Annotated in this window: 50 protein-coding genes and 2 pseudogenes (2 of these 52 running past the window's edge); 31 read left to right on the top strand and 21 right to left on the bottom strand. The window is 64.5% G+C overall.

All coding sequences use genetic code 11. The features are described from left to right. Together FPZ08_RS02285 and dusA are read left to right on the top strand one after the other, a co-directional pair. Positions 1-20, top strand: partial view of an RNA polymerase sigma factor gene (locus FPZ08_RS02285; RefSeq protein ID WP_246132781.1) — the final stretch only. The gene continues 697 nt to the left of window position 1, outside the view; the window shows 20 of its 717 coding nt (coding positions 698-717); its start codon lies off the left edge, out of view; it ends in the stop codon at positions 18-20. Between the two features lie 101 nt (positions 21-121). Next, on the top strand, positions 122-1,078 hold the full coding sequence (gene dusA / locus FPZ08_RS02290) for a tRNA dihydrouridine(20/20a) synthase DusA (RefSeq protein ID WP_246132858.1): 957 nt from the start codon (positions 122-124) through the stop codon (positions 1,076-1,078). Positions 1,079-1,242: 164 nt separating this feature from the next. Here dusA and FPZ08_RS02295 read toward each other — a convergent pair whose 3' ends face one another. Both FPZ08_RS02295 and FPZ08_RS02300 read right to left on the bottom strand, forming a co-directional pair. Further along, complete coding sequence (locus FPZ08_RS02295) at positions 1,243-1,929, bottom strand: retropepsin-like aspartic protease family protein (RefSeq protein ID WP_146288489.1); 687 nt, start codon at positions 1,927-1,929, stop codon at positions 1,243-1,245. 223 nt (positions 1,930-2,152) lie between these two features. Beyond that, a complete protein-coding gene (locus FPZ08_RS02300; protein WP_146288490.1) occupies positions 2,153-2,983 on the bottom strand; it encodes an adenosylcobinamide-GDP ribazoletransferase in 831 nt (276 codons plus the stop codon). Positions 2,984-3,049: 66 nt separating this feature from the next. Here FPZ08_RS02300 and cobT point away from each other — a divergent pair, with 66 nt between their 5' ends. Beyond that, positions 3,050-4,072, top strand: a complete 1,023-nt coding sequence (gene cobT, locus FPZ08_RS02305; protein ID WP_146288491.1) for a nicotinate-nucleotide--dimethylbenzimidazole phosphoribosyltransferase — start codon at positions 3,050-3,052, stop codon at positions 4,070-4,072. Positions 4,073-4,076: 4 nt separating this feature from the next. Here the strand turns inward: cobT and FPZ08_RS02310 are convergent, their stop codons facing one another. Next, on the bottom strand, positions 4,077-4,505 hold the full coding sequence (locus FPZ08_RS02310; RefSeq protein WP_146288492.1) for a MarR family winged helix-turn-helix transcriptional regulator: 429 nt from the start codon (positions 4,503-4,505) through the stop codon (positions 4,077-4,079). 96 nt (positions 4,506-4,601) lie between these two features. On the opposite strand from FPZ08_RS02310, the gene FPZ08_RS02315 reads away from it, so the two are divergent. Next, positions 4,602-6,413, top strand: coding sequence for a chloride channel protein (locus tag FPZ08_RS02315; protein ID WP_146288493.1), 1,812 nt, complete (start codon positions 4,602-4,604; stop codon positions 6,411-6,413). 5 nt (positions 6,414-6,418) lie between these two features. On the opposite strand, the gene FPZ08_RS02320 is transcribed toward FPZ08_RS02315, so the two are convergent. Beyond that, positions 6,419-7,945, bottom strand: a complete 1,527-nt coding sequence (locus FPZ08_RS02320; RefSeq protein ID WP_146288494.1) for a sensor histidine kinase — start codon at positions 7,943-7,945, stop codon at positions 6,419-6,421. Between the two features lie 159 nt (positions 7,946-8,104). On the opposite strand from FPZ08_RS02320, the gene FPZ08_RS02325 reads away from it, so the two are divergent. The 3 genes from FPZ08_RS02325 to FPZ08_RS02335 all read left to right on the top strand — a co-directional run bounded on the left by FPZ08_RS02325 (position 8,105) and on the right by FPZ08_RS02335 (position 9,675). After that, positions 8,105-8,599 carry a thermonuclease family protein gene (locus tag FPZ08_RS02325; protein ID WP_186767179.1) on the top strand — a complete coding sequence of 165 codons (495 nt, stop codon included), beginning with the start codon at positions 8,105-8,107 and terminating at the stop codon, positions 8,597-8,599. A gap of 189 nt (positions 8,600-8,788) precedes the next feature. Continuing rightward, a complete protein-coding gene (locus FPZ08_RS02330; RefSeq protein WP_146292874.1) occupies positions 8,789-9,268 on the top strand; it encodes an Lrp/AsnC family transcriptional regulator in 480 nt (159 codons plus the stop codon). Further along, on the top strand, positions 9,265-9,675 hold the full coding sequence (locus tag FPZ08_RS02335; protein ID WP_146288496.1) for a VOC family protein: 411 nt from the start codon (positions 9,265-9,267) through the stop codon (positions 9,673-9,675). The genes FPZ08_RS02330 and FPZ08_RS02335 overlap by 4 nt, the downstream gene beginning before the upstream one ends. On the opposite strand, the gene FPZ08_RS21820 is transcribed toward FPZ08_RS02335, so the two are convergent. The 4 genes from FPZ08_RS21820 to FPZ08_RS02355 all read right to left on the bottom strand — a co-directional run bounded on the left by FPZ08_RS21820 (position 9,672) and on the right by FPZ08_RS02355 (position 12,468). Next, entirely contained in the window at positions 9,672-10,091 is a 420-nt protein-coding gene (locus FPZ08_RS21820; protein ID WP_186767180.1) for a hypothetical protein, read from the bottom strand. The two genes, FPZ08_RS02335 and FPZ08_RS21820, sit on opposite strands and share 4 nt — an antisense overlap. Then, on the bottom strand, positions 10,084-10,635 hold the full coding sequence (locus tag FPZ08_RS02345; protein ID WP_246132782.1) for a dienelactone hydrolase family protein: 552 nt from the start codon (positions 10,633-10,635) through the stop codon (positions 10,084-10,086). The genes FPZ08_RS21820 and FPZ08_RS02345 overlap by 8 nt, the downstream gene beginning before the upstream one ends. A gap of 126 nt (positions 10,636-10,761) precedes the next feature. Beyond that, positions 10,762-11,775 carry a GTP 3',8-cyclase MoaA gene (moaA, locus tag FPZ08_RS02350; RefSeq protein WP_146288497.1) on the bottom strand — a complete coding sequence of 338 codons (1,014 nt, stop codon included), beginning with the start codon at positions 11,773-11,775 and terminating at the stop codon, positions 10,762-10,764. A 99-nt stretch (positions 11,776-11,874) separates the two neighbouring features. After that, positions 11,875-12,468: a L,D-transpeptidase gene (locus tag FPZ08_RS02355; protein WP_146288498.1), complete on the bottom strand. Its 594-nt coding sequence runs from the start codon at positions 12,466-12,468 to the stop codon at positions 11,875-11,877. A gap of 250 nt (positions 12,469-12,718) precedes the next feature. Between FPZ08_RS02355 and rpiA the strand changes: the two genes are divergently transcribed. From rpiA to FPZ08_RS02380, 5 genes are all read left to right on the top strand, one after another. Further along, entirely contained in the window at positions 12,719-13,423 is a 705-nt protein-coding gene (rpiA, locus tag FPZ08_RS02360; protein ID WP_146288499.1) for a ribose-5-phosphate isomerase RpiA, read from the top strand. Positions 13,424-13,437: 14 nt separating this feature from the next. Next, positions 13,438-13,965 carry a DUF2059 domain-containing protein gene (locus FPZ08_RS02365; RefSeq protein ID WP_186767181.1) on the top strand — a complete coding sequence of 176 codons (528 nt, stop codon included), beginning with the start codon at positions 13,438-13,440 and terminating at the stop codon, positions 13,963-13,965. 108 nt (positions 13,966-14,073) lie between these two features. Continuing rightward, positions 14,074-15,453, top strand: a complete 1,380-nt coding sequence (gene gorA / locus FPZ08_RS02370; protein WP_146288501.1) for a glutathione-disulfide reductase — start codon at positions 14,074-14,076, stop codon at positions 15,451-15,453. A 301-nt stretch (positions 15,454-15,754) separates the two neighbouring features. Beyond that, on the top strand, positions 15,755-17,131 hold the full coding sequence (locus tag FPZ08_RS02375; protein WP_146288502.1) for a class II 3-deoxy-7-phosphoheptulonate synthase: 1,377 nt from the start codon (positions 15,755-15,757) through the stop codon (positions 17,129-17,131). A 108-nt stretch (positions 17,132-17,239) separates the two neighbouring features. Next, complete coding sequence (locus FPZ08_RS02380) at positions 17,240-18,370, top strand: HWE histidine kinase domain-containing protein (protein ID WP_146288503.1); 1,131 nt, start codon at positions 17,240-17,242, stop codon at positions 18,368-18,370. Between the two features lie 6 nt (positions 18,371-18,376). Here FPZ08_RS02380 and FPZ08_RS02385 read toward each other — a convergent pair whose 3' ends face one another. Beyond that, positions 18,377-18,802: a response regulator gene (locus tag FPZ08_RS02385; RefSeq protein WP_146288504.1), complete on the bottom strand. Its 426-nt coding sequence runs from the start codon at positions 18,800-18,802 to the stop codon at positions 18,377-18,379. Between the two features lie 652 nt (positions 18,803-19,454). Between FPZ08_RS02385 and FPZ08_RS02390 the strand changes: the two genes are divergently transcribed. The 3 genes from FPZ08_RS02390 to gltX all read left to right on the top strand — a co-directional run bounded on the left by FPZ08_RS02390 (position 19,455) and on the right by gltX (position 23,236). Further along, entirely contained in the window at positions 19,455-20,006 is a 552-nt protein-coding gene (locus FPZ08_RS02390; protein WP_146288505.1) for a hypothetical protein, read from the top strand. Between the two features lie 240 nt (positions 20,007-20,246). Then, on the top strand, positions 20,247-21,914 hold the full coding sequence (locus FPZ08_RS02395) for an NAD+ synthase (protein ID WP_246132783.1): 1,668 nt from the start codon (positions 20,247-20,249) through the stop codon (positions 21,912-21,914). Further along, positions 21,911-23,236, top strand: a complete 1,326-nt coding sequence (gene gltX, locus FPZ08_RS02400; protein WP_146288507.1) for a glutamate--tRNA ligase — start codon at positions 21,911-21,913, stop codon at positions 23,234-23,236. The genes FPZ08_RS02395 and gltX overlap by 4 nt, the downstream gene beginning before the upstream one ends. Here the strand turns inward: gltX and FPZ08_RS02405 are convergent. After that, complete coding sequence (locus FPZ08_RS02405) at positions 23,181-24,335, bottom strand: DUF2865 domain-containing protein (RefSeq protein WP_146288508.1); 1,155 nt, start codon at positions 24,333-24,335, stop codon at positions 23,181-23,183. The genes gltX and FPZ08_RS02405 overlap by 56 nt on opposite strands. Positions 24,336-24,480: 145 nt before the next feature. On the opposite strand from FPZ08_RS02405, the gene FPZ08_RS02410 reads away from it, so the two are divergent. From FPZ08_RS02410 to FPZ08_RS02450, 9 genes and pseudogenes are all read left to right on the top strand, one after another. Then, positions 24,481-25,482, top strand: a complete 1,002-nt coding sequence (locus FPZ08_RS02410) for a fumarylacetoacetate hydrolase family protein (protein WP_146288509.1) — start codon at positions 24,481-24,483, stop codon at positions 25,480-25,482. Between the two features lie 454 nt (positions 25,483-25,936). Continuing rightward, positions 25,937-27,085, top strand: a pseudogene (cysS, locus tag FPZ08_RS02415) (cysteine--tRNA ligase); the annotation flags it as partial. A 147-nt stretch (positions 27,086-27,232) separates the two neighbouring features. Further along, positions 27,233-27,574, top strand: a complete 342-nt coding sequence (locus FPZ08_RS22960) for a CysS/YqeB C-terminal domain-containing protein (protein ID WP_425457589.1) — start codon at positions 27,233-27,235, stop codon at positions 27,572-27,574. Positions 27,575-27,733: 159 nt separating this feature from the next. Beyond that, the gene (locus tag FPZ08_RS02420; protein WP_146288511.1) at positions 27,734-28,120 is read left to right on the top strand and encodes an endonuclease domain-containing protein; all 387 of its coding nucleotides are present in this window, start codon (positions 27,734-27,736) and stop codon (positions 28,118-28,120) included. After that, positions 28,120-28,614, top strand: a complete 495-nt coding sequence (locus FPZ08_RS02425; RefSeq protein ID WP_146288512.1) for a GFA family protein — start codon at positions 28,120-28,122, stop codon at positions 28,612-28,614. The genes FPZ08_RS02420 and FPZ08_RS02425 overlap by 1 nt, the downstream gene beginning before the upstream one ends. 4 nt (positions 28,615-28,618) lie before the next feature. Further along, positions 28,619-30,234, top strand: a pseudogene (gene cimA / locus FPZ08_RS02430) (citramalate synthase). 129 nt (positions 30,235-30,363) lie between these two features. Next, positions 30,364-32,187: a LysM peptidoglycan-binding domain-containing protein gene (locus FPZ08_RS22565; protein ID WP_281285660.1), complete on the top strand. Its 1,824-nt coding sequence runs from the start codon at positions 30,364-30,366 to the stop codon at positions 32,185-32,187. A 72-nt stretch (positions 32,188-32,259) separates the two neighbouring features. Next, positions 32,260-32,604 (top strand): ArsR/SmtB family transcription factor, encoded by a 345-nt coding sequence (locus tag FPZ08_RS02445; protein ID WP_146288513.1) that lies wholly within the window; start codon positions 32,260-32,262, stop codon positions 32,602-32,604. Beyond that, positions 32,604-34,499: an ABCB family ABC transporter ATP-binding protein/permease gene (locus FPZ08_RS02450; RefSeq protein WP_146288514.1), complete on the top strand. Its 1,896-nt coding sequence runs from the start codon at positions 32,604-32,606 to the stop codon at positions 34,497-34,499. The genes FPZ08_RS02445 and FPZ08_RS02450 overlap by 1 nt, the downstream gene beginning before the upstream one ends. 504 nt (positions 34,500-35,003) lie before the next feature. Here the strand turns inward: FPZ08_RS02450 and FPZ08_RS02455 are convergent. The 8 genes from FPZ08_RS02455 to FPZ08_RS02490 form a co-directional block, all read right to left on the bottom strand. Continuing rightward, positions 35,004-38,339: an efflux RND transporter permease subunit gene (locus FPZ08_RS02455; RefSeq protein ID WP_146288515.1), complete on the bottom strand. Its 3,336-nt coding sequence runs from the start codon at positions 38,337-38,339 to the stop codon at positions 35,004-35,006. 2 nt (positions 38,340-38,341) lie between these two features. Further along, a complete protein-coding gene (locus FPZ08_RS02460) occupies positions 38,342-39,610 on the bottom strand; it encodes an efflux RND transporter periplasmic adaptor subunit (protein WP_146288516.1) in 1,269 nt (422 codons plus the stop codon). A gap of 14 nt (positions 39,611-39,624) precedes the next feature. After that, on the bottom strand, positions 39,625-40,173 hold the full coding sequence (locus FPZ08_RS02465; protein WP_146288517.1) for a PadR family transcriptional regulator: 549 nt from the start codon (positions 40,171-40,173) through the stop codon (positions 39,625-39,627). Between the two features lie 131 nt (positions 40,174-40,304). Beyond that, positions 40,305-41,135, bottom strand: coding sequence for a 3'(2'),5'-bisphosphate nucleotidase CysQ (gene cysQ / locus FPZ08_RS02470; protein WP_146288518.1), 831 nt, complete (start codon positions 41,133-41,135; stop codon positions 40,305-40,307). Position 41,136: 1 nt separating this feature from the next. Further along, on the bottom strand, positions 41,137-42,009 hold the full coding sequence (gene nadC / locus FPZ08_RS02475; protein WP_146288519.1) for a carboxylating nicotinate-nucleotide diphosphorylase: 873 nt from the start codon (positions 42,007-42,009) through the stop codon (positions 41,137-41,139). 290 nt (positions 42,010-42,299) lie between these two features. Next, positions 42,300-43,571, bottom strand: a complete 1,272-nt coding sequence (locus FPZ08_RS02480) for an AGE family epimerase/isomerase (protein WP_146288520.1) — start codon at positions 43,569-43,571, stop codon at positions 42,300-42,302. A 134-nt stretch (positions 43,572-43,705) separates the two neighbouring features. After that, complete coding sequence (locus FPZ08_RS02485) at positions 43,706-44,656, bottom strand: class 1 fructose-bisphosphatase (RefSeq protein ID WP_146288521.1); 951 nt, start codon at positions 44,654-44,656, stop codon at positions 43,706-43,708. Positions 44,657-44,873: 217 nt separating this feature from the next. Continuing rightward, entirely contained in the window at positions 44,874-49,556 is a 4,683-nt protein-coding gene (locus FPZ08_RS02490) for an NAD-glutamate dehydrogenase (RefSeq protein WP_146288522.1), read from the bottom strand. A 305-nt stretch (positions 49,557-49,861) separates the two neighbouring features. Here FPZ08_RS02490 and FPZ08_RS02495 point away from each other — a divergent pair, with 305 nt between their 5' ends. Next, entirely contained in the window at positions 49,862-50,890 is a 1,029-nt protein-coding gene (locus FPZ08_RS02495; protein WP_146288523.1) for a sulfate ABC transporter substrate-binding protein, read from the top strand. Between the two features lie 167 nt (positions 50,891-51,057). On the opposite strand, the gene FPZ08_RS02500 is transcribed toward FPZ08_RS02495, so the two are convergent. The 3 genes from FPZ08_RS02500 to FPZ08_RS02510 form a co-directional block, all read right to left on the bottom strand. Next, complete coding sequence (locus tag FPZ08_RS02500; protein ID WP_146288524.1) at positions 51,058-51,342, bottom strand: DUF6894 family protein; 285 nt, start codon at positions 51,340-51,342, stop codon at positions 51,058-51,060. Positions 51,343-51,434: 92 nt separating this feature from the next. Then, on the bottom strand, positions 51,435-51,986 hold the full coding sequence (locus tag FPZ08_RS02505) for a flavin reductase family protein (protein WP_246132784.1): 552 nt from the start codon (positions 51,984-51,986) through the stop codon (positions 51,435-51,437). Between the two features lie 148 nt (positions 51,987-52,134). Beyond that, the gene (locus FPZ08_RS02510) at positions 52,135-52,737 is read right to left on the bottom strand and encodes a superoxide dismutase (protein ID WP_146288525.1); all 603 of its coding nucleotides are present in this window, start codon (positions 52,735-52,737) and stop codon (positions 52,135-52,137) included. 198 nt (positions 52,738-52,935) lie between these two features. Here FPZ08_RS02510 and FPZ08_RS02515 point away from each other — a divergent pair, with 198 nt between their 5' ends. From FPZ08_RS02515 to FPZ08_RS02540, 6 genes are all read left to right on the top strand, one after another. Further along, complete coding sequence (locus FPZ08_RS02515) at positions 52,936-53,538, top strand: helix-turn-helix transcriptional regulator (RefSeq protein ID WP_210246876.1); 603 nt, start codon at positions 52,936-52,938, stop codon at positions 53,536-53,538. Next, a complete protein-coding gene (locus tag FPZ08_RS02520; protein WP_146288526.1) occupies positions 53,535-54,026 on the top strand; it encodes a group III truncated hemoglobin in 492 nt (163 codons plus the stop codon). Before FPZ08_RS02515 ends, FPZ08_RS02520 begins: the two co-directional genes overlap by 4 nt. Positions 54,027-54,393: 367 nt before the next feature. Beyond that, the gene (cysT, locus tag FPZ08_RS02525; RefSeq protein WP_146288527.1) at positions 54,394-55,263 is read left to right on the top strand and encodes a sulfate ABC transporter permease subunit CysT; all 870 of its coding nucleotides are present in this window, start codon (positions 54,394-54,396) and stop codon (positions 55,261-55,263) included. Next, on the top strand, positions 55,253-56,122 hold the full coding sequence (gene cysW, locus FPZ08_RS02530) for a sulfate ABC transporter permease subunit CysW (RefSeq protein ID WP_146288528.1): 870 nt from the start codon (positions 55,253-55,255) through the stop codon (positions 56,120-56,122). The genes cysT and cysW overlap by 11 nt, the downstream gene beginning before the upstream one ends. Positions 56,123-56,140: 18 nt before the next feature. After that, positions 56,141-57,178, top strand: coding sequence for a sulfate/molybdate ABC transporter ATP-binding protein (locus FPZ08_RS02535; protein WP_146288529.1), 1,038 nt, complete (start codon positions 56,141-56,143; stop codon positions 57,176-57,178). Positions 57,179-57,322: 144 nt separating this feature from the next. Beyond that, positions 57,323-57,671, top strand: partial view of a GGDEF domain-containing protein gene (locus tag FPZ08_RS02540; protein ID WP_146288530.1) — the start only. Its footprint extends 1,274 nt past the window's final position; only the first 349 of its 1,623 coding nucleotides appear in the window; its start codon is at positions 57,323-57,325; the stop codon falls past the right edge of the window.

A 57,671-nucleotide genomic window follows, 5' to 3' on the forward strand; every position in this document is an offset into this window, starting at 1 on the left:
GTCGCGCGCCGGTCGTATAGTATAGGTGCGCGCCAATCTGGAGCGCATCCCCGACGTGCAAAGCCTCGACGCCGCAAACAAGCCCGACCTGACCCGCGCCCGCCGCTTCAGCGTGGCGCCGATGATCGACCTAACGGATCGGCATTGCCGCTATCTGCATCGCCTCCTCACGCGCGAAGCCCTGTTGTTCACCGAGATGATCACCGCCGCCGCCATCGTGCATGGCGATGCGCATCGCCATCTGCGCCTCAATGACGAGGAGGCGCCCGTCGCCCTGCAATTGGGCGGCTCCGATCCGGCTGAACTGGCCCAGGCTATCAGTCTTGCCGAAGACTACGCCTATGCCGAAATCAACCTCAATGTCGGCTGCCCCTCCGACCGGGTCCAGTCCGGCCGCTTCGGCGCCTGCCTGATGGCCGAGCCCGACCTGGTGGCCGATTGCGTCCGCGCCATGCGCGACACCACCGACCGGCCCGTCACCGTCAAATGCCGCATCGGCATCGATGATCAGGATACCGAGCAGAGCCTCGACCGCTTCGCCGATGCCATGGTCGCCGCAGGTGTCGATGCCCTCTATGTCCACGCCCGCAAGGCCTGGCTCAAGGGCCTTTCCCCCAAGGAAAACCGCACCATTCCGCCGCTGGACTACGATCGCGTCCATCGCCTCCGCGCGCGCCTCGCGCCCTTGCCCGTCATGATCAATGGTGGCCTCGAAACACTCGACGCCGCCGAAGCCGAAATGGCCCATATGGACGGCGTCATGCTCGGCCGCGCCGCCTATCACACCCCCATGCTGCTGGCCGAAGTCGACCGCCGCTTCTTCGGCATCGCCACCGAGCCGGCGACAATCGAAGCCGTCATGCAGGCCATGGCCGCCTATGCCGACCGCGAGGCCGAAGAGGGCACGCGCATCAACGCCATCACCCGCCACATGCTCGGCCTCGCCAACGGCCTGCCCGGCGCCCGCCAGTTCCGCCAGATCCTCAGCGTCGACGCCTGCAAGCCCGGTGCGGATTCCACGGTCATGTCACGCGCCCTCGAAGCCGTCACCCGCCCGCGTTTGGCGGAGGCCAGCTAAACCGGTGCGCTACGGGGAAGCGCTAAACTCTCCCACCCACAATCGCCTCCCGCGGACTTGATCCGCGGGTCACTCTCAGTACGGCACAAGCGGCAAGAGACCCCCGGATCAAGTCCGGGGGAGGCGCTGGTGGGTGGGAAAGAACGTGCCTACCTGAGGCCCCCTCAATCCTGCAGCTCCAGCGAGTTCTGCGTCACGCTGTACCGGCTCAGCGTTTCCAGGAATGTCATGCCCAACAGGCTCGTTTCCAGCGCCCCGCCTTCGGTGACAAACGCCACCACCCGCTCCCGCACAATGCCGCCCACCTCGATCCGGTCCAGCCGTACCCGCGCCGCCCGCCCGGTGCCATTGGCGGTGGAAACCGGAATGGTGAAGGCCAGCCCGTCGGTATCGATCCCCGCCGCCTCGGCATCGGCAATGGTCAGCACCACCGCGCTCGCGCCGGTATCGAAAATCATCGGCGTCGTATGGCCATTGACCGTGGCATTGATCTCGAAATGCCCGCCCATGCCGCGCCGGAACGTCGCCAGCCCCTGTTCGGCATCGACCACGGCAACCTCCGGCCGGAACTCCCCGGCCACCCGCGCCGCCACATTGGTCAATTCGTCCCGATAGGCATAAGTCAGTGCCGCGACACCAAAAATGCCGACCCAGAGCAACACGCTGCCCATCAGCTCCGACGCCTTGCGCCGCCGCGTGAACACCCCGCCCGCAATGACGATGAGGATCACCAGCAGGGGCACCAGTTGCGCCGTCTGCGCCTGCGTCAGCCCCACCATGCTTCCCGCATCGGCGCTGATCAGCAGCGCCAGCCCCACCGCGACAACCAGCGCAATGCCGATAAAGATCATGCCTGCGCCTCCGGCCGGTTCGTGTTTTCCATCAATACGATAAAGGCAGCGCTTACGCCAATTTCAAGGCCCGTCCCTTATATGGTCCCCCCACCGACCGTCACCCACTGACCGTCACCCTCGGGCTTGACCCGAGGGCTCTACACTTGCGGAGCGCCCGGTTAGTACAGAGCCCTCGGGTCAAGCCCGAGGGTGACATGTGGTGGCTGGGCGAAATCGGGTTTCAGACAAACCCCACCAACCCAGCCAGCACCGCAATTTCCACCAGCGCCCCCAGCGCCCCGATCAGGTCCCCGGTCTGCCCGCCCACCAGCCGCCGGCACAACGCCGTCCATCCGGCAATCACACCCACCGCCAGCAACAGCGCCGCCCCCAGCCCCACCAAACTCGTCGCCGGGCCGCCCAGCAGAAACAGCAGCACCACGGCAAACACCGCGCCCACCGCAAAGCCCTGCACCGGCAACCGCCCCGCCGTAGCCGAAGCCCCATCCGCCCGCGCCGGCGGCAAGGCCACCGCCACCCACAACGCGCCCGACCGCCCGACAATGCTCGCCGCCAGCCAGATCGCCCCCGCCGTCAGCGGATTGATATCAGCAACCGCCCCCAGCGCCGTCACCCGCAACAGCAGGAACAGGCAGAGCGCAGCCACGCCATACGTGCCATGCCGGCTGTCCTTCATGATCTCCAGCCGCCGCTCGACCGTGTGCCCGCCAAACAGTCCGTCCGCCGCATCGGCCAGAGCATCCTCGGCCATCGCCCCGCTGGCCAGCACCATGGCGCCCACCGCCAGAGCCGCGGCAAAATAGCTCGGCAGCCCGAGCAGCACCGCCCCGATCAGCAGCAAAGCCGGCACGATGCCGATGGCCGTGCTGGCCAGCGGCAGCGCCATGGCGATCCGCCCGAGATCCGGTGTCTGGTGCGGCGAATCCCCCGTCGGCAGCCGCGAAAAGAACCGCATTGCCATGATGAAATCGGCCCGCAGGCCAAGGCCGCCGACCGGCGCACGCGGGCTGCTGGGTTCGTCCGGCTCGATGGAAGGCTCGTTGGCGTTCAATTGCTTTTCGTCCCGCGATCGGCAACAAGGTCGCGTCCTTCCTAGCCAAAATCAGGCCGACTCGCCATGCCCCCGCTCAGCCCCGCCTATGCCGATGTCATTGAGCTCCTGACCCTGCCGCCCGATGGCGACGAAGCGGCCGTTGCCGCCGTTCGCGCCCGCGATGCGCAGCTCACCAAGCCATCAGGCTCGCTCGGGGCGCTGGAAGGCCTGGTCGAATTCCTCGCGCGCTGGCAGGGCAGGGCGCAGCCCCGGCTCGACAATCCCATGGTCACCATTTTCGCCGCCAATCACGGCGTGACCGACCAGGGCGTCTCCGCCTTCCCGCGTGAGGTGACGGCACAGATGGTCGCCAATTTCACCAATGGCGGCGCCGCCATTTCCCAGATTTGCGCTCTGCACGAAATCAACCTGCGTGTGTTCGAACTGGCGCTGGAAATGCCCACCGGCGACATCACACTGGAACCCGCGCTCGACGATAAGATGTGCGCCGCCACCATCGCCTATGGCATGGAAGCCATTGCCGGTAAGCCCGACCTGATCTGCCTGGGCGAAATGGGCATCGGCAACACCACCGTCGCCGCGGCCATCTACGCTGCCCTCTATGGCGGCAGCGGCGCCGACTGGGTCGGCCGCGGCACCGGCGTCGATGACGCCGGCTTGACCCGCAAGGCCGACGCTGTCGATCGCGCGCTGGCCCACCACGCCGGAACCCTCGATCATCCGCTCGCCATCCTCGCCCGTCTCGGCGGCCGCGAAATCGCGGCCATGCTCGGCGCCCTCATCGCCGCCCGCCACCAGAAAGTCCCCGTCATCGTCGATGGCTTCGTCGCCACCGCGGCTGCCGCCATCGCCCACGCGGTCAATCCGGCTGCCATCGATCACTGCCTCTTCGCCCACACCTCGGCCGAGAGTGGTCATGCCCGCGCCCTCGAAGCCATGGGCCAGAAAGGCCTGCTCGATCTCGGCATGCGCCTGGGCGAAGGTAGCGGCGCAGCCCTTGCGGCCGTCCTCGCCAAGACGGCGCTCCACCTCCACAACAACATGGCCACTTTCGAAAGTGCTGCCGTCAGCGGCAAGGACGCCTGAGCGTTTAGCCTCGTCGTTCCAGCGCCTGCAGCAGCGTGATCAGCTCCGGCGCAAGCTGCCGCATTTCGCGCAGATGCGCCACGGTCAGTGACCCGAGCAGCGCCTCTGCCTTGCCGGTCAGCGCCAGCGTCTGGCGCCGCCGATCGTGCTTATCGACTACCCGCGCCACCAGCCCACCATCGGCCAGCCGATTGACCAGCTCGGTGGCCGTTTGCGGCGCGATCAGCAATTGCTCGGCCAGCACGCCCACGCTCATCGGTGCCGGGCCGGCATGGCCCTTGATCGTCAGTAGCGCCTGATGTTGCTGCGGCGGCAGGCCGGCGGCCTGCGCCGCACGCGAACTGAAAGCCGTGAACTGGCGTAGCGCGAAGCGGAACCGCGACAGCACCTCATAGTCCGACTGGCTCAGTCGCTCCGGCTCGGCGCTCTGCATGGCTGCTACCCTCCTGGTCAGGATTGAAATATATCGTGATACGATATAACCGGCGCGTCATCTCATCCCAATAGCATGCCCCAGCGAGGACGACATATGCAGGACCGCGCCACCACCGCCCCGTCAGGTGCGCAAACCAGTGGGTCAGCCGCCTCGCGCCGTCTCGCTGATTTCACCACCGATCGGCGTGTTCTCCTGCTGATTGCCATGGCTGTGGTGATCGGCACGGCAGCCTCGGTGGCGGCCTTTCTGCTGGTCGAGCTGATTTCGCTGGTGTCCAACCTGATCTGGCTCGGCCAGTTCAGCACCGCCCCCTTGCACATGGATGCCGTGGCGCGCTCCCCCTGGATGGTGCTGGCGCCCGTTGTCGGCGGGCTGGTGATCGGCCTCATGGCGCGCTTCGGCTCGGACAAGATTCGCGGCCACGGCATTCCCGAAGCCATCGAGGCCATCCTGATCGGCGGCAGCTTGATGTCGCCCAAGGTCGCCGTGCTCAAGCCCCTGTCCTCGGCCATTTCCATCGGCAGCGGCGGCCCCTTCGGCGCCGAAGGCCCGATCATCATGACCGGCGGCGCCATCGGCTCGCTCTTCGCCCAGCTGTTCCATCTCAGCGCCGCCGAGCGCAAGACGCTGCTCGTGGCCGGCGCCTCCGCCGGCATGGCGGCAATCTTCGGCACGCCCATGGCCGCCGTGCTGCTGGCCGTCGAACTGCTGCTGTTCGAATGGAAGCCGCGCAGCTTCATTCCGGTGGCCGTCGCCTGCATGGTCTCCATGGCCTGGCGTCCGCTGATGTTCGGCACCGGCCCGCTGTTTCCGGCCGATGTCACCTTCGACCTGCCCTGGTGGGGCCTGCTGCTCTGCGCTGGCCTGGGCATTCTCTCCGGCCTGCAATCGGGCCTGCTGACCAATCTGCTCTACAAGGCCGAAGATCTGTTCGAGCGCCTGCCCATCCACTGGATGTGGTGGCCCGCCATCGGCGGTGTCGTCGTCGGCCTCGGCGGGCTGATCGAACCGCGCGCTTTGGGTGTCGGCTATGACGTGATCGCCGATCTCGCCGCAGGCGACGCTGTGGTCCAGGCGGTCATCGCCGTACTGCTGGTCAAGGCGGTCATCTGGCTCGTGGCCCTGTCCTCGGGCACATCAGGCGGCGTCTTGGCACCATTGCTGATCCTGGGCGGCGCTTTGGGCTATCTCGTCGGCCAGTTCCTGCCCGGCGATCCGGCGCTCTGGGCCCTGCTCGGCATGGGCGGCATGATGGGCGGCACCATGCGCGCCCCGCTGACCAGCACGCTGTTCATCCTCGAACTGACCGGCGATATCGGCCTGCTGATCCCGGTCTTCACCGCCGCCGTCGCCGCCTATGGTTTCACCGTGCTGGCCCTGCGCCGCTCCATCCTCACCGAAAAGATCGCCCGCCGTGGCCGCCACCTCACCCGCGAATACGGCACCGATCCCTTCGAAATGACCCGCGCCTTCGAGATCATGGTCAAATCCGTCGATACTTTGCCATCGGCCATGCCCGTCGAAGACGCCGCGGTCTTTTTCGGCCAGCCCGAACATGCCCACCGCTCCTATCCTGTCGTGCTGGACAATGGCGTGCCGGTCGGCATGGTGTCCCGCGCCGATGCCCTGCGCTGGCAGGCTGGCGACGATCACGCCGGCCAGACGCTTTACGATGTGGTGTCCGACGTCTCGCTCACCGTGGCCCACCCCGATGATCTGGTGGGTCGCGTGACCGACCTGATGGTCGCCGCCGATATGGGCCGCATTCCCGTCGTCGATCCCGCCACCCATGCCCTGGTCGGCCTCATCGCGCGCAAGGATATCCTCCGCCTGCGCAGCGCCAGCCTGACCGAGGAAAGCGAGCGCCGCGCCTTTCTGGGCCGTTCGGCGCAAGCGAGGAAATAGGGGGATCAGCCGGCTTCCGAGAAGATTTCTAGCCGGTTGCGCTTCTCCACCACCGGCGCCAGCGCGTCCATCACGCGGGCGCGGGGGAAGGTGGCGATCACTTCGGTGCCGAAGCGCAGCTTGCTGAACAGGTCGAACCGGCCCTGATGCAGTTCCATGATCTTCTGCACGATGGGCAGGCCCAGGCCCGCGCCCTGTTCGGCAGTCTTCTGCGCCAGAGAACCCTGGCCGAAGGATGAGAGCACGGTCTCGATCTCGTCCTCGGGAATGCCCGGTCCATTATCCTTGACCGAAATGAACTGTCCGCCATCGCCGCTCCGCGTCACCACCAGCACCACCTTGCCATGCTGCGGCGTGAACTTGATGGCATTGCTGAGAAGGTTCAGCACCACCTGGCGGATGGCGCGCTCGTCGCCCCAAAGTTTGGGCAGGTTGTTGCCGATATTATAGACCAGCTCGATGCCCTTGGATTTGGCGCGCAGCTCCATCATGCGGCGGCAATCCTCGGCGATATCGACCAGCGACACCACTTCCTCGTTCAACTCGTACTTGCCCGCCTCGATGCGGCTGAGATCCAGCAGCTCGTTGATCAGGTTGAGCAAATGCTGCCCGCTGCCATGGATGTCCCCCGCATATTCCTTGTATTGCGGCACCTGGTGCGGCCCCAGCAATTCCGATTTCAGCACTTCGGAAAAGCCGATAATGGCGTTGAGCGGCGTGCGCAGCTCATGGCTCATCGTGGCGAGGAATTGCGACTTGGCGATATTGGCCTGTTCGGCATGGCGCCGCGCCTCGTCCGACATGTGCCGGGCTTCTTCCAGCTCGCCGATCAGCGCATCTTTTTCCGCCTGGTGCGAAATGGTTTCGAGCTCGGTGCCGTGCAGCTGGCGGGCCAGGTAGACGAAGAAGATTTCGCCGCAAATGGCCACTGCGGCCAGCGTATAGTTGAGCGTGCCGCCCAGCGCGATGAGATTGGCCGAAACCGTCAGCGTCACCGGCAGCGTGCTCATCAGCGTGGCCGGGGGCAGGGTATGGGTCGCCACCGCATTGGCCGCCACGCTCACCAGCACCATGGCAAACATCACAGGCGTCAGCGTCGCCGGCTCCGCCACCAGCGTGAACAGCGCCAGCAATGACCAGGCTAGGCCATAAACCGTTTCCCCTGCCACGAATGTCGTGGTCCAACGGCTCGCATTGAACTTGGATGGATCGCTGGTCTTGAAGCGCCGCGCCATCAGCACGACGATCAGCAGGCTCAGGATCACCAGCCCCGCCCAGAGCGAGGTGAAGACGACGGGCACCCACAGGCTCGCCACGACGGAAAGAATGACCACGATAGCCGCCATGGGCAGTGCCGCATTGAGGCGGGACTGCGCATAGTCATGCATCAGTTCGAAATCGAAATCGGCGCGCGTACCCGAGCTCGAGGTCAGGCGCTGGCGCGCATCCAGCACGGTCTTCTGCGCCGTGCGCTTGCTGTCCCGTCCCATCTGGGAACGGACGTCATCGATGACAGCCGGCTGCGACGCCATGGAACTCGTACTCGTTACTAAATGATGCGAACAGAACACACATTCGCTACGCTCGGGACGACACTAGCGAGCGCGTAGTTAACAGGTGGTGAAATCCTGCAGCGACGAAGCCGGCGCAATGCCATCTTTCGCGGCCCGGGCGGGGCAGTCCTCGCCGTAGTGGTCCTGGCCGTTATCGCCGTCGTCGCGGCGGCGCTCGATTCCCCACCGCCACCGGTCGCCGGCCAGGCCCGCGTCAGCGACGGCGACAGCTTCCGCCTGGGCGAGAAGCGCATTCGCCTGCTTGGCCTCGACGCCCCCGAACTGGCGCAGAGCTGCACCGCCGCCGATGGCCGGACCTGGCCCTGTGGCCGCGCCGCGCGCGACCGCATGGCGCAATTTCTGGCCGCCGGCCCCGCCGATTGCCGCCCCGAAGACACCGACCAATATGAACGCCTTCTCGCCACCTGCAGCGTCGGCGGCCACGACCTCGGCGCCACTATGGTTGCCGAGGGCCTCGCCATCTCCGCCGGCCGCTACTGGACCGAAGAAGCCGCCGCCCGCAACCACCGCCTCGGCATCTGGGCCGGCGATTTCGACGCTCCCCGCACCTGGCGCGACGACCACCCCCGCCCACAGGGCATCAGCGGCTGGCTCTCCGCCCTGGGCCTTTGATGCAGAGACCTCATGGTGAGCCCGTCGAACCACGAGGTCGGGCGAGTGGAGGCTGCACCCCTGCGCCACCACATCACTTGATCTGCGCAAGTTTATTGCTAAACTTGCCCGGACGTGGCACGCATTGCGCCAATTTCGGATTAAATTGCGCCGGAATTGGAAATCAGATTTCGTGGGGGCATTATGGCACTGGACAAGATCGACCGAAAAATTCTCACGCTCCTGCAAAAGGATGCCACCATGCCGGTGGCCGAAATCGGCCGCAAGGTGGGGCTCTCCACCACGCCGTGCTGGCGCCGTATCCAGAAGATGGAAGAGGATGGCGTCATCCAGCGCCGCGTCGCCGTGCTCGACCCCGCCAAGGTCAATGTCGGCGTCACCGTCTTCGTCTCGGTCAAGACCAACGAGCACAACGACACCTGGATGCGCAAATTCTCCGGCGTCATCGACGAATTCCCCGAAGTGGTCGAATTCTACCGCATGAGCGGCGAAGTCGATTACCTGATGCGCGTCGTCGTGCCCGATATCGGCGCCTATGATGCCTTCTACAAAAGGCTCATCAGCAAGATCAACCTGACCGATGTCAGTTCCGCCTTCGCCATGGGCCAGATCAAATACACCACGGCCCTCCCGCTCGATTTCGCCATCGTGGTCGACGACGACAAATGACGGGCCTGGTCGGTTTCGAGCATGTCGGCATGACGTCCGGCAACCTGGACCGGACCATCGCCTTTTATTGCGACCTGCTGGGCCTCACTTTGGCCCAGCGCAAGCAGAACGACCGCGGCGAGATGGCCTTCCTCGATACCGGCAGCGGCATGCTCGAAATCGCCTGTCCAGCCGCCCAGATTGCCCGCTCCCGCGACGTGCCGCCCCATGAAGCCGGCCTGCGCCACCTGACCTTCGCCTTCGAAAGTGTCGACGCGATTTTCGCCAAGCTCGAAGCCGCCGGCGTCGAAATCCTCGAACGCCCCCGCGCCGCCGTCAACACCGCCCTGATCAAACGCGTCGCCTTCGTCCGCGACCCCGATGGCATCATCATCGAACTGATCGAACGCGCCGAGGGCAGGGGCTAGGCAAGATCCAACCCCGCAATCGCCTCCCCCAGCACCACCAGCATGTCCCGCCGCTCCCCATCCGGCAGCGCCAGTCGCAGCCGCTGTACGCTGTGGTCATTGTAGAGGCTCACCATGAAATCCTCGACACCAAGGGCGCCATAGTCGGCGATCGGTACCGCAACCGCCTCGGTCACCACAGCCATCCCGTCACGCCCCGCGCAAAGCGCCATCACCAGCCCCAGCGCCGGGTGCGCCGCCGCCAGTTCCGCCCGATAGGCAAGGATATCCTCCGCCCCTTCCACGGCAAACATCCGGTCCGCGAAGGCATCGATCAGCGCGGCCACCAGCATCGCCTTGCGCCGCGACAAGGGGGCTGCCTGCAGGCTGCGCCATTCCGCCTCGATATAGGCCCGATGCTGGCTCAGCCTATCCAAGATGCTTGCGGAAGAAGTCGAGCGTGCGCGCCGAGGCCTTGGTGCAGGCCGCCTCGTTAAAATTGCCCGGCCGGTCGCTGTTGCAGAAGCCGTGGCCGGCCGGATAGGTATAGATATCCGCCTCGGCATGCCGCGCCTTCAGCGCCTCGATCTGCTCCAGCGGAATGCCCGTATCCCGGTCGCCGAAATGCATCTCGATGGGAATGCGGGGCGCCAGCTCGATATAGTTCGGCACGCCGCCGCCATAATAGCCCGAGGCCGCGCTGAGCCCGATCCCCTCATGCGCCGCCGCCCGCCAGCTCACGGCACCGCCGAAGCAATAGCCGGTAATGCCCACCTTGCCGCCGGCCTTGGCCGCGCCGATGGCCGCTGTCACGTCCAGCATGGCCGTCTTGTGGTCGAATTTCTTCATCAGCTCGCCGATAATGGCAAACTGCTCCGGCGTGTAATTGTCGCTTTCGTAGCCGAACTCGACCCGATCGAACATGGCCGGCGCCACTGCCAGAAAGCCATGCCGGGCAAAACGGTCCACCACGCCGCGCACGAAATTGTTGAGCCCCCAGACCTCCTGGATGACAACAACCCCGCCGCGCGGCGCCCCTCCGGTTCGGCGCGATACGCGTTGAGGGTAAAGCCGTCACTGGCCGTCAATGTAATCCGCTCGCCCATTCTAGCCTCCCGTAACACTCATATGCCGCCCCAGCGCCGGTTCCGGCCGGCTGCGGTCGATGACGAAATCATGCCCCTTGGGCTTGATCAGCATGGCATGGTCCAGCGCCGCATCCAGCGCCGCCGGCCCGCCGTCGCGCAGCGCATCGCGCAAATTCACCTGGTCGTCCTGCCCCAGGCACAGATAGAGCTGCCCGGCCGCCGTCAGCCGCACCCGGTTGCAGCTCTCGCAGAAATTGTGGCTCATCGGCGTGATGAAGCCCAACACGCCATTGGTCTCGGCCACATGCACATAGCGCGCCGGCCCGCCGGTGCGCTTGTCGAGCTTGCTCAGCGTATAGCGTCGCGCCAGAAGGTCATGCAGTTCGCGCAGCGGCAGGTAGCTGTCGACCCGGTCGATGCCCACTTCGCCCAGCGGCATGCCCTCGATCAGCGTCAGTCCCATCCCGCGCCCATGCGCCCATGCCATCATGGGCTCGATTTCGTCGTCATTGACGCCGCGCATCGCCACCATGTTGATCTTGATGGCCAGTCCCGCCGCCTGCGCGGCATCAATTCCATCAAGCACGTCCGCGATCCGCCCGCGCCGCGTGATGGCGCGGAACCGTTCCGCGTCCAGCGTATCGAGCGAAACATTGAGCCGCCGCACGCCCGCATCGGCCAGCCCTTGGGCATGCCTGCGCAACTGGCTGCCATTGGTGGTCAGCGTCAGCTCATCGAGCCCATGTCCGATCCGCCCGCCCAACGTCGTCACCAGTTCCATGATATCGCGCCGCACCAGCGGCTCGCCCCCGGTCAGCCGGATTTTGGTCACCCCTCGCGCGATGAAGGCTCCGGCTATGGCCTCGATTTCCTCGAAGCTCAGCACGTCCTTCTTGGGCAGGAAGGTCATGTCTTCGGCCATGCAATAGACGCAGCGGAAATCGCAGCGATCCGTCACCGAAATGCGCAGATAGGAAATATGCCGTCCAAAGGTATCGACAAGCGGCCGGGCAGGGGAGGTCACAGCATTCATGGCGCCAACCTACATCCTGTCCGGCGGCTTTCAAAGCCGGCTCAAAACAAAAGGGCCGCCGAAACGGCAGCCCTCGAATTTGCGCGGGAGGCGCTTGTACTAGTGGTTGACGACAATCAACGCGCCAACCTTCACGCGTTCATAAAGATCGGTGACGTCGTCATTGGTCAGCCGGATGCAGCCCGACGACACGGCCTGGCCGATGGACCAGGGTTCGGACGTGCCATGCACGCGATAGAGGGTCGAGCCGATATAGAGCGCGCGGGCGCCCAGCGGATTGTTCGGGCCGCCTTCCATATAGGCCGGCAGGTCCGGCACGCGCTTGCGCATCTGCGGCGGCGGGGTCCAGCCGGGCCATTCCGCCTTGCGGGTAATGCGGTGGGTGCCCGACCAGGTAAACCCGTCCCGGCCCACGCCGATGCCGTATTTCATCGCCTTGCCGTCTTCGAGCACGAGATAGAGCCGCCGCTCGTCGGTCTCGATGACAATGGTGCCGGGCTTGTGGTTGGTTTCGTAGTTGACGATTTCCTTGCGGACCGGGCTGCCGCCGCGCGAACTCTGCACGATCGTCGACTCGTCTACCCATTCTGCGCTGTTGCGGTCGTAGACGAGCGCCGCCGTTGCGGGCAGGACGCTGCTAGCCGACAAGATAATCGACAGCCCGATCGCTATCGTTGACTTGAAATTGAACATCTGACGACTTGGCCTCTGGAATAGAGCGGGATTCGCCCGCTGCAATAATTGCGGGTGCTTACGCCCTTTGGGAAATAGCGAAAAGAGGCAACCGCCCCGGAATCGCCACACTCGCGCCACGTTCGCAAAATTGTGTTGCCAGCAGGTTACAGTTATCATTCACCAATCCGTGATCCACGCCCAAAGGCGGCATTGACAGGCAGGCCATCCCTTGCGATGGCCCTGCTAAATTTACCGCGCGAGGGCGACTATGAGTGAAGATCTGAAGCGGCAGGCGGCTGCCATGGCGCTGGCCGAAATACGGTCCGGCATGCGGCTCGGCCTCGGCACCGGTTCCACCGCCTGGCACTTTGTCGATCTGCTGGGCGAAAAGGTCGCCGCCGGCTTCGAATGCATCTGCGTGCCCACGTCCGAGGCCACCGCCCGCCAGGCCGAGGCGCTCAACATTCCCCTCTCCGATCTCGAAACCCTCGACCGGCTCGACCTCACCGTTGATGGCGCCGACGAGATCGATCCCCAGCTCAACCTCATCAAGGGCGCCGGCGGGGCCCTGCTGCGCGAAAAGATCGTTGCCGACGCCTCCGATGCCATGGTGGTCATCGCCGATGCGTCCAAGCTGGTGCAGACACTGGGCGGTCGCTTTCCGCTGCCGGTGGAGGTTAACCGCTTCGGCCTGGGCGCCACGCGCCGCGCCGTGGCCGAGCTCATCGAGCATCACGGCACCGGGGGCAACCTGCGCCTGCGCGAGACGTCGCCTGGCACGCCCTTCGTCACCGATGGCGGACACCTCATTCTCGATGCTTTTTTTGGCCGCATTTCGCAGCCAGAAGCGCTGTCGCGCGACTTGCTCGACATCGCCGGGGTGGTCCAGCACGGGCTTTTCCTTAAAATGTGCAAGACGGCTTATGTGGCGACGCCGGATGGCGTAAAAGCGCTGACGAGCGGCACGAACTGATGGACCGAGACAAGATGGCTATTTCGATGATGACCGGTGTTATGACGCGCGCACGGGCGCTGTTGGCTGTGGCGCTGAGCGCCGCCATGCTCGTGGTTGCGGTTCCCGCAATGGCGCAGGAAGTGCCGCCCGAGCAACTGGCGCTTGCGCGCAAATATATCGACCTGACCGACCGCGCCGCCGTCTACGAGATCACCCTCGTCGAGATCGGCATCGGCACCATGCGCCAGATCGTGCAGCAGAATCCCGAAATCATGGACGAAACTGACGCCGCCGTCGGCAAGGTTCTGGAAGAGTACAAGGAACGCAAGGGTGAACTGCTCGACCAGTTCGCGCGTGTCTATGCCGTGCGCTTCACCGTCGAAGAGCTGCAGGAAATCGTCGCCTTCTACGAAACGCCGACCGGCAAGAAACTGGCCCAGGCCAATACCGAGGTGAATTCCGACCTCCAGGCCGTGCTCCAGGTCTTCACCAACAACACGCGCTCCGAATTCTTCGCCAAGGTCCGCGCCGAACTGCGCGCTCAGGGCTTCGAAGTCTAGTCATTGCTGCATGGCAGACATCCGGCCCCGCCTTGTGCGGGGCCTTTTTTTATGCGAAGTGCCATCCAATATATCGCCATATGCCGATGATTACTCCGGGAGCCGCCGATGACCGATAGTTATGATCTCGTCGTTATCGGTGCCGGCTCCGGCGGCGTTCGCGCTGCCCGCATGGCCGCCACCTATGGCGCCAAAGTCGCCATTATCGAAGAGTTCCGCGTCGGCGGCACCTGCGTTATCCGCGGCTGCGTACCCAAGAAGCTCTATGTCTACGCCGCCCGCTTCCACGACATGTTCGATGTGGCCCAGAGCTTCGGCTGGCAGGTCGATGCCTCCTTCGATTGGCCGACCCTGGTCGCCGCCAAGGAAAAGGAAATCACCCGCCTTGAGGCCGCTTATGTGGCCAATCTCGAAAAACCGGGCGTCGAGATCATCCGCGATCGTGGCCTGGTCACGGGTCCCAATGGCGTCCACCTCGTGGGGCAGGGGCGTGACCTGACGGCGAAATACATCCTCGTCGCGACCGGCGCACATCCCTTTGTCCCGCCCATTCCCGGCGCCGAGCTGGCCATCACCTCCAATGAGGCCTTTGATCTGCCCGCGCTTCCGCATTCCATCCTCATCGAGGGCGGCGGCTATATCGCCGTGGAATTCGCCACCATTTTCGCGGGCCTCGGCGTCGACACCACGATCATCTATCGCGGCGACTGCATCCTGCGCGGCTTCGACGAGGACATGCGCCGCGGCCTCGAAGCCGGTCTCACCGACCGCGGCATCAAGCTGATCTATCAGACCACGATCAAGTCGCTCGCCAAGCACGGCAAGGACATTAGCGCCACCTTCAGCGATGGCGTCACTGCCCCCTATGGCGCCGTCATGTTCGCCACCGGCCGCAATCCCAATGTGCGCGGCCTCGGCCTGGACAAGGCCGGCGTCAAGTTGACCCCCATGGGCGCCATCGCCGTCGATGCCTGGTCGCAGTCCTCGGTGCCCTCGATCTATGCCGTCGGCGATGTCACCGGCCGCGCCGCGCTGACCCCCGTGGCCATCCGCGAAGGCTGGTACTTTGCCGAAACCGTCTTCAACGACAACAAGCTGGCCGTCGATCACTCCCAGATCCCCACCGCCGTCTTTTCCGATCCCGAAATCGGCGTCATCGGCCTCACCGAGACCGAAGCCGCCACCCATGGCGATATCGACGTCTACCTCGCCCGCTTCCGCCCGATGATGAACACGCTCTCCACCCGCACCGAGCGCATGATCCTGAAGCTCATCACCGAAAAGGATGGCGGCAAGGTCCTGGGCTGCCACATCCTGGGATCCGGCGCCGCCGAAATGATCCAGCTCGTCGCCATCCCCATGGGCATGGGCGCGAGCAAGGCCGACTTGGACCGCGCCATCGCCCTCCACCCAAGCGCCGCCGAAGAACTCGTCACCTTCAAGGCCCCCACCTACACCTATCGCGACGGCGAGAAGATCGGCGGCTGAGCGCTGTTCGGAACTCCATGCCACCCAAGAGTGGAGCCCTCCTCGCCCCTTGCGGGAGAGGGTGATTTTTGCGGCGTTCAGCCGCGAAAATCGGGTGAGGGGGCCTGCGCCATCCCATGCTTCAACGCTGATGGATAACGCAGGACCCCTCATCCGCCCTTCGGGCACCTTCTCCCGCAAGGGAGAAGGGAGCTCCGTGCCACCACCCCAACCAATTGCCACCCCGAATACCCTTGTCCCCCATCCCCAGCCTTGGTATTCCGCCCTGCAACAGCAGTAACGCGCGTGAGCGAGACCGAACATGACCACCTGGACCCCCGATAGCTGGCGCGCCAAGCCCATTTCCCAGGTGCCGGCCTATCCCGATGCCGCCGCTCTGGCCGAAGCCGAGCGCCAATTGGGCACTTTCCCGCCGCTGGTCTTTGCCGGCGAAGCGCGCGACCTCAAGAGCCGGCTCGCCGCCGTCGCCAATGGCGAGGCCTTCCTGCTGCAGGGCGGCGATTGCGCCGAGAGCTTTGCCGAACACGGCGCCGATCACATCCGCGACTTCTTTCGCGTCTTCCTGCAGATGGCGGTCGTGCTGACCCACGGCGCCAGCAAGCCCGTGGTCAAGGTCGGCCGCGTCGCTGGCCAGTTCGCCAAGCCGCGCTCCGCCGATACCGAAACCATCGATGGGGTGGAACTGCCCTCCTATCGCGGCGACATCATCAACGACATCGGCTTCACCGAAGCCTCGCGCGTCCCCGATCCCGACCGCATGCTGCAGGCCTATCGCCAGTCTGCCGCCACGCTCAACCTGCTGCGCGCCTTCTCCATGGGCGGCTATGCCGAACTGACCCGCATCCACGAATGGACCGTGGGCTTCATGAAGGGCTCCAACTGGTATCCGCGCTACGAGGAAGTCGCCCGCAAGATCGATGACGCCATCACCTTCATGGGCGCCCTCGGCCTCAACCCCGACAATACGCCGGCCCTGCGCCAGACCAGTTTCTTCACCAGCCACGAAGCCCTGCTGCTCGGCTATGAGGAAGCGCTGACCCGCCGCGACTCCATCACCAATGACTGGTACGCCACATCAGGCCACATGCTGTGGATCGGCGACCGCACCCGCCAGCCCGATGCCGCCCATGTCGAATATTTCGCCGGCATCCATAATCCCATCGGCATCAAATGCGGCCCCTCGCTGTCAAGCGACGACCTGCTGCGCCTGCTCGACCGCCTCAATCCCACCGATGAAGCCGGCCGCATCACCCTGATCAGCCGCTTCGGCTCCGACAAGATCCAGGCCAACCTGCCGCGCCTGATCGAAACCGTGCAGAAGGCCGGCCGCACCGTCGTCTGGTGCTCCGACCCCATGCATGGCAACACCATCAAGGCCTCGACCGGTTACAAGACCCGCCCCTTCGATCGCGTCCTCAGCGAAGTGAAGTCCTTCTTCGAAATCCACCGCGACATGGGCACCTATGCCGGCGGCGTGCATATCGAGATGACCGGCGATGACGTCACCGAATGCGTCGGCGGCGTTTCGGCGGTTACCGAGGCCTCTTTGTCGGACCGCTACAACACCTATTGCGACCCCCGCCTCAATGCCAGCCAGGCGCTCGAACTGGCCTTCCTCGTCGCCGAGGAAGTCCATGCCCAGAAGCCGCCGCACCAGCATCTGGCGGCCGGCGAATAATTTGGCTGCGGACCGAAACCGCAGGCCGGGCTCCGCGTTACCTGTCGGGCGCGGGGCCGCTCTATGATACGGTTTCGTGCCTTCCCTCGGTCGTCATGAAAGCCGCTTATGCCCAGGTCCTTGTTTCCCAGCGCCAGCCCCGAGACGCGGCAACGCCTTGAGCAGGATGCAACGCTCAAGCTGGTCAACGAGTATGACTGGGCGGCCAATCCGCTAGGGCCTATTCCCGCCTGGCCGCAAAGCCTCAAGGGCGCCGTGCGCGTCATGATGGCGGCGTCCATTCCCATGGTCATGCTGATCGGGCCTGACGGCATCCTGATCTACAACCAGGCCTATGCCGAATTTGCCGGCAACCGCCACCCGGCCATTTTCGGCCAGCCGGCCGTCGAAGCCTGGCCCGAGATCGCCGAGTTCAACCGCCACAAGATCGAAATGGGCCTGCGCGGCGAGTCCCTGATCCTGCGCGACCAGGAACTGGTGCTCAACCGGCATGGGCGGCTCGAATCCGGCTGGATGAACCTGCATTACAGCCCCGTTCTCGATGAAACCGGCATACCCATGGGCACGCTCTGCATCGTCCATGAAACCACCGGCCGCGTTCTGATGGCCGAAGAGCGCGAACTGGTTTCCCAGGAGCTCAGCCACCGCATCAAGAATATCTTCGCGGTACTGACCGGCATCATCAGCCTCTCCGCGCGCAGCCGTCCCGAAGTCCGGGCCTTTGCCGATGAACTGCGCCAGCGCATCTACGCCCTGGGCGAGGCGCATGACTTCGTCCGCCCCCACAGCCACGGCTCCAATCCGCCCGACAATCAGGACTCGCTCCGCTCGCTGATCGATCGCCTGATGCAGCCCTATCGGCAGGACGGGCAGGATCGCATTGCGTTCCACGGCGAGGATGCGACCATCGACGATGGTGCCGCGACGCCGCTGGCGCTGCTGTTCCACGAATTGGCCACCAACGCCGCCAAATACGGCGCCTTGTCCACTCCAGGGGGCAGGGTGAGCCTCACCGGCCGGGCCGGCGACGAATACTATCACCTGACCTGGAAGGAAGTCGGCGGTCCGCCGGTATCAGGTGATGCCGAGCTGAGCGGCTTCGGCTCGCGCCTCATCACCCTTAGCATCGAAGGCCAGTTGCGTGGCCGAATGGAGCGGATATGGGAACCCGACGGGTTGCGGGTCGAGATCGACCTGCCGGTCGATGCGCTGCGCCGTTCCGCCCGGCTGCAATCCTGACCGCGATCAGTTCGCGGCGCCTGCCGATTTGTAGCCGTTGAACAGTTTCAGCCGCGGCGGCGGGGTTGCCTCGGTGGCGTCATGCCGTGCCACGGCATAGGCCACGGCGGCCCGCAGGTCGCGGTCGGTCACCGGCTTGGGCAACACGCCCACCGTGCCCGGCACGCCATCGCCCAGTTGCGACGGATTGGCCGTCATGAACAGCACGGTCACTCCATGCGTCTGCGCCAGCACATGGCCGATGCGGATGCCGGTAGGGCCATCCCGCAGGTTGAGGTCGACCAGCGCCACATCCGCCTGCGCCGCCAGCGACAGCGCCGAGCGCTCATCCGCGGCGATTCCGACGGCCGTAAAACCCATCTCCTCGATCACATGCTCGATTTCGGCAGCGACGAAAATCTCGTCCTCCACCACCAGTATTTTCCGCTTCATCACACTAACTCTTCGTCGCACAACGCCTTCTGGCTCGGGGGCAACTCCCCAATGCGGTGTCAGTTGCCCGCGTAGGCGCATATTCGGGCGCCATGCGATCAACTCTGCGCTCCCCCGGTTACCAAAGTCCCAATCATCCTGCCTTTCCCGCTTAGCGGAAACTTAACCCTAATGCTTGATAAACGCGGGACACCCCATGCGGTGGGACCGATCCCGGAGGATACGATGAAGCGCTCCCTTCAAGGCACCGTGGCCATGCTGGCGCTTTGCCTGGCGGCCCCCGCTTTGGCTGCCGACTATTTCGCGCCCCCCCGATCTGCGCCCCGCCTATCCCAATACCTGGGAACAGCCCGACGACTCGATCCGCTTCGAATACGGCGTCGCCTACTGGTATTCCTGGGGCGGCCAGAATGCCGGCTTCAGCTCCGCTTTCGGTCCCGTCAACCTCAGCGTCCGCGATCAGACCCATATCGGCGAACTGCATGGCAAGATCGAGGATCTGTCGACCCAGACCTATGTCGCCGCCCGCGCCGGCCTGGGCTTCCACACGTCAGGCACCTACGAAATTTCTCCCGCTTCCTCGGGCGATATCGGCCGCGACTCCCGCATCGGCTATGTCGGCGGCGATTTCGGCTGGCTGCCCTTTGGCACCATGAGCGAAGGCTTCGCCGCCGGCGCCCTGGTCGGCTATCAATACTGGAAAGACGCCCCCGCTATCGGCACCGGCCAATATGCCGTCGCCTTCGATCCGGTGACCGGCGCGCCGACCGCAATGGGCGAAGCCCGCGACGATTTCGACATTCACGCCCTGCGCCTCGGCGTCAAGGGCACGGCCGAGTTCGACATGTTCGACATTCAGGCCGAAGCCGCCTGGATTCCCTATGCCCATGTGAGCGGTGCCCTTGGCGGCAGCGCGCCCGGCGGCTTCAACTTCCCCGGTGTTCCGGTCACCGTCTATGAAAATGCCCAGACCACGCTCAGCGGTCGCGGGCAGGGCGTCATGCTCGAAGCCATGGCAGGCTTCCACCCCACCGAAAACCTGGCCCTACGCATCGGCGGCCGCGCCTGGTACCTCGAAGGCAATCTGGACGCCGTCTTCAACGGCACCGCCGGCGGCGTCGCCCAGCCCACCATGACCTTGCCCTCCACCTACGCCTCCCTCTTCCGCTACGGCCTCCGCGCCGAACTCACCGGCAAATTCTAGCGCCTGGTTCTAGCCTCCGCCGGGATCTCAGAGACCTCATGGTGAGCTTGTCGAACCACGAGGTCGGGTGCGCCGATCTTGCCACGACCTCGTCCTGCGACAGGCTCAGGATGAGGTCTACTGGGACGCCGCACCGTTTAGCCCCGTCATCGCATCCATGCGCACAGCCCTATGGCTCATCGCCCATCCCGATGCTATTGGCAGGCACGTAGTTTTCGCCCACCACAGTCAGGCCCTCCCGTGACAGACCGCCTCCGTATTGCGCTCGCCCAGCTCAATCCCAAGGTTGGCGACATATCAGGCAATCTGGCGCTGGCCCGATCAGCGCTGTCGGATGCCGTCGCCGCCAAGGCCGATATCCTCCTGCTGTCCGAACTGTTCCTTACCGGCTATTTCCCCGATGACCTGCTGTTCAAGCCCAAATTCGTCGCCGACGCCATGCAGGCCGCACGCGACCTCGTGGCCGACACAGCCGGCACCGATGTCGTCCTCGTCCTCCCCACCGTCTGGCTGGAAAAGACGGGCCTGCACAATGCCGTCCTCGTCGCCGAAAACGGTCAGATCATCGCGACACGTCTCAAGCGCGAATTGCCCAATTCCGATGTTTTCTACGAAAAGCGCTATTTCGTCGCCGGCCCGCTGGCCGACCCGGTGATCATCAAGGGTGTCCCCATCGGCATCCCGATCTGCGAAGACATCTGGCACGCTTCGGTCTGCGAGCACCTCGCCATGCGTGGCGCCGAAATCATGCTCTGCCCCAATGGCTCGCCCTACTGGACCAGCAAGCAGCATGTCCGTAAGGACCTCGTCCGCGCCCGCACCGCCGAAGACGATGTGCCCATGCTCTATCTCAATCAGGTCGGCGGCCAGGACGAACTGGTCTTCGACGGCGCCTCCTTCGGCATGGAGCCCGGCAACAAGCTGGTCTTCCAGGGCAAGTCCTTCGAGACCGATTTCATCGTCTCCGACTGGACGCGTGGCGACAATGGCTGGACCTGTGCCAGCGGCGAAGTCACCGAACTCACCACGACCGACGAAGCCCCCTGGCTCGCCTGCGTGCTCGGCCTGCGCGACTACGTCCACAAGAACGGCTTCAAGCAGGCGGTGCTCAACCTGTCGGGCGGCATCGACAGCGCCGTTGTCGCGGCCATGGCGGTGGATGCCCTTGGCGCGGACAATGTCCACTGCATCATGCAGCCTTACCAGTACACGTCCGAAGAGAGCATCAAGGATGCCAGGGAGTGCGCCGAGCGTCTGGGTGTTCGCTACGACGTGGTGTCGATCCAGGACCCGGTCGATAGCGCGCTGGCAAACCTCGCCCCCATTTTCGGCGATCGTCCGCTCGATCTGACCGAGGAAAACATCCAGTCCCGCATGCGCGGACTGCTGATGATGGCCGTTTCCAACAAGCTCGGCTCCCTGCCGCTCACCACAGGCAACAAGTCCGAAATGGCCGTCGGCTACGCCACCATCTATGGCGACATGAATGGCGGCTACAATCCGCTCAAGGACATGTTCAAGATGGAGGTCTATCGCCTCGCCGCCTGGCGCAACAGCCACGTCCCCGGCGATTGCCTTGGTCCCTCGGGCGAAGTCATCCCCGTCGCCATCATCGCCAAGGCCCCATCGGCCGAACTGCGCCCCGACCAGACCGATCAAGACAGCCTGCCGCCCTATCCGGTGCTCGACGCCATCCTCAAGGGGATCGTCGAAGACGAGCTCTCCATCGCCGAGATCGTCGCCCAGGGCCACGATCAGGCCTTGGTCGAGCGCATCGAACGCCTGCTCAACATTGCCGAATACAAGCGCCGCCAGGCCGCGCCGGGTCCCAAGCTCACCGTCAAGGCCTTCGGCCTCGGCCGCCGCTACCCCATCACCAATGGCTACACAGACCGGGTGATCGGATGACTGTTGTTCGCTGGGCGCCGTCCCCCACCGGCCGCATCCATCTCGGCAATGCCCGCCCGGCTTTGCTCAACTGGTTCTATGCCCGCCGCCACGGCGGCACCTACATCCTGCGCATGGACGATACCGACCATGCCCGATCCACCCGCGAATTTGCCGATGGCATCGAACGCGATCTCGCCTGGCTCGGCATCACGCCCGACCTGCTGGTCCGCCAGTCCGACCGCACCGCCCTCCACGATGCCGCCCGTACCCGGCTCATCGCCGCCGGCCGCCTCTATCCCTGCTACGAAACCGAGGAAGAGCTGGACCGCAAGCGCGCCCGCGCCCGCCTGCTCAACAAGCCCCCCATCTACGACCGGTCGGCCCTCAGCCTCACCGCCGAAGACCGCGCCCGCCTCGAAGCCGAAGGCCGCAAGCCCCATTGGCGCTTCAGGCTCGATGGCCGCCCGGTCCATTTCGAAGACCTCATCAAGGGCCCGCAGACCGTCAACACCGCCTCCATGTCCGACCCGGTCCTGGTGCGCGAAGACGGCTCCTACCTCTATACGCTGCCATCAGTGGTAGACGATATCGACCTCGGCATCACCCACGTCATCCGTGGCGAGGACCACGTCTCCAATACCGGCACCCAGATCGAGATTTTCGAGGCCCTCGGCGGCGCCGTTCCCACCTTCGGCCACCACAACCTTCTTACGGACGCCGAAGGGCAGGGCTTTTCCAAGCGCCTCGGCAGCCAGTCCATCAGCGATTTCCGCGACCAGGGTTACGAGCCCATGGCCATAGCCATCATGGCCAGCCTCACCGGCACCAGCCTGCCCATCGAGACCTACGAAACCCTGGACGAAATCGCCAACCGGCTCGATTTCTCCATGGTCTCGCATGGCGCCGCCCGCTTCGATCCCGCCGAACTCGACAGCCTCAACGCCCGCGTGCTCCACGCCTTGCCCTATGAAGGCGCCGCGGCGCGTCTCTCCGCCATGGGTCTCGAAGGCGAAGCCATGTGGCTGCTGCTGCGCGACAACCTGCGCAAATTCGCCGATATCGCCGAATGGGCAAAACTGGTCACCGGCCCCATAGAGCCGGTCATGGCGGACGAGGACCGCGACTTCCTCGCCCTCGCCAAGGCCATGCTGCCGCCGGAGCCATGGGACGAAACCACCTGGAGCCAGTGGACCGACGCGCTCAAGTCAGCCACCGGCCGCAAGGGCAAGGCCCTGTTCCTGCCGCTGCGCCTGGCGCTGACCGGCCGTCACGACGGCCCCGAGCTTAAGTCCCTGCTCCCGTTGGTTGGGCGTAAGGCGTGTCTGGACCGACTACCCTGACCACCTTGTTGCCGAACTGCACCAGCCGCAATTCGGTCTCCGTCGCCGCCTGAACCGGCCGCGTCACCGGCGTTTCGCCCGGACCGGCCGGGCGTGGGCGGGGCAGGGGCACATCCACCAGCGTAGCCGTCTCCAGCGGCGCTTCGATCGGCGCCTGCACCGGCGCCACCCCGCGCGGGTCGCGCAGCGGCAGCGGGAAGGTCACCCCCTCCACCTCGATCATCGTCCGGCTCGAGCCATCGGCCCGCTCCGCCACGGTCATCCTGCCATCGGTCTGCGGCGCCACCTTGCAGCTCGCCGAAGGGCTGGTGTCGAGCGCATCGCGATAGGCAAACGCGGTCGGCAGCGCCGTATAGGGCTGGCCATACTGGTTGCGCATCTGCTCGGGCTCCTGGCCCGGATTATCGTAGAAATACAGCTCCACCGCCGTGGTCGGACAGCTCTGCTGGCAGGTCATCGCGTCATTGCTGACATAGTCGGGCAGGGTGGAATAGCTGATCGGCCAGAAATAGCCGTCGCTCAGCCGCACGCATACGGTCCGCACCGTCTGGTAGCCCTGATAGCCCCAATAGCCGCCGCTATCCACCATCTGCCCGTCGGTGAAGTCCCCCTCCGACGTCGTGCCGAAAATGCGGTCGAAAACCGACTGGCGCTCATTGGTGAAGGTCGCGCTCGACCCCTGGTTCGTGCCGCAGCCGAACCGCGCCATTTCCTGCAAAATGGCTTCGCGCTGGGCGCCCACCGCATTGGCTGTGTCGACCTGCTGGGCCACGCTGGCGGCCACGTCGCGCAGCCGCAGCACTTCGCGCCCGATCTGCTGGCATTGCGGCGTCAGCCTGATGCCCGCCTTGGCGGCATCATTGCATCCGTCGCGCACATAGCGGCTTTCCATCGCCTGCACATCGCGCTGCGCCTGCCGCGCCGCCTGCGAATTGCCGCCCATCTGCTGATAGGACGAATTGCCGTCGAACTGCCGCAACGCCGCTTCGAGCTGCCGGCATTGCGCGGCCTGCGCATAGGCCACGTTGACGTCAAGCAACACGCAGATCACAGCCAGCACCGTCAATATCAGGGCGCGCGCGCCGTTCCTGGCCAACAAGCTCGGTCAATCCTCTTCATGGGGCGCGCCGCGCGCCCAATTCATCCGCCCTTAAGACAACGCTAGGACCGATTGCAACATTATAGTGCGGTGACGGCGTTGTGGTAGCGCCGCAAGGCCACACGTTTGCGAGAATGCATCCCCGATGAAGCTAGCCACGCTCAGAAATAACCGCCCCGATGGCCAGCTCGTCGTGCTCTCCGCCGACAGCACCCGCTTCGTCTCCGCCACCCGCATCGCGCCCACTTTGCAGGCCGCCCTCGATGACTGGACCGCCCATGCGCCGGCCCTTTCCGCCCTTGCCGCCCAGCTCGATGCCGGCGCCATAGCCGGCCAGGTCTTCGATCCCGCCCAGGCCCTGGCGCCCCTGCCGCGCGCCTATCAGTGGATCGATGGCTCGGGCTATCTCAATCATCTCGAACGCGTCCGCACCCTCAAGGGCAGCAAGGACGAAGAACTGCAATCCACCCGTCCGCTGCTCTATCAGGGCGGCTCCGATTCGCTGCTCGCGCCCACAGATCCCATCCGCGTCACCGATCCCGATCTCGCCCTCGATTTCGAGGCCGAAGCGGCCGTCATCATCGGCCCGGTCCCCATGGGCGCCACCAAGGCCCAGGCATCATCAGCCATCCGCCTCGTCACCGTCTGCAACGACATTTCCTTGCGCCGTCTCGTGGCCGATGACCTGCAGAACGGCTTCGGCTTCTTCCACGCCAAGCCCTCCACCAGCTTCGCTCCCATCGTCGCCACGCCCGAAAGCCTCGGCACCGCCTGGCGCGACAATCGCCTGCACCTGCCCGTGCGCATCGAGGTCAACGGCAATCTCTACGGCCAGCCCAATGCCGGCACCGACATGCATTTCGATTTCGCCGACCTCATCGTCGAAGCCGCCCGCACCCGCCCGCTCGCCGCGGGCACCATTATCGGCGGCGGTACCATTTCCAACAGCCACGACGAGACCCTGCCCATCAAGCGCGACGGCATCGGCTTCGCCTGCATCGCCGAGGCCCGCACCGTCGAAAAGCTGAAATACGGCCGCGCCCGAACCCCCTTCCTCAAGCCCGGCGACGTGATCCGCATCGGCGCCCTCTCCCCCAACGGCCAATCCACCTTCGGCGACATGGTGCAGACAGTCACGCTGGTCTGAGGCCGGTTCTTGCTCGCCCTCTCCCCTTGAGGGAGAGGGTGGAAATCCGCGTTCAACGGATTTCCGGGTGAGGGGTCCTGCGCTGGCCCATGCTTCAATGCTCGTGGAAGAAACCCCTCATCCGCCCTTCGGGCACCTTCTCCCTCAAGGGGAGAAGGCAAGAGCCCAGGCATCGGAGATAAATACCTCGGGGGAGGGGGTGTCGGAGCGGCGGCACACCGGGTCGGTCAAATCACCCCGTCTTCAGCACAACCACTCCATTTCCTTTTCGGCTTGCTTTCCGCCCGCGCTCCGGTCAATCTCCCCGCCCATGAAGACCGGCATCATTCTGATTAACCGCTGCATTATTACCTGCTAACCACTGGTTGGCGGCGCGGTCTTCTTCATCCTGATTTTCTGATACCCGAAGAGCCGTACGCCAGCGCAACTCCGCATGGCCAGGATACGGACGCCTATGACAACGCCGCAGCTTTCCCTCTACAACACGCTCACCCGCACCAGGGAGGCTTTCACGCCCCTCGATGCGAACAATGTGCGCATGTATGTCTGCGGCCCCACGGTCTATGACTTCGCCCATATCGGCAATGCCCGCCCGGTCATCGTCTTCGACCTGCTGTTCCGCCTGCTGCGCCATGTCTACGGCGCCACCCACGTCACCTATGCCCGCAACATCACCGACGTCGATGACAAGATCAACGCCCGCGCCTTGCGCGATTTCCCCGATCTGCCGCTCAACGAGGCCATCCGCCGCGTCACGGAAAAGACCGAAGCCCAGTTCCTGTCCGACGCCAAGGCTCTCGGCGCACTCGATCCCACCATCCAGCCTCGCGCCACCGACAATATCGCCGAAATGCAGGCCCTGATCGGCAGCCTCATCCAACGCAATCACGCCTATAACGCTGCTGGCGAAGTCCTGTTCGACGTCAAGTCCATGCCCGATTACGGCCAACTCTCCGGCCGCAATCTCGAAGACAATCTTGCCGGCGCCCGCATCGCTGTCGAAGCGCACAAGAAGAACCCCGCCGATTTCGTGCTCTGGAAACAGTCCGCCGCCACCGAACCCGGCTGGGACAGCCCCTGGGGCCGCGGCCGCCCCGGCTGGCATATCGAATGCTCGGCCATGTCCGAGCGCTATCTCGGCCAGACCTTCGACATCCATGGCGGCGGGCTCGATCTCATCTTCCCGCACCACGAAAACGAGATCGCCCAGTCCCGCTGCGCCCACGGCACCCATGCCATGGCCAATATCTGGATGCATAATGGCTTCCTGCAGGTCGAAGGCCAGAAGATGAGCAAGAGCCTGGGCAATTTCGTCACCATCAACCAGTTGCTTCGCACGAGCAAATTTGGTGGCCGACGCTGGCCCGGTAGCGTGCTTCGACTGGCCATGCTTATGACGCACTATCGCGAGCCAATAGACTTCTCCACGCGCCGGCTGCACGAAGCAGAGTCGAAACTGCTTAAGTGGCAGGATTTTGCATCTGACCGGACCTATCGAGTTGCGTCACGAGACGTCTTTGATCGTTTTGTTCGCATTCTCGAAGATGATCTCGATACAGTTGGTGCGTTCTCCTATTTGGACCGTGTCGTCAAAGGAGAAGACGAGCGAAAGGGTCACCGTGCCGCGGTAAACAAGATACTGAAGTTCATGGGCCTTCCTGGTGCTGAGAGCAAAGCAACAAAAATAGCCCGCTCTCTTAGGACTATGGATGGTTTAGTCGCAACTTTGAAAAAAAGCGGCTGGAGCGACATGTTTCATGATCTTTCAAAGGGAGGTCGTTTTAGGTCGGGGGAGATTAAGCCCGAAGCAGAGATTGTTGGGCGACTTGACCGCTTGGTTGCAGCTTATGCGGCGGCTCGACCGAAACATCTCGCACTTCCAGACGATGTTTTGTCTGAGCTGAGCTTGCTCGAGACGGCAACGCTGGACCCCATCGAAGCTGCCATTGCCGCCCGCCTCGAAGCGCTCAACAACAAGGACTTCGCCAAAGCCGACGCCATCCGCAACGAGCTGTCCGAGCAGGGCATCTCCCTGATGGACTACAAGGACGAGCAGGGTCAGCGCGCGACGAAATGGGAGATGAAGCGGTGAGCGCAGTACCTGCGGAACCAGCCCCTCACCCGTCTCGGCCTCCGGCCGATCCACCCCTCTCCCTCAAGGGGAGAGGGAAACACCGCGCTTGCGGCAAACACGGAGTCCCCTTCTCCCCTTGAGGGAGAAGGTGCCCGAAGGGCGGATGAGGGGTCTGCGATGCACAAGCGAGCGCGGACCGATTGGCGAACCGCCAAAACCCCTCACTTGCGAACCTTTGCCAAGACAATGCGGCACGCGCCGACCGAAGCCGAACAAAAGCTGGGGCTGCTCCTGCGCAATCGCCGTTTCGTCGGCTACAAGTTTCGCCGGCAACTGCCCGTCGGCCAGTACATTGTCGATTTTGCGTGCCTGTCTGCCAAACTGATCGTCGAAGCCGACGGCTCCCAGCACGCCGAGTCCGCGACCGACGTCACGCGTGACGCCTACCTTCGGTCGCAAGGCTTCCGCCTCCTCCGTCTCCGCAACGATCACATCGTCACCCGCCCCGACGACATCCTCGATGTTATCTGGACCGCGCTTCACGCAACACCGGAGACCCCCTGATGGACCGCTACGCCATGCAAGTCAGCGGCGGCTGCCAATGTGGCGCCGTGCGCTATCACGCCACCGAAATGTTCGATAACGCCCATATCTGCCACTGCCGCATGTGCCAGAAGGCCGTCGGCAACATCTTCGCCGCCCTGGTCGCTGCCCCGCGCGAGGTCATCACCTGGACGCGCGGCACCCCGGCGCGCTTTCGCAGTTCCGAACATGTCGACCGTGGCTATTGCCGCGATTGCGGCACGCCGCTCTTCTACGACAATACCGAGGGCAACCGGGTCAATTTCACCATCGGCTCGCTCGATCATCCCGAGCTGTTCCCGCCCCATGCCAATACCGGCAATGAAGGCCGCGTCCCCTGGTTCGATACGCTGACATCGATCGAAAACGGCGGCGAGACCGAGACCGGCCAGGAAGACTGGGCCTCGGCCATCAAATCCACCAATCACCAGCATCCCGACCACGACACGGCCGTCTGGCCGCCGAAGTCCGAGTAAGACCATGTCCAAAGAACGCCTCTACCTCTTCGACACCACCCTGCGCGATGGCGCGCAGACGGCTGGCATCGAGTTCTCCCTCGAGGACAAGATTTCCATTTGCCGCCTGCTCGAGGAATTGGGCGTCGATTATGTCGAAGGCGGCTATCCCGGCGCCAACCCGGTCGATACCGAATTTTTCGATCGCAAGCGCACCGGCAAGGCGAAATTCACCGCCTTCGGCATGACCAAAGGGCAGGGCGCTCCGCCGCCAACGATCCGGGTGTGCAGGCTCTGGTCAATTCGGCGGCCGACGCCACCTGCTTTGTCGCCAAGACCTGGGATCACCAGGTCAAGGTCGCGCTCGAAATCACGCTGGAGGAAAATCTCGACAATCTCCGCGACACCGTCGCCACCGCAGTCGCCTCGGGCAAGGAAGCGCTGATCGATTGCGAGCACTTCTTCGATGGCTTCAAGGCCAATCCCGATTATGCCCTGTCCTGCGTCAAGGCCGCCCTCGATGCCGGCGCCCGCTGGGTCGTTCTCTGCGACACCAATGGCGGCACGATGCCCTCCGAGGTGACCGCTATTGTTAACAGTGTGCTGTCAATAGCGCCGGGGTCGCGATTGGGAATCCACGCCCATGACGATACCGGCCAGGCCGTCGCCAATACCCTGGCCGCGGTCGATGCCGGCGTCCGCCAGGTCCAGGGCACGCTCAACGGCATCGGCGAGCGCTGCGGCAACGCCAATCTGGTCACACTTATCCCCACCCTGGTTTTGAAGCCGTATTATGCCGAACGGTTCGAAACCGGCATCGACGCCACACGCCTCACGCGCCTGACGCAGCTGTCGCGCGCCTTCGACGACCGGCTCAATCGCGCCCCCGCACGGCAGGCGCCCTATGTCGGCGCCTCGGCCTTCGCCACCAAGGCCGGCATCCACGCCTCGGCTCTGCTCAAGGACTTTTCGTCCTACGAGCATGTCCCGCCCGAAAGTGTCGGCAATGAACGCTCCATCATGGTCAGCCAGCAGGCCGGCAAGTCCAACCTGCTGACCGCCCTCGCCCGTCACGGCATCGAACTGGCCAAGGATGACCGGCGCTTGGAAAAGCTCCTCGCCACCGTCAAGGAACGCGAATCGCGCGGCTATTCCTACGACGGCGCCGACGCATCCTTCGCCATTCTGGCCCGCGAAGTCCTGGGCACGCTGCCCAGCTTCTTCACCGTCGAGAACTACCGCGCCAGCGTCGAACGCCGCCACAATGCTCAGGGCGAGGAAATCACCGTCACCGAAGCGGTGGTGAAAATCCGCGTCGAGGGCGAATTGCTGATGTCCGTCGCCGAAGGCAACGGGCCGGTAAACGCCCTAGATCTGGCCATGCGCAAGGACCTGGGCAAGTATTCGAGCCGCATCGAGGACCTCGAACTGGTCGACTTCAAGGTGCGTATCCTGGACGGCGGCACGGGCGCGGTCACCCGTGTACTGGTCGAAAGCCGCGACGGCACCGGCGAGCGCTGGTTCACCATCGGTGTTTCGCCCAACATCATTGATGCCTCCTTTGAAGCTCTATATGAATCGATCACATATAAGCTGTTGAAGACAGAAGCGGCGCTGGGGACGACAGAGAAAGTGGCTTAACCGGGTAGTCCGTCCGCGCGGACGACTGCCACAATCGTCCTGGAGGACAAACTGGCCGAAACCGCTCCGAAAAAACCACTTGCGCTCACCATCGGGGCAGCGGCGGTTACCCTCGTTGTCATCATCGGTGTGCTGGCAGGTCCGTCCGTCGTCAATTGCTTCAATTCCGAAGACGGCATGGGCATGTGCCTGCGCGGCAAGATGACCGAAGCCGGCATTCTGCCCGCTCCGGCCCCCGTCGCCACCGCCGAGGCCGAAGCGCCCGCGCCCGAACAGGCCGCCGTGGTAGAGCCGGCCATCGCCGAGCCTGCCCTCGACGTAACGCCGGCCCCCGAAGTTCCGGACGATCTGATCGCCGCCACGTTCGGCCTGCTCCGTGCCGAGCCCGACGGCTCCGTGGTCATCGCCGGCAGCGGCACGCCAGGCACCGAGATCGAGGTCTATTCGGGCGAATCCCTGCTCGGCAAGGCCACGGTCGAATCCAGCGGCGACTGGGTGCTCGTGCCCGATGCACCGATCGCCCCCGGCGGTACCGAGATCACTCTGGCCGAAGTCGGCAAGACCGGCCGCGCCGCCCAGTCCTTCGTCGTCGTCATCAACGACGACAAGACCAGCGAGCCGCTGGTCGTCGCCAGCACCCCCGGCGCCGCCAGCGAAGTGCTGCAGGGCCTCGACCGCCCCGGTTCCGACACCACGACCCAGCTTGCCGCCGCCGATCCGGTCACGCCGCCCGCAGCGCCAGCCCCGGCGGCGACACCAGCGCCGACGGCCCCCACTGCCGAGACACCCGCTGCCGCCGCCACCCCGGCCGCGCCCGCGGCGCCTGCACCGACCGCGACGCCGCCTGAGGCAACCGCAACGCCTGCGGCCGAGCCCGCACCAACTTCGGAACCTGCACCCGCGTCGATTGAACCGGCCCCTGCGGCAACACCCGCTGCGCCGGCTCCCGCCGAACCCGCGCCCGTGGCAGAGCCAACCACCGCTCCGCCTGCGCCGGCTCAACCAGCGGCACCCGCACCTGCGCCCGCCGAACCGGCCCCAGCCACGGAACCTGCCATCGCCGCCACCGAGCCACCAGCCACGCCGCCAGCCGAGCAGCCTGCCACATCGGTGGCCGTCGCCGACCCGGTCGCTCCGGCGCCGGCGCCTGCCGCTCCCACCGTTGCCAGCGTGCCCCCCACTATCGATGCCATCGAGATCGAGGGCGACCGCACCTTCTTTGCCGGCGCCGGCACGGAAGGCGCCACCATGCGCCTCTATGTCGACGATGCCTTCATCGCCGACGCCACCGTGGCCGACGGCCGCTGGCTGGTCGAGGCCGGCAAGGTGCTGACCCAGTCCGAACAGCGCGTCCGCATCGACATGCTGCAGCCCGGCAGCGCCACTGTTGCCGCCCGCTCCGAAGTCGATTTCGTCGTAGACCTGCCCGCCGAAGCGGCCCCCACCGCCGTCGCCGAAGCGCCGGCTCCCGCCCAGCCCGCTGCAGCGCCCACTCCTGCGCCCGCTGAACCCGCCCCGGCAGCCGAACCGGCTCCCGCCGCCCAGCCTCAGCCGGCAGCGGCCGCCCCGGAACCCGCTGTAACCGCCCCGGCTGAGCCCGCGGTCGAACCGGCGCCCACGGCTGAACCAGCACCTGCCGCCGAACCAGCCCCAGCCGCCGAGCCCGCCGCGCCCGCGGCTGAACCGGCCCCTGCGCCAGCGGCTGAGCCGGCTCCCGCACCCGCCGCCGAACCGGCCGTGCCGACCCTCGTCGCCGTGGCCGTCGGTGGTCCCGATGCCGAGCGCTTCGCCTCCGGCAAGGCCATCATCCGTCGCGGTGACAACCTCTGGACTATTGCCCGCCGCGTCTATGGCGAGGGCATAAAATACACCACCATCTACGACGCCAATTCCGGCCAAATTCGCGATCCCGACCGGATTTACCCCGGCCAGGTGTTCGAATTGCCCAACTAAACTTTGCACAAAATGGCCCGCCCTCCGGCGGGCCATTGATTATTTGTGCGGAAGACCCCATTTTATCGCCAAATGACGATTAAACACAGCGAAGCCATGCGCGACGACGATATTGCGATCATCATGCGAGCGATGGGCCACCCCGTGCGGCTCAACATCCTGCGCATCCTGGCCCGGCAGGAGCGCGGCGAGTGTTGCTGCGCCGACGTCACCGACGAGCTGACCCTGGCCCAGTCCACCGTATCCCAGCACATCAAGGTACTGCTCGATGCCGGCCTCATCGAGCGCAAGCCGCGCGGCACGCGCAATTGTTACATCGTCCAGCATGACCGGTTGGCCGCCCTTGGCGACGCCTATTCCGGCATGATTGCGGGCTTCAGCCCCGCACCCACCAAACTGGAAGCGGAACCCGCCTGATGTCGTCTGACACCGCCGCGCCGAAACCGTCCGTGAGCGCGGACGAGGGATCGTTGTTCTCTACCGTTCGCAACCTGTGGTCCTATATGTGGCCCGCCGACCGCCCGGATTTGCGCCTGCGCGTCATCCTGGCCATCGGTGCCCTGCTGCTCAGCAAGGTCGCCACCACCCTCATTCCCTTCGCCTACAAGGGCATTATCGACAGCCTCGACGGATCGGCGCCCAATGGCGCGCTGATCCTCGGCCTCGCCGTGCCCATCGTGCTGGTCATCGCCTATGTCCTGGGCAACATCATCGATGCCGGCTTCCAGCAATTGCGCGACGTGCTGTTTGCCAGCGTCGGCCAGCATGCCGTGCGCAAGCTGGCTTTGCAGACCTTCCACCATCTCCATCGCCTGTCGTTGCGCTTCCATCTGGCGCGCCGCACCGGCGGGCTGAGCCGCGTCATCGAGCGCGGCACCAAGGGCATCGAAACCATCGTGCGTTTCGCCATGCTCAATATCGCGCCGACCATTGTCGAATTCGTCGTCACCGCCATCATCTTTGTCTGGATGTTCGGCATCACCTATCTCGGCGTGCTGGTGGTGATGATCTGGGGCTATCTCTATTTCACCATCAAGGCGTCGAACTGGCGGATATCCATCCGCCGCGACATGAACAATTCCGATACCGACGCCAACGGCAAGGCCATCGACAGCCTGCTGAACTATGAGACGGTCAAGTATTTCGCCAATGAGAAGATGGAGGCCGAGCGCTACGACACGTCCATGGCCGGCTACGAACGCTCCGCCATCCGCATCTGGACCTCGCTGGGTTTCCTCAATTTCGGCCAGGCCGTCATCTTCTATGCCGGCTTCCTCATCATCGCCATCATGGCCATTGTGGGCGTGATGAATCAGACGCTGACGCTGGGCGATTTCGTCCTGCTCAACACCTTCCTGATGCAGATCTACCGGCCGCTCAATTTCATCGGCTTCGTCTATCGCGAACTGCGCCAGGGCCTTACCGACATCGAGGAAATGTTCAAGCTGCTCGACCAGGATCCCGAGGTCCAGGACAAGCCGGATGCGCAGCCCTTGGCCATATCAGGCCCGGTCATCCGCTTCGACAATGTCAGCTTCCACTACGATCCCGAGCGCCCCATCCTCAAGGGCGTCAGCTTCGAAGTGCCCGCCGGCAAGACCGTCGCCATTGTCGGCCCCACCGGCGCCGGCAAGTCCACTATATCGCGGCTGCTCTACCGCTTTTACGATGTCAGCGGTGGCTCTATCACCATAGACGGGCAGGACCTGCGCGACGTCACCCAGGAAAGCCTGCGCTCCGCCATCGGCATGGTCCCGCAGGATACAGTGCTGTTCAACGACACGATCGGCTACAACATCGAATATGGCCGCCCCGGCGCCAGCGCCGAAGATGTGCGTGCCGCCGCCGCCATGGCCCAGGTCGGCCCCTTCATCGAAACCCTGCCCAAGGGCTACGACACCCCGGTCGGCGAACGCGGCCTCAAACTGTCCGGCGGCGAGAAGCAGCGCGTGGCCATCGCCCGCACCATCCTCAAGGCGCCCTCCATCCTCATCCTCGACGAGGCAACCTCGGCCCTCGACACCAAGACCGAGCGCGACATCCAGTCGGCCCTCGATGTCGTGTCGAAGAACCGCACCAGCGTCGTCATCGCCCACCGGCTGTCCACCGTCGTCAATGCCGACGAAATCCTGGTCCTGCGCGATGGCGTCGTCGCCGAACGCGGCAACCACGTGGCGCTGCTGGCCCATGACGGCCTCTACGCCCAGATGTGGAACCGCCAGCGCGAAGCCACCGAGGCCGAGGAACAGCTCCTGCGCACCGCCAACGACCCCGACGGCTTCGTCAAACGCGGCCTGCCAGCCGCCGAATAGGGCAGGGGCCTGGAGACCTCATGGTGAGCCTGTCGAACCAGAAGGTCGAGCGAGTGGAGCTTATTGTGCCACGCCTCGTGGTTCGACAAGCTCACCATGAGGCTACTGGAGCTTCAAGCGCGACGCGGTTCTAGTCCTCGTCGGACTCCGGGTGCTCTGCCTCGTATTTCGCTAGTGCCCGGTAGACCTGACCGCGTTCCACCACACTTCGCTTGAACAGCGCCGCGATGACCGGGTTTACGCTCGCCGGCGGGGCCGTAAGCAGAAAATCATAGAGGTCGGGCGACAGAATGATCGCAACGTCTCGCAACGTCTCGCCCGTCCTGCTGAACGCGAGTCGGGTTGTCCTCTAGCGATGCGATGACTTCGTCGAACTCTGCATTGATGGTTTCGACACTGATGGTCCGCATGGCCGCCTCCTCCAAAGAGATTGATCTGAAAGCTGCAAGAGCGCAAACAAAAAGGCCCGCATCGCTGCGAGCCTTTCCATTTCTCCGAACCAGCCTATTCGGCTGCTTCCGGCCGGCTGACCACGGTCACGCCGTTCTTTTCCTTTTCCACCAGCCCGGCATCCTTGCTGACGATGTAGCGCTTGGTGCTGTCGGCATCGTCGGGGATTTCCACGGCCATGCCGTCAAAGCCTGCCGGCACCGCCTGCGCTGCCCGGCCACGGCCGGTGGCGAAGCGCCCCAGCCGGCCGAACTGATGGCCGGCCCACTTGATCTGGCTCCACATCACGCTGGGCGCGGTGATCATCACCGGCACCATGACCAGGGTCAGGGCGGTCGAGAAGAACAGGCCCGAAACCAGCGCAGCCGAAAGGTGGATGAACCACGAACCGGCCAGGCCCCCGATCACCACCTCGCGGCGGATGAAGTCGAACTCGATATTCGCCCACATCGGGATCACGCCCAGAGCCGTCAGGAACGCGGTCAGCAGCACCGGCCGCACGCGCTGTGCGGCGGTAAGCAGCATCGCCTTGACCGGCTCGACATGCTGGTGCCGGTTATAGTCATTGTAGGTGTCGATCAGCACGATGCCGTTCTTCACCACAATGCCCGCCAGCGCCACGATGCCCAGCCCCGTCATGATGGCCGAGAAGCTCATCCCCGTTGCCAGCATGCCCAACAGCACGCCCGCCACCGACATGATGACCGTCGAGAGCGTCACCATCACCTGGTAGAAGCTGTTATATTCCAGCAGCAGGATGAAGAAGATCAGGAACATCGCCATGCCGAAGGCCTGGATGATGAACGCATTGGCGTCGCCCATCTGCTCTTCCGCGCCGCCATAGGCGATGGTCACCGTCTCGGGGAACGGCTGCTCGGCAATCCAGCTCTGCAGTTCGGCCACACGGTCGGCGGCATAGACGCCTTCCGGCAGGTCGGCCAGGCCCGCAGCGACGGGCATCTGGTAGACTTGGTTGCGCCGCTGGATGTTGGCGACCTTGGGCACAGCCGTCCGCTCGATGAAGTTGCTGACCGGGATCATGCCCTGCTGGGTGGCGATCCGCATCGAGTCGAGCGCATCGAATGTCCGCTCTTCCTCGGGCAGGCGCACCTTGATGTCGAGTTCCTTGCCGGTCTCGGCATCGCGATAGGTGCCCAGGTTCACGCCCGAGGTCACGAGCTGCACATAGGGCGCCAGCTCGCGCACACCGATGCCGTATTTGCCGGCCTCGTTGCGGTCGATGGTGATCTGCCAGTCGATGCCGGGGGAGGGGCGCCCGTCTTCGACGTCCACCGTGTTCGGCATGCTCTCGATATGCTCGCGGATCGCGGCCACGACAGGCACCAGGTCGTCGTAGTTCGTGCTTTCCACGCGCAGGTTGATGTCCTTGCCGGCCGGCGGGCCGTTCTCGGCTGCCAGCACCTGGATATCAAGGCCGGCAAAGCCCGCCACCCGCTCGCGAATATCGGCAAAGATTTCCTCGGCCTTGACGCGATTGTTGTAGTTGACGAGCTGCAACTGGAAATTGCCGATCGTGTCCGGCGGCATGGTGCCGAAGGCACCGGTCGAGCCGAACTGCATGATCACGTCCTGAATGCCGTGCACCTGCATGATCTCGTCGCCGATCTCGCTCATCATGTCGCGAATTTCTTCCGGCGAATAATTGCCGCGACCCACCACGGCTACCGTGGCGAATTCAGGCTCGGAAGCCGGGAAGGCCTCCGTACCGGTCGGATTGGCCACATAGGTGGCGAAGATGCCGATGATGATGGCAAAGCCCACCGCCAGTGTCGGCAGCGGCCAGTGCAGCAGGTGCTCCAGCGTCCGCACATAGATGCCGGTCAGGCCGCGGACCTTCTTGGAGTCGAACTTGTCCGCATACATCACGACGTCGGCGGCTTCCTTCTCCTTCTCGTCCACATGCGTGGAGGCGATGACCGCGCCGATGACAGGCATGAAGATCAGCGCCGAGATCAGCGAAGCGACCATGACGATGATCACGATCATCGGCAGGTAGCTCATGAACTTGCCGATAATGCCGGGCCAGAACAGCAACGGCACGAAGGCGCCGAGCGTCGTCGCGGTGGCGCCAACCACCGGCACGAACATCTTGCGCACCGCCAGGATGAAGGCTTCCTTCTTGGACACCCCTTCCTGCAGCTTTCGCTCGGCATATTCCACCACCACCACGGGGTCGTCGACGAGCACGCCCACCGCGATCACCAGGCCGAACATCACCATCATGTTGATGGTCATGCCCAGCGACTGGGCCACCAGGAATGCCATCATGAACGATAGCGGAATGGACATGCCGATCATGATCGCGGGGCGCACGCCAAGCGTCGCCACGCAGGTGATCAGCACCAGGGCCACGGCGGTCAGCACCGCTGCTTCGAGCGAGCGGAACAGCGACGTGGTCGTCTCTGCCTGGTCGAGGAAGAAGCTGTAATGCACGCCCGCCGGCCAATCCTTGGCCAGGGTTTCGGTCGTCGCCCGCACCTTGTCGGAGACGTCGATGATATTGGTGCCGAGCTTTTTGCTGACGCCCATGATCAGCGCCTGCGAGCCGTTCACCGTCGTATAGTCGGTGGCATCGGCCAGCGTGCGGGTGATCGTGGCGACGTCGCCGAAGGTCACGACGGTATTGCCGTCGGTCTTCAGCGGCAGCTCGAACACGTCCTGCGCATCGGTGATCAGGCCGGGAACTTCGATATTGAACGAGCCCTGGCCGGTATTGAGCGTACCGCCCGGCACCACCATGTTGTTCTTGGCCAGTGCGTCAAACAGCTGGCTGGCCGTCAGCCCATAGGCTTCCAGCCGCAGCAGGTCGATCCGCACTTCGAGGATTTCGTCACGGGCGCCCGAGAGCACGGCTTCGCGCACTTCGGCAATGCCTTCCAGGGCATCCTGCAGGTCCTCGGCGCGACGCACCAGTTCCTTTTCCGGCGCGCTGCCATAGACGGCCACCGAAATGATCGGCATGCCCACCAGGTCGATTTCCGCCACGACCGGATCGTCCGCATCGGTGGGGAGCTTGGACTTCAGGGCATCCATGCGGGCGCGGGTATCGGCCAGCGCCTGGTCCTTGTCGGTATTGATGTCGAATTCGAGGAACACCGAGGCATGCCCGGTGGTCGAGGTTGAACTGATATTCTGCAGCCCCGGCAGCGTCGCCAGCTCTTCTTCGGCCGGCTTCGCCAATAGGTTCTCGGCGTCTCGCGGGGAGACGCCGGTCTGGCTGATCGACACGTAGAGATACGGCACGTCGATGGCCGGGAAGCTCTCCTTGGGCAGCGACACATAGGCCGAAATGCCCGCCGCGAGCATGATGACCATGACCGTCAGGACGACACGCGGCATCCTGAGGATTTTGACGATGAAGTCGACCATGATCAGACGCTTTCTTCGCTGGCGGTGGGAGCTTTGGCTTCCGTGGCATCCACGGCCTGGCCGGCGGTCACGTTTTCCTGCCCGACGGTGATCACCGTGGCGCTGAGCGGCAGCCCGGTGACCCACACGCCGGCGCGGGTGTCGCTGACGATGGTGATCGCATGGAATGCCACCACGCCGTTTTCGACAGTGCGCACGCCCAGCGTGCCCTCGTCGTCAAGCGTCAGCACCGACTGCGGCAGCAGGTGGCCGGGGGCGGTGCCCAGGGTCACGATGGCTTCCGCCGTCACGCCGTCGCGGATCGACAGGTCTTCATTGGCGAATTCGATTTCGACCGGGAAGGAGCGCGTCGCATTGTCGGCAACGGCCGAAATGAACGTCACCTTGCCGTCCACCTTGGCGCCGGGCACCGTGGTGATGACCGCATCGAGACCGAGCTTGGCCAGGTCGATGCGCGATTCCGGCACCTGGCCGAGGAAGAGCATGGGGTTGAGCTGCACGATCGTCGCGCAGGGCTGGCCCTGGCCGAGCATGGAGCCTGCAATGGCCAGCGGGTCCTGCACGACACCGGCCACCTTGGCCTTGATTTCGGTGCGGTCGAGTTCGGCTTCGGCGTTGTCGAGGCCGGCCTGTGCCGATGAAAGGGAAGCCCTGGCCCCGCTCAGCGCGACTTCAAGGTCACGCGCGGTATTGGGGGCAGCGAGGCCCTTGGCCCGCAATTCGGCATTGGTGTCGAAATTGGCCTGGGCCTGCTGCAGGCCGGCATCGGCCTGTTCGAGCCCCGCCTTGGCCTGCGCCACCGCGGCAGCGCGCGTGCCCTGGTCCAGCGTGCAGAGCAGGTCGCCCACATCCACCGACTGGCCCTTGGTCACATGCACCACGTCGACAATGCCGGCGGTTTCCGCCACCGCGCCAACAGTGGCCTTGGCCTGGGTGCGCCCGCGCAGCGGCACGTCGATCTTCATCGGCTGGGCCACATAGGTCACGGTCTGCACGGTCGGCAGGGGCGCCGACGCGCCGCTTTCCTGCTCATTGCGCTGGGCAATGGTCAGGTGCGGGTCGGTTGCAGGATGGGGATGCTCGGCCAGCACGCCGGCTTCGGCGAGGGTCGTGTGAAGGGGGCCGTTTTCCTGGCCCTCGATCACGGAAATGATCGGCTTTTCGCCATTGCCGGGGCCCTGGCCGCCGACAACCAATGTCCCTGTTGCCAGCCAACCGCCGATCCCGAGCAGGATCAGAAAGGCCAGGCCATAGGAAAACAATACACGCATTGAGATTCGCCCCTTTACTCAGCCGCGTCTTTTTTCGGCTCGGCTTTCGCCAAATTGATCAGTTCGTGCATATGGGAGCGCATGTGCCGTTCGGCAACCTCCATAATCGCACGTCCATAATTGATGACCCATGTGTCACCCGCATTGCTGCCGCGTTCGTTGAACGCCTCCTCAAGCTTGCGATGACTGTCTATGGTTCGTTGCAGGAATTCATTGGCCCTTGCCTCGACCAGTTCGCGCGGCAAAATATGCGCGAAACGGGCAAACAGCAGGAACGGGCTGCGGAACACGTCGTCGCCAAGCGGTCCGGCCAGTTCCTCGGCAAAGGCCGTGCGGCCCGCCTCGGTAATGGAATAGACTTTCTTGGCCGGCTTGCCGACCTGCTGTTCGGTCCGGCTGGTGACGAGACCCTCGTCCTCCAGCTTGGCGAGGGCAGGGTAGATCGAACCGAAGCTCGCTTCGACGAAGTAGGCGCATTCGCCTTCGACGCAAAGCCGCCGGATTTCATATCCGGTCGCTTCGCCCTCGTAGAGGATCGATAGACAAAGGGTTCTGACATTCATGCGCTGACTCCGCCGGGCCATATGCCGGGCCGATATATGCCGGTCCTGTATAGGTTCGGCGTGAATCGCGCAAGTTCTGTGACCCAACAGATTGGGTAGACCAGTTAAGATCAGGTTGCATGGCTGGCGATTTAACCCAGCAATCGGGCCATTTCCACCGCCGCGCGCTGCGCCAGCGCATTGCTGGCAGCCGCCACGAAATACGGGTTGAGGAAAGCCAGGTCTCCCTTGCCGTAGCGCATGCGCTGCCCATCCAGCGTGATCACCACGCCACCCGCCGCTTCCAGCACCGCCTGTCCTGCCGCCGTGTCCCATTCCGACGTCGGGGTGAAGCGCGGGTAGAGCTGGGCATCGCCGCGCGCTAGCAGGCAGAATTTCAGCGATGAGCCGACCGATACATCGGCCTCCACATCCAGCGTCTCGCACAGAGCCGCCAGCGCCGCGTGTCCATGCGACCGGCTCGCCACGATGCGCAGCCGCTCCCGCGAAGCCACGGAAATCGACTGCTTTTCCGATGCGGCCCCATCAGTCGTATTGCAGAACCACGCCCCCGAGGCATCGCCGATAAAGGTTTCCCCGCTCACCGGCGCCAGCACCACGCCGAGCACTGGCACGCCTTGTTCCACCAGCGCGATATTCACCGTGAATTCGCCATTGCGCTTGATGAATTCCTTGGTCCCGTCCAGCGGATCGACCACGAAATAGCGCTGCCCCAGCTCAGGAATAATCCCGGCCGCCACGCTTTCCTCGCCCAGCACCGGAATGCTCGTCGGCAGCAGCATATCGAGGATAACGGCTTCCGCCGCCCGGTCGGCCTCTGTCACCGGCGAGCCATCCGTCTTGGCCACTGCCGCGATGGGGCGCGCATAGACATCGAGGATCACCCGCGCCGCGGCCATGGCCGCATCCAGCACCAGTGCGGTCAGTGCCGCATCAGTCGGCGCCTGCCCGACAGGGGCCATGTCAGCGCTCCACCACCACGTCGAGTCCCAGGTCGAGCGGCGTGGCCGCCATGGTGATCTGGCTGGTGGAAATGTAGTCCACGCCCGTTTCGCCGATCGACCGCACCCGGTCCAGCTTCACCCCGCCCGAGGCTTCCAGCTTCGCCCGCCCGGCATTGACGGCCACGGCCTGCCGCAGCGTTTCATTGTCCATATTGTCGAGCAGCACCACGCGCGCCCCCGCCGCCAGCGCCTCTTCCAGCTCCGCCAGCGTGGTCACTTCGATCTCGATGGCCACCAGATGCCCGGCAAATGCCTCGGCCGCCTGATAGGCCGCCGTCACGCTCCCGGCCACCGCGATATGGTTGTCCTTGATGAGAATGGCATCATCCAGCGCATAGCGGTGATTGGCCCCGCCGCCACAGCGCACCGCATATTTCTGGAACGCCCGCAGCCCCGGCGTCGTCTTGCGCGTATCGCAGATCTGCGCCCCGGTCCCCGCCACCGCATCGGCATAGTCCCGCGTCAGCGTGGCAATGCCGCTCAGATGGTTGAGAAAGTTCAGCGCCACACGTTCTGCCGACATCACCAGCCGGGCAGGGCCGGTCACCACAGCCACTACATCGCCCGCCGCCACCTTGTCGCCGTCAGCCACTTCAGGCGTAAAGCTCACGCCATCGCCCACCAGCCGAAACGCCGCCGCCGCCAGGTCCAGCCCCGCGATCACCCCCGGCTCCCGCGCCGAAAGGCTGGCCGTCGCCCGAGCCTCGGGCGCCAGCGTCGCCTGGCTGGTCAAATCCCCCGCCAGCCCCAGATCCTCCTCCAGCGCAGCAGCCACCGCACGCTCCACCAACAGGCGCGGCAATTCGGCAGGCAGGCGATTGGATCGTGACATAAGCAAGCTCCCTCAACTGTCGCTGCTCTACGCGCACACTGCCGCACTGGCAACCCGCCACCCCACCTTGGGACGGATGAGGCCGGCCTACCCCTCTCCCCTTGTGGGAGAGGGTGGAAATCCGCGTCCAGCGGATTTCCGGGTGAGGGGGCTGCGTCATCCCATGCTTCGATGCTAGCGGAGCGCTCAGCGCCCCCTCATCCGCCCTTCGGGCACCTTCTCCCACGAGGGGAGAAGGGAGCTCGGTATTCGTCCCAAGAGCGGAGTTTCCCTCGCCCCATGTCCCCGCCTCACACCAAATGCTTGGCCGTATGGTCCGCCTCGATAATTCCCTTCGTCAGGCTTCCCGTCGTCGGATAGAGCGGGATCAGGCAGGCCTGCAGCGCGTGATAGATATCCGGCTTGCCCACGAACAGGCGCGAGGTCGGTGTCAGGTCTTCCTTGAGTTCGCTGAGCCAGCCGCCGCGCTGGTGGTCGATCACATGGTTCTCGGCATAGTCCCAGAGCTTGCGATACCAGGCCTGGAAATAGTCCTCATTGTCGAAGGCCGAGATATAGGCGGCCGCCCCGATGGCCTCGCTCACCGGCCACCACAGCTTTTCCCGCATGATCGGCTTGTTGTCCCAGTCCAGCGTATAGAAAAATCCGCCATGCACGCTGTCCCAGCCCAGCTCGATCGACTGGTGGAACAGGGCGCGCGCCGCGCCCGTCATCCAGCTCAGCCGCTTCTCACCCAAGACCCACAACTGATACAGCAGCCGCGCCCATTCCAGCCAATGCCCCGGCGTCGTGCCGGAAGGGCGGAACATTTCATTGCCCTCGTAATTCCTGTCGAGCACCCAGTTCTCGTCGAAATGCTCGGCCACCCGATGCCCCAGCGGCACGGCATGCTTGAGGATGATCAGCTCGGCGATCCGCTCGGCCTTGGTGAGGTAGTCTCGGTTGCCCGTGGCCTCGAAGGCCGCCATCAGCGCCTCGGTCATATGCATATTCGCATTCTGCCCGCGATAGGGCAGGAGCTGGGACCAGTCGTGATTATATTCGTCGCGCACCGAGCCGCTTTTCTCTTCCCAGAACCGCGTATTGATCACCTCGGTCACATCGGCCAGCATCTCCTTGGCCAGCGGATGCCCCACCAGGCTCGCGCTCGATGCTGCCAGCAGCACGAAGGCATGGCCATAGGCCTGCTTGGCCCCATTGGTCACCCCGGCATCGTCGAGGCTCCACACATAGCCGCCCCGGCGCGGATCGCGATGCCTGTCCCAGATATAGCGCATACCATGATCGACGATTTCGTCCGATCCCGGCCGTCCGATCAGGCTGCCCAGCACCGCGCAATGCACCATGCGCGTGGTGACATGGATTTGCCTCGTGGCATTGTCGGCATCGAGCGGATTGCCGTCATCATCCAGCTCGAAAAACCCGCCCTTGGGATTCATCGACGGCGCTTCGAAGAAATCGAACAGGTTATTGGCCTGCCGCATCAGATACTGCCGATGAAACGGCCGGTTCGGCCACGGGCTCGAATTGGTCTTGGGCAGCGTCAGCTTGGCGTCGGTCATGATAACTCCCGGCCGGCAATGTCACGCACCGGCTCCTCATAAGTCGAGCTATAGCGAGGGTTTAGCAACGTTGCAATTCTGCGCGAGCCTTGCAGTAGACCTCATGGTGAGCCTGTCGAACCACGAGGTCGTGGCTACCCCCGCGCGTACCAACCCTCCACTCGCTCAACCTCTTCCGCCGACCCCAAAATCACCGGCACCCGCTGATGTATCCCCGTGGGCATCAGCTCGAGTATCTTCTCCTGCCCGGTCGTCGATTTCCCACCCGCCGCTTCCACCAGCAGCGCCATCGGATTGGCTTCATACAGCAGCCGCAACCGCCCGCCCTTGCTCACCGTCTCGCTGTCGAGCGGATACATGAAAATCCCGCCCCGCATCAAAATCCGATGGATATCCGCCACCATCGAACCGACCCAGCGCATATTGTAGCGCTTGCCCGCCGGCCCGGTTTCCCCCGCAACATTCTCGGCCACATAGCCCCGCGTCGCCGCGTCCCAGAACCGCTCCCGCGCCGTATTGATCGCATATTCCCCCGAAGCCGGCGCCACCGTCACCCGCTCCACCGTCAAGACGAACGTGCCGCTGCCATCCAGCGTGAACACCGCTGTCGAAGCCCCGAAAGTCAGCACCAGGCTCGTCGCCGGCCCATAGGCCGCATAGCCCGCCGCCAATTGCGCGCTGCCCTTCTGCAACAGGCCCTTGCGCGCATCCAGCACCGAAAAAATCGTGCCCACCGTGACGTTTACGTCGAGATTTGAAGAGCCGTCCAACGGGTCCGTCGCCACCATGAACCCGCCCTGATTCTCGATGTGAACCGCTTCATCCAGCTCTTCCGACACCAGAATCGAAATCTCGGGATTCTGCCTTATGTGATTCAAAACAATGTCGTTTGAGATCACATCAAGCGCCTTCTGCGCCTCCCCCTGCACATTGGTCGCCCCCGCCAGCCCCGTCTGCCCCGCAATCGGCGCGAGCCGCAACACAGCTGCAATCTCAGCGCTCGCATCAGCCATGGTGGCGACCACCGAGGCAAGCTTTTGGTCGACAGGCTGTGCAGCAAGCCATTGGGCGAGGGTCGTGGTCATGGGCGCTCTCGGTGCAGGGGAGGGATGTTCCACTCTCCCCATACGAGGCGGCAAGACAAGGCCGACTTTGGCATGGTGCCACGCCCTCGTGGTTCGAGGGTCGCTACGCTCCCGCCTCACCATGAGGGCTGTTGATACACCGAGTGCTCAGTAGTCCTCATGGTGAGGTGCGAGCCCTTCGCGAGCCTCGAACCACGAGGGCGTGCCCCTATGCCCCTCAAACCTCCTGCGCCAGATCCGCCAGCAACCCCGCTGCCACGCTCAGCCGCGACACCGTCAACTCGCCCTGCGTCAGCTCCGCCACCGCCGCCGCCGTCCGCGCAATGCCCGGCCGTGCCGTCCATCCGTCCAGCCCGCCTTCGCTCTTGAGCACATCGGCCGTCAGGTCGCGCTGCGCCCGCATCAGATTGGCCAGCGCCCGGTCCAGCGCCATGCGGTCGAACCGGTCGCTGAGCAGGATTTCGCGACCCTGCTCGATCACCGGCCACAGTTCGAACGCGGCGAACACCCCGAAGAAGGCCGCCGCCCCATCGGCCACCGAAACGCCCGACCGCTCGCTGACCAGCACGATATCGCTGGCATAGCTCAGCACCGGCAATTCGGCGATCCGCCGCGCCAGCGCTTCAGGCACGCCTTGTTCGGCCAGTTCCACCACGCGCATGGCAATGCCCTCGGCCAGCGAAGCGGGCAGGGTGCTGTTCAGCATCACCCGCAGCGCCGAAACGCCCGCGGCATGCCGCTCCACCAGTCCGGTCAGCCCCTGCGTCACGTCGGCATTGCGCAGGAACCACAGCGTTTCCTGCCGCAGCAGCGCCATCACCTCGGCATAAAGCTCCAGTTGAACCGCCCCGCCCACCGCGCCATCCAGCCGGTCCACCGCAGCGTGCAATTCGCCCAGCCCATAGGCATCGCGCGTCGCCGCATAGGCCAGGGCCACTTCGCCCGGGCTGGCGCTGGTCGCCGCCGTGAGTTCAGTCACAAAGGCCGGCCCGCCGCGATTGATCATCGCATTGGCCAGCACCGTGGCGATCACCTCACGCTTCAGCCGGTGCCCCGCCACCGCTTCCGGATAAGCCGTATGCAGCGTTTCGGGGAAATAGCGGTAAAGCTCGCCCGCCAGATACGCATCGTCGATCGATTTGCCCTCAAGCAGGTCGGCATAAAGCGTCAGCTTGGCATAGGCCAGGATCACAGCCAGCTCCGGCCGCATCAGCGCCTTGCCCCCATTGGCCCGCGCATCCAGCACGGCGTCACTGGGCAAGAATTCCACCGCCCGGTCCAGCAGCCCGCGCTCTTCCAGCCGTTCGATCAACTCGCGGTGGTCGGGCAATTCGCCCAGCCCGCTCCGCTCGGCCAGCGACAGCGCCAGCCCCTGCAAGTAGTTGTTGCGCAGGCAGAGCGCCGCCACCTCGTCGGTCATCGTTTCGAGGAACGCATTCCGCTTTTCGATCGCCAGCGAGCCATCAGCCAGCTTGGGCGCCAGCGCGATCTTGATATTGACCTCGAGATCGCTCGAATTCACGCCCGCTGAATTGTCGATGGCGTCGGTATTGATCCGCCCGCCCTTCAGCGCATATTCCACGCGCCCGCGCTGCGTCACGCCCAGATTGGCGCCTTCCCCCACCACCTTGGCCCGCACATCGCTGCCGGTAATGCGGATCGCATCATTGGCCCGGTCGCCCACCTCGGCATTGGTCTCGAGGCTCGCGCGGATATAGGTCCCGATGCCGCCGAACCACAGCAGGTCCACCTCCGCCTTGAGAATGGCGGTCATCACCTCGCCCGGCGTCGCATGCGCCACGCTCAGCCCCAGAGCCGCCTGCATTTCCGTGCTCAACGGGATCGATTTGAGCGAGCGCGAAAACACTCCGCCACCGGCAGAGATCAGCCCCTTGTCATAGTCCTGCCAGCTCGAGCGGGGCAGGGCGAACAGCCGCTGCCTCTCGGCCATGCTCACCGCCGCGTCGGGATTGGGATCAATGAAGATGTCGCGGTGATCGAACGCCGCCACCAGCCGCGTCTGCGGCGACAGCATCATGCCATTGCCGAACACGTCGCCGCTCATGTCGCCCACGCCGACCGCCGTAAACGGCTGGCGCTGGATATCGCGATCCATTTCGCGGAAATGCCGCTTCACCGTTTCCCAGCCGCCCCGCGCCGTAATGCCCATTTCCTTGTGGTCATAGCCGGCCGAGCCGCCGGAGGCGAAGGCGTCGCCCAGCCAGAAGCCACGCGATGTGGCAATCCCGTTGGCCGTGTCCGAAAAGCTCGCCGTGCCCTTGTCCGCGGCTACCACCAGATAGGGGTCATCCCCGTCACGCCGCACCACGTCCCGCGGCGGCACCACTTCGCCATTGACCAGGTTGTCGGTCACGTCGAGCAATGCCCCGATGAAGATCGTATAGGCCGCCGTGCCTTCCGCCTGGAACGCCTCGCGCGCCATGCCCGGCACCAGCCTTTTGGGCGCAAAACCACCCTTGGCGCCCACGGGCACGATCACGGCATTCTTCACCTGCTGCGCCTTGACCAGCCCCAGCACTTCGGTGCGGAAATCCTCCGGCCGGTCCGACCAGCGGATGCCGCCGCGCGCAATGGCGCCGAACCGCAGATGCACGCCCTCCACGCGCGGCGAATAGACCGAGATTTCCCGATAGGGCCGCGGCGCGGCCATGCCGTCCACCTTGGCGCTGTCGAACTTGATGGCCAGCGCCGGCATCCGCCCGCCATCCGCATCCCGCTGGAACGCATTGGTCCGCACTGAGGCTTCCACCAGGTTCTGGAACCGGCGCACGATCGTGTCTTCATCCAGCGAGGCCATGGCGTCCAGCGCCGCCGCAATCCGGCCGCGCGCCGCGTCCGCCGCCGCTTCGCGGTCGGCTTCATCGGGGTCATGCAGCGCGTTGAACAAGGCCACCAGCGCCGCCGCCGCCTCGGCCTGCTTCACCAGCACGGCCGCGATATAGCGCTGCGAATAGGATATCCCCACCTGCCGCAGATAGCGCGCCAGCGCCCGCAGCAAAGCCGCATCGGTCCAGCCCAGCGCGGTCCGGCTCACCAGCGTATTGAGCTGGTCGCTCTCGGCCAGCCCGTCCCACACCGCCAGCAGCCCCGCCTCGACGGCATCGCCCCGCGCCGCAGTATCGAACGCGCCGCCATCGGCCGGCGCCAGCACCATGTCGTGAAGATATCGCTCCACCCCGTCGCGCGGCACCACCGTATAGGTCCGCTCGTCGATCACCCGGAACCCGAACGCCTCCAGCATCGGCACGCGGTCGCTCAGCGGAATGGCGCTTTCCCGGTGGTAGAATTTGAGCCCCAGCGCGCCATCGGCCCCCTTGCGCTCCCGCAGGCGTATGGCCACGCCCGCGCCATCGCCCAGCCCGCGCAACACGGCAATATCCTCATGCGCGTCAGCCGCCGTATTGCGCGATTGATACGCCGCCGAAAACGCCCCGCGATAGTCACTGATCGAAGCCGGGTCGTCCGCCGTCGCCAGCAGCATGTCGCCGAAATTGCTGGTCAGCGCATCCACGCGCGCTTCCAGTTCCCCGCGGCTTGGCTGCGGCGTCGGCCCGGAAACCCGGCCGATGATCACATGCAGCCGCACCAGCTCCCCCTCGGGGAAATGCGGATAAAACGCCGAAACTCGCCCGTCATAGGCCTGCGCTAGGTAGCGCGTAATGCGCGCCCGCGCTTCCCCGTCATAACGGTCGCGCGGCACATAGACGAGGATCGAGACGAAATTGTCGAACCGGTCGATACGCGGCAGCACCCGCACCCGCGGCCGGTCATAGAGCCCGGCAATCGCCCCGGCAAATTCGAACAATTGTTCGCTGCCGATCTGGAACAATTCGTCCCGCGGATAGGAATCCAGCGCGCTCAGCAGCGCCCGTCCATCATGCCCCAGCGGGTCCACGCCCGATTTGCGCATCACCTCGGCAATCTTGCGGCGGATAACAGGCACTTCGGTATGCGGCGTCGCCTGCGCCTGCGCCGTGAACAGGCCCACAATGCGCAATTCGCCCAGCGCCTTGCCGCCCTCGCCAAACAGCTTGATGCCCACATAATCCATATGCGCGCGCCGATGCACCCGCGCCCGCACATTGGCCTTGGTGACCAACAGCGGCTCGTCCGAGCCCATGAAGGCGCTGTGCTGCGGCGTCGTTTCCACGAAATTGGGCCCGCTGCGCAGCACCCGCATATCCGGGTCGCGCAATATGCCCAGCCCGCTGCCATCAACCGGCTCCAGCCCGTCGCCAGCAAGCCGGTATTCGCGCATGCCCAGGAAGGTGAAATTGTGCTCGATCAGCCAGTCGAGAAAGCGCAGCGGCTCGTCCTTGCCCGAAGCCGGGCTCCGCTCCAGCGCGCCAATGGCCTGCCGCAGCCGGTCCAGCATCGGCTGCCAGTCGCGCACCGCCTGCGTCACCTCGGCCATCGTGGCCTCGATTTCCGCGGTCAGCGCATCCACATCGGCCACCGGATCGCTGTGGATATGCAGCACGCTCAGCGCCTGCCCGCTGGCCTCGCTCACCGCGCCGCCTTCCATGCGCACCACCGGGTGGGTGAACATGCGCACCGTGCCGCCCGCCGTCCGCAAAGCCGCCAGCGCGCTGTCCACGATGAAGGGCATGTCCGGCGAAATGATATCGAGCACCAGCGGATCGCCAGATTTCTGCGGCAGCGTAGCCGTCAGCCGGCTGTTGTCGCCCGAATAGGCCAGCAATTGCGCATAGGAATGCCGCAACGCGGCCTCAAACTGCTCCGGCTTCTGGCGCCCCAGGTCTTCGCTGTCGGTGGCCAGGATGGCCGCCTTGAAGAACCGGGCAAAGCCCGCATCACCATCAGCCAATGCCGCAGCCCGGTCCAGCAGTGCCGGACGGTTCGATTGACCCATATCCATTCATCGACTCCCCAACTCGCCTGACCACTCTAGCAGCCTGCCTGCCCCTGTCTGCCATCCCTTCGCACAATAGTGACGCTCCGCGATGCCTCGGTGACATCGGCCATAAAATTAGCGCTTCGGTCATACTCTGGAATGAATTTGCGCAATAATGCGTATCGGACCCCTCACGATGGTCCTTTTCTCGATCCTGTTACGAATGCAGCAAAATGTTTTCTCCGCGCCGCGATTGGCGCGAGTGCTCGCCTTGCGATACACTACTCGTCTGGTAGTCTTTTACTCATTCGATCTCAGCGGAGACAGAGATGAAGAACGCACCGAAATTTATTGCCTATGCTGCCCTCGCCGCGTCCCTGACGTTTGGTTTCGCGGTGACGGCGCATGGTCAGGACCGCACGCTGATCAATGTCAGCTACGATCCCACCCGCGAGCTCTATCAGCAGTTCAACGAGGCCTTTGTCGCCCACTGGCAGGAAACCACCGGCGAAACGGTCGCCGTTCAGGTGACCCATGGCGGCTCCGGCGCCCAGGCCCGCACCGTCATCGATGGTCTGGAAGCCGATGTGGTCACCCTGGCGCTGGAATCCGACATCAACGCCATTTCCGACGAGGCGCCCAACCTGATCCCGGCCGATTGGCGCGGCACGCTCGAAAACAACAACGCCCCCTATACCTCGACCATCGTCTTCCTGGTCCGCAAGGGCAATCCCAAGGGTCTCGCCGATTGGGGCGATCTGATCCAGGACGGCGTCGAAGTCATCACGCCCAATCCCAAGACCTCGGGCGGCGCCCGCTGGAACCTGCTTGCCGCCTGGGCCTGGGCCAAGGCGCAGCCCGGCGGCTCCGACGAAACCGCCCAGGCCTTCGTCACCGAGCTCTATAAGCACGTCCCCGTGCTCGATACCGGCGCCCGCGGCTCCACCACCACTTTCGTCCAGCGCGGCATCGGCGATGTCCTGCTCGCCTGGGAAAACGAGGCCTATCTGGCGCTCAACGAACTCGGCCCCGACGCCTTCGACATCGTGACGCCCTCGATCTCGATCCTGGCCGAACCCCCGGTCGCCCTGGTGACAGGTAATGCCGAGAAAAAGGGCAATACCGACCTGGCCCAGGCCTATCTCGAATATCTCTATTCCCCCGAAGGCCAGGCCATCGCCGCCGCCAACTACTACCGCCCCTTCAAGCCCGAATTGGCCAACCCTGATGACATCGCCCGCTTCGGCGAGGTCAACCTCGTGACCATCGAGGATTTCGGTGGCTGGCGCGAAGCCCAACCCCACTTCTTCGGCGACGGCGGCATCTTCGACCAGATCTACACCGGCACCCCACAGTAAGCGCCAGACATCAACGCCGGCCCTCGAGGCCGGCGTTTTTGTTTGAACTGGGAGTGAGCAATCACGAGTGGAGCCACCCCTCGCCCCTTGCGGGAGAGGGTGTAATTTCTTCGTCCAGAAGAAATTACGGGTGAGGGGTTCTCTCCACGAGTCCGACACGCGTGAGGCTAGTGCACCGTCGTCGGCGGCATCTCGGGAATTTCCTCCCCGTCACTGCCCACCTTCGGCCCCGCCCAGAACACCAGATACAGCAGCTCTTCCCCCGCTGCGTCGGTGATCTCGATCGACCGCGGTATCCGCGTATCGCCGCCCGTGCTCGCCGCGCGCTCGACAATGGCCTTGGCCAGGGCCGCCGCATTGTGCTCGGCCGCTTCCAGGTCCGGCAGCTCGCTGCCGTCAGTGTCGCGGATCAGTTCGTCATCGGTGCGATAGTGAAAATAGAACCGGGGCATAAGGGCCTCCCTCGACGGAGGAAACGTCAAAGCCGGCAGGGAGTTGCCGGCGCGACGCAATCGATTGTGTGAGCTTGGCAGCTTCGCGCCCGTCAGTCGAGCCCGGTTAGCCCGCGATAATCGTGCCGCTGCCACAGCAGCGGCGAGCGGCTGGCCGTCGTCTCCGTCTCGATGATGGCGCCGGCAAACAGCACATGGGTGCCCGTCTCGATCGAGCCGATCACATCGCAATCGAGCGCCGTCACCGCTCCCAGCAACATCGGATGCCCGGACGGCCACTGGCTCCATTGCCCGGCATTGAACCGCTCTTCCGGCTCCACCCGCCCGGCAAAGGCATCGGCCACCGCGGCCTGGTCATCCGCCAGCAGCGCCAGCGAAAAGCCCCCGGTCTTGGCGATCAGGTCGGCCAGCCGGCTCATGATGTCGATGGAAATCAGCACGGTCGGCGGGTTCATCGACAGCGACAGCATGGACGTCACCGTCCGCCCGATCCGCTCGTCGCCGCGTCGCGCCGTCACCACGCTCACTGTTGTCGCCATACCGGACATGGCGGCTCGGAATTCGGCATTGCCCACCACCGGTTGCCGGGGCGGACGCAGGCGCATGGCGTCGGGCAGGTCGAAATCGGCCATAACTATATTCACGATTCTTCTCGACGTGCGTTTGTTCTACCCAACGGGTCGTCCCCGCGAAAGCGGGAACCTCTGTTTTGACCGACCCATCCCACCCACGATGTCACCCCGGCCTTGAGCCGGGGTCCATCTTGAGATTTGGGAGCGGCCGCCGGGACACCTAGCCCAGGTTCGCTTCCGCGAATTCATAATTCGCCAGCTTGTCGAGGAAGTTGCTCACATAATCCGGCCGCCGATTGCGGAAATCGACATAATAGCTGTGCTCCCACACATCGAGCCCCAGCAGCGGCTTGCCTTCGCCCGTCGCCAGCGGATTGGACCCATTGGCCGTCTTGGTCACCTTGAGCTTGCCATCCGTCCCCAGCACCAGCCAGGCCCAGCCCGAACCGAACTGCGTCGTCGCGGCGGTCTTGAACGCATCCTTGAACGCATCCACCGAGCCGAAATCATCAGCGATCTTGCTTTCCAGCTTGCCCGGCAGGGCGCCGCCCTTGGGCGACAGCGCATTCCAGAAATGGATGTGGTTCCAGTGCTGCCCGGCATTGTTGAACACCGGCGCCAGGTCCGCCTTGCCATTGGCAAAGGCAATGATCTCTTCCAGCGACTTGCCGGCCAGGTCGGCATTTTTCTCCACGAATCCGTTGAGCGCGGTCACATAGGCCTGGTGATGCTTGTCGTGATGCAGCTCCAGCGTTTCCTGGCTCATGCCGCGCTCGGCCAGGGCAGCATGGGCATAGGGCAGGGCGGGAAGTTCAAAAGCCATTTCGGGTTCCTTTCGCTGGATCGGGGATGCGACAACTCCGGCGCTTGCATTCCGCCGCGTCGCCGTTTATTCCAAGTGATGACTTTGAAAACCGCTGGCGCCAATATGTCAAGCCACAACTTGGAAAATGTTGCCCCACGCGACGCAACCACCGAAAGCGTGAGCTGGTCGCCGCGCAGCGCGGCCGAGCGGGTGCTGATGGCGCTCAAGATGCATGGCGCGCTGTCGGCTTCCGCCCTCGGCACCAGGCTCGGCACCACAGGCGAAGCCGCCCGCCAGCAGCTCGCCCGTCTCGCCGAGGACGGCCTCGTCGTCGCCACCAGCGAAGCCAAGGGGGTAGGGCGCCCCACCCAGAGCTGGAGCCTCACGCCCGCTGCCCAGTCGCGCTTTCCCGACACCCATGCCGCGCTGACAGTGCAACTGCTCGGCATCATCAAGGGCTCGCTGGGCGAAGAGGCGCTCGATACCCTGATTTCCATCCGCGAGGCCGAAACCCGCGCCGCCTACGAGACCGAACTGGCCGACCGCACTACCCTGCGCGACAAGGTCGCCGCCCTGGCCGATCTGCGCTCCGCCGAAGGCTATATGGCCGATTGGCGCGAGGAGCCCGACGGTTCCCTTGTTCTCATCGAAAATCACTGCCCCATCTGCGCCGCCGCCACCGCCTGCCAAGGCTTCTGCCGCGCCGAGCTCGACGTTTTCCGCGCCGTACTTGGCCCCGGCGCCGAAATCGTCCGCAACGAACATATCGTCAATGGCGGCCGCCGCTGCAGCTACGCCATCCGCGAGGCTGACGCATGAGCGACTCCAATCCGCGCCCACCTGTCGGCACCCGCCACCAGCGCGTCGGCTGGGAAACCCCCGAAGGCCTCGACGAAGCCATGATCCGCGCGGTGGTCGACAGCTTCTACGCCGATGTGCGCCGCGATCCCCTGATCGGCCCCATCTTCAATCGCATCATCGCCCCCGAAGCCTGGCCGCATCATCTCGATCTCATCGCCGATTTCTGGAGCTCCATGCTATTAGGCACTGGCCGCTACGGCGGCCGGCCCATGCCCAAGCACATGGCTATTCCCGAATTGGCCGACCCCCATTTCATGCGCTGGCTGGCTTTGTTCCGCCGCACCGTGGAAAGCCTCTGCCCGCCCGATATCGCTGCGCTCTTCGTCGAGCGTTCCGAGCGCATCGGCAATTCCTTCCGCATGAACATCGCCATGCGCCGCGGCGAAGACATCACCGCCATGGCCCCCCTCCAGCGCGAAACCCCGCTCTGGACCCCGCCGCGCTAGTTGAAGGCGCGATTTCTTTCTATCGGCTCCTGCCCACCCTCCCCCTTGAGGGGAGGGTAGCGGCGCCTGGCCCGTAGGGCCTTGGCAAAGCTAGGGAGGGGGTGTCGAGGGTTCCACGAACGAAACCTTTGCGGAACCTCTGGCTGCGCCCACGCACCATTATTCTCCCCATCCCCCAATCCGCCGCCTCAAACCCCGCCGAAATCTTCCCAGCCCCGCCATTCTGGAAATTTTTTCTCTCCACATTTAACCAAACGCCATTGCTGAACCTTGAGAAACTCGACTGGGACGATAGAGTTATTGTCGCCGAACCGGGTTGAGAGGTCGACATGTACTGCGCCGAATCTGCCGCATCCAGGGCCGCCGCTTGAGCGCCGCCGTTTCGCTTGCGCCACGTCGGGGCTGGAGTTTTCGCCAACCCAGTGTCATCCCGGGCTTCGGGCTGACGCTCGGTTTCACGCTGACCTATTTCTCGCTGATCATCCTCATCCCGCTGCTCGCGCTGGCCATCCGCTCCGCTGGTCTCGGCCCCGAGGGCTTCTGGAAAGCCGCCACCGATCCGCGCGTGCTCGGCTCGCTCCGCGTCAGCTTCGTCACCGCGCTCATCGCTGCTGGCGTCAATGTCGTCTTTGGCACGCTGATCGCCTGGGTCCTGGTGCGCTACCGCTTCCCCGGCCGCCGCATCTTCGATGCCATCATCGACCTGCCTTTTGCCCTGCCCACCGCCGTCGCCGGCATTGCGCTGACCGCTATCTACGCCCCCAATGGCACGATCGGCGCCCTGTTCGCGCCGCTCGGCTGGCGCATCGCCTACACCCCGGCCGGCATCGTCATCGCCATGATTTTCATCGGCCTGCCTTTCGTCGTCCGCACCATCCAGCCCATCCTCGAAGAGGTGAGCCATGAGGTCGAGGAAGCCAGCGCCACCCTCGGCGCCAGCCGCTTCCAGACCGTCATCCGCATCATCCTGCCCAGCCTCATGCCCGCCATTCTCACCGGCTTCGCTCTGGCTTTCGCCCGCGGCGTCGGCGAATACGGCTCCATTATCTTCATCGCCGGCAATATCCCCTTCGTCTCCGAAATTGCCCCGTTGTTGATCTATATCCGCCTGCAGGAATTCAACTATGTCGGCGCCACCGTCATCGCCACGGTCATGCTGCTGCTGTCCTTCGCGCTGCTCTTCGTCATCAACCTGATCCAGGCCTGGTCGCGCCGGAGGTATGGCTATGGCAACTAAACTGCGCGCCCGCCTGCACCGCCGCGTCTCGCCCACCAGCGAAAGTCCCCTCGTTCAGTGGACGTTAATTGGCATTGCCCTGGCCTTCATGGCGGTTATCCTGCTGCTGCCGCTCTACGCGGTCTTCCACGAAGCCTTCGTCAAGGGCGTCGGCGCCTTCTTCGCGGCACTCGGCGAAAAGGATGCGCAGGCCGCCATCCGCCTCACCTTGCTGGTTGCCGCCATTGCCGTGCCGCTCAATGTCGTCTTCGGCCTCGCCGCCTCCTGGGCCATTGCCAAGTTCGAATTCAAGGGCAAGGCATTCCTCATCACCCTGATCGACCTGCCATTCTCGGTTTCCCCGGTGATTTCCGGCCTGGTCTATGTGCTGCTGTTCGGGGCAGGGAGCTTCCTCGGCCCCTTCCTCAAGAGCTACGGCATCGAAGTGCTCTTCGCCTTGCCGGGCATCGTGCTCGCCACCATTTTCGTCACCTTCCCCTTCGTCGCCCGGGAACTCATCCCCCTGATGCAGGATCAGGGCACCGGCGACGAGGAAGCGGCGCTCTCGCTCGGCGCCAATGGCTGGCAGACCTTCTTCCGCGTCACCCTGCCCAATATCAAATGGGGTCTGCTCTATGGCGTGCTGCTCTGCAATGCCCGCGCCATGGGCGAATTCGGCGCTGTCGCCGTGGTCTCGGGCAAGATCCGCGGCCAGACCACCACCATGCCCTTGCAGGTGGAAATGCTCTACAATGAATATAATGCTGCGGCGGCCTTCGCCCTGGCGTCGCTGCTGGCCTTGCTCGCGCTGGTCACGCTGGTACTCAAGACGGCTCTGGAATGGCGTTTCGGCGACGAAATCGCGGCCGGCGGTCACTAATTACGGGATTAGGTGTCTATGGAAGTTCGCGTTCAGAACGTGCGCAAGGAATTCGACCGGTTTCCGGCGCTGCACGATGTGTCGCTCGATATTCATTCGGGCGAGCTGATCGCATTGCTCGGTCCCTCGGGCTCGGGCAAGACCACTCTGCTGCGCCTCATTGCCGGCCTCGAAATGCCCACCCAGGGCAAGATCTTCTTCGGCGATGTCGATGCGTCGGAAAAGAGCGTGCAGGAGCGCAATATCGGCTTCGTGTTCCAGCACTATGCCCTGTTTCGCCATATGACGATCCTCGAAAACATCTCCTTCGGCCTCAAGGTGCGCCCGCGCTCCACCCGCCCGCCCGCAGGTGAAATCCGCCGCCGCGCCATGGAACTGCTCGATCTCGTCCAGCTCTCCGGCCTCGAAAAGCGCTATCCCAACCAGCTTTCCGGTGGCCAGCGCCAGCGCGTCGCTTTGGCCCGCGCCCTCGCCATCGAGCCGGCCGTGCTGCTGCTCGACGAACCCTTCGGCGCCCTCGACGCCCAGGTTCGCCGCGAACTCCGCAAATGGCTCCGCGAAATCCACGACCGCACCGGCCACACCACCGTCTTCGTCACCCATGACCAGGAAGAAGCCCTCGAACTCTCCGATCGCCTCTGCGTCATGAGCCAGGGCCGGATCGAGCAGGTCGGCACCCCCGACACCGTCTACGATCACCCCACATCCCCCTTCGTCTTCGGCTTCATCGGCGAATCCAGCACGCTCCCGGTCGTCGTTGAAAACAACGAACTTTGGGTCGGCGGCCGCGCCATCGGCCTGCCCGCCGGCGATGCCAGTCCGGGCAATGCCCGCCTGTTCTTCCGCCCGCATGATGTCGATCTCATCGAGGCCGATGCCTCGCTGGCCGGCGTCGTCAATACCGCGCGCCGCGTTGGCGGCACCCGCCGTGTCGAGCTCGAAATCGGCGGCGCCGGCCATCTCGTCGAGGTCGATCTGCCCTTCGACCATCCCGCCGGCGAAAAGACCCGACTCTCCTTCCGCCCCCGCCGCTGGAAACTGTTCCCGGCCGAATGATCGGCCGGCGGTATCGATTGCATCGGGACGAATCCGTTCGACTGCTAACCATCGGTCCCGCCTGCAGGATTTGCGGGATGTTAGTGTTCTGGCGACGGAATCCGGTTATGCTGGAACTCATTCGATGCGCCGGGGAAACGCCCAGTGTCAGAACTGACTGCTGCCGTAGTTGATGGGTTTACGCGGGGAACGCATCTGTTGCGCGCCGGGCTCTGCGACGAGGCCATGGTGGAGTTCCGCGCCGTCTATGCCCAGGCCGAAGCCGGCGACGACGGCGAAGTCATGGCCGCCTGCCTCTGCGAAATGGCCTGGTGCTGCTACAAGCTGGGCCTCATCGAGCAGGGCCTGGAATGCGCCATGGGCGCCCGCTGGCTCCGCCGCCGTCAGGACAACAAGGTCGAGCTGGCCCGCGCCTTGGCCGTGGAGGCCATCCTCTTTCTCGATCTCGGCTTCAGCGACGAAGCCTTCGATCTCGCCGAGGAAGCCGTTGCGC

Source organism: Devosia ginsengisoli, assembly GCF_007859655.1.
In the GTDB taxonomy this organism is placed as follows: domain Bacteria; phylum Pseudomonadota; class Alphaproteobacteria; order Rhizobiales; family Devosiaceae; genus Devosia; species Devosia ginsengisoli.

Excerpts from the sequence above, each read along its gene's own strand:
- FPZ08_RS02490 (WP_146288522.1), bottom strand. The coding sequence starts at position 49,556 with ATGGATATGGGTCAATCGAACCGTCCGGCACTGCTGGACCGGGCTGCG.
- cobT (WP_146288491.1), top strand. The coding sequence starts at position 3,050 with ATGCCCCCGCTCAGCCCCGCCTATGCCGATGTCATTGAGCTCCTGACC.
- FPZ08_RS02500 (WP_146288524.1), bottom strand. The coding sequence starts at position 51,342 with ATGCCCCGGTTCTATTTTCACTATCGCACCGATGACGAACTGATCCGC.
- FPZ08_RS02390 (WP_146288505.1), top strand. The coding sequence starts at position 19,455 with ATGAGCGAAGGCTTCGCCGCCGGCGCCCTGGTCGGCTATCAATACTGG.
- FPZ08_RS02485 (WP_146288521.1), bottom strand. The coding sequence starts at position 44,656 with ATGACCACGACCCTCGCCCAATGGCTTGCTGCACAGCCTGTCGACCAA.
- FPZ08_RS02355 (WP_146288498.1), bottom strand. The coding sequence starts at position 12,468 with ATGTTCAATTTCAAGTCAACGATAGCGATCGGGCTGTCGATTATCTTG.
- FPZ08_RS02335 (WP_146288496.1), top strand. The coding sequence starts at position 9,265 with ATGACGGGCCTGGTCGGTTTCGAGCATGTCGGCATGACGTCCGGCAAC.
- dusA (WP_246132858.1), top strand. The coding sequence starts at position 122 with ATGATCGACCTAACGGATCGGCATTGCCGCTATCTGCATCGCCTCCTC.
- FPZ08_RS02320 (WP_146288494.1), bottom strand. The coding sequence starts at position 7,945 with ATGGCGTCGCAGCCGGCTGTCATCGATGACGTCCGTTCCCAGATGGGA.
- gltX (WP_146288507.1), top strand. The coding sequence starts at position 21,911 with ATGACTGTTGTTCGCTGGGCGCCGTCCCCCACCGGCCGCATCCATCTC.
- moaA (WP_146288497.1), bottom strand. The coding sequence starts at position 11,775 with ATGAATGCTGTGACCTCCCCTGCCCGGCCGCTTGTCGATACCTTTGGA.
- gorA (WP_146288501.1), top strand. The coding sequence starts at position 14,074 with ATGACCGATAGTTATGATCTCGTCGTTATCGGTGCCGGCTCCGGCGGC.
- FPZ08_RS02420 (WP_146288511.1), top strand. The coding sequence starts at position 27,734 with ATGCACAAGCGAGCGCGGACCGATTGGCGAACCGCCAAAACCCCTCAC.
- FPZ08_RS02310 (WP_146288492.1), bottom strand. The coding sequence starts at position 4,505 with ATGCAGAGCGCCGAGCCGGAGCGACTGAGCCAGTCGGACTATGAGGTG.
- FPZ08_RS02455 (WP_146288515.1), bottom strand. The coding sequence starts at position 38,339 with ATGGTCGACTTCATCGTCAAAATCCTCAGGATGCCGCGTGTCGTCCTG.
- FPZ08_RS02520 (WP_146288526.1), top strand. The coding sequence starts at position 53,535 with ATGAGCGACTCCAATCCGCGCCCACCTGTCGGCACCCGCCACCAGCGC.
- FPZ08_RS02315 (WP_146288493.1), top strand. The coding sequence starts at position 4,602 with ATGCAGGACCGCGCCACCACCGCCCCGTCAGGTGCGCAAACCAGTGGG.
- FPZ08_RS02365 (WP_186767181.1), top strand. The coding sequence starts at position 13,438 with ATGGCTATTTCGATGATGACCGGTGTTATGACGCGCGCACGGGCGCTG.
- FPZ08_RS02295 (WP_146288489.1), bottom strand. The coding sequence starts at position 1,929 with ATGATCTTTATCGGCATTGCGCTGGTTGTCGCGGTGGGGCTGGCGCTG.
- rpiA (WP_146288499.1), top strand. The coding sequence starts at position 12,719 with ATGAGTGAAGATCTGAAGCGGCAGGCGGCTGCCATGGCGCTGGCCGAA.
- FPZ08_RS02445 (WP_146288513.1), top strand. The coding sequence starts at position 32,260 with ATGACGATTAAACACAGCGAAGCCATGCGCGACGACGATATTGCGATC.
- FPZ08_RS02375 (WP_146288502.1), top strand. The coding sequence starts at position 15,755 with ATGACCACCTGGACCCCCGATAGCTGGCGCGCCAAGCCCATTTCCCAG.
- FPZ08_RS22960 (WP_425457589.1), top strand. The coding sequence starts at position 27,233 with ATGTTTCATGATCTTTCAAAGGGAGGTCGTTTTAGGTCGGGGGAGATT.
- FPZ08_RS02425 (WP_146288512.1), top strand. The coding sequence starts at position 28,120 with ATGGACCGCTACGCCATGCAAGTCAGCGGCGGCTGCCAATGTGGCGCC.
- FPZ08_RS02380 (WP_146288503.1), top strand. The coding sequence starts at position 17,240 with ATGCCCAGGTCCTTGTTTCCCAGCGCCAGCCCCGAGACGCGGCAACGC.
- FPZ08_RS02495 (WP_146288523.1), top strand. The coding sequence starts at position 49,862 with ATGAAGAACGCACCGAAATTTATTGCCTATGCTGCCCTCGCCGCGTCC.
- FPZ08_RS02450 (WP_146288514.1), top strand. The coding sequence starts at position 32,604 with ATGTCGTCTGACACCGCCGCGCCGAAACCGTCCGTGAGCGCGGACGAG.
- cysW (WP_146288528.1), top strand. The coding sequence starts at position 55,253 with ATGGCAACTAAACTGCGCGCCCGCCTGCACCGCCGCGTCTCGCCCACC.
- nadC (WP_146288519.1), bottom strand. The coding sequence starts at position 42,009 with ATGTCACGATCCAATCGCCTGCCTGCCGAATTGCCGCGCCTGTTGGTG.
- FPZ08_RS02465 (WP_146288517.1), bottom strand. The coding sequence starts at position 40,173 with ATGAATGTCAGAACCCTTTGTCTATCGATCCTCTACGAGGGCGAAGCG.
- cysQ (WP_146288518.1), bottom strand. The coding sequence starts at position 41,135 with ATGGCCCCTGTCGGGCAGGCGCCGACTGATGCGGCACTGACCGCACTG.
- FPZ08_RS02515 (WP_210246876.1), top strand. The coding sequence starts at position 52,936 with ATGGCGCTCAAGATGCATGGCGCGCTGTCGGCTTCCGCCCTCGGCACC.
- FPZ08_RS02460 (WP_146288516.1), bottom strand. The coding sequence starts at position 39,610 with ATGCGTGTATTGTTTTCCTATGGCCTGGCCTTTCTGATCCTGCTCGGG.
- FPZ08_RS02510 (WP_146288525.1), bottom strand. The coding sequence starts at position 52,737 with ATGGCTTTTGAACTTCCCGCCCTGCCCTATGCCCATGCTGCCCTGGCC.
- FPZ08_RS02480 (WP_146288520.1), bottom strand. The coding sequence starts at position 43,571 with ATGACCGACGCCAAGCTGACGCTGCCCAAGACCAATTCGAGCCCGTGG.
- FPZ08_RS02385 (WP_146288504.1), bottom strand. The coding sequence starts at position 18,802 with ATGAAGCGGAAAATACTGGTGGTGGAGGACGAGATTTTCGTCGCTGCC.
- FPZ08_RS02410 (WP_146288509.1), top strand. The coding sequence starts at position 24,481 with ATGAAGCTAGCCACGCTCAGAAATAACCGCCCCGATGGCCAGCTCGTC.
- FPZ08_RS02535 (WP_146288529.1), top strand. The coding sequence starts at position 56,141 with ATGGAAGTTCGCGTTCAGAACGTGCGCAAGGAATTCGACCGGTTTCCG.